At 54.7% G+C, this 51617-nt stretch carries 47 protein-coding genes and 3 pseudogenes; 20 read left to right on the top strand and 30 right to left on the bottom strand.

The genetic code is table 11. The annotated features are described in order from the left end of the window. Positions 1-200: 200 nt before the first annotated feature. Positions 201-4102: pseudogene (locus tag B347_RS0115710) on the top strand (dermonecrotic toxin domain-containing protein). Positions 4103-4104: 2 nt separating this feature from the next. On the opposite strand, the gene argR reads toward B347_RS0115710, so the two are convergent. The 6 genes from argR to acs form a co-directional block, all read right to left on the bottom strand. Further along, entirely contained in the window at positions 4105-5094 is a 990-nt protein-coding gene (argR, locus tag B347_RS0115705) for a transcriptional regulator ArgR (RefSeq protein ID WP_019410647.1), read from the bottom strand. Positions 5095-5267: 173 nt separating this feature from the next. Continuing rightward, entirely contained in the window at positions 5268-6032 is a 765-nt protein-coding gene (locus tag B347_RS0115700) for an ABC transporter ATP-binding protein (RefSeq protein WP_019410646.1), read from the bottom strand. A 52-nt stretch (positions 6033-6084) separates the two neighbouring features. Further along, entirely contained in the window at positions 6085-6783 is a 699-nt protein-coding gene (locus tag B347_RS0115695) for an ABC transporter permease (RefSeq protein WP_019410645.1), read from the bottom strand. Further along, positions 6780-7469: an ABC transporter permease gene (locus B347_RS0115690; protein WP_019410644.1), complete on the bottom strand. Its 690-nt coding sequence runs from the start codon at positions 7467-7469 to the stop codon at positions 6780-6782. The genes B347_RS0115695 and B347_RS0115690 overlap by 4 nt, the downstream gene beginning before the upstream one ends. A gap of 103 nt (positions 7470-7572) precedes the next feature. After that, on the bottom strand, positions 7573-8358 hold the full coding sequence (locus tag B347_RS0115685; RefSeq protein ID WP_019410643.1) for an ABC transporter substrate-binding protein: 786 nt from the start codon (positions 8356-8358) through the stop codon (positions 7573-7575). Between the two features lie 581 nt (positions 8359-8939). After that, positions 8940-10895, bottom strand: a complete 1956-nt coding sequence (gene acs / locus B347_RS0115680; RefSeq protein ID WP_019410642.1) for an acetate--CoA ligase — start codon at positions 10893-10895, stop codon at positions 8940-8942. 416 nt (positions 10896-11311) lie between these two features. On the opposite strand from acs, the gene B347_RS0115675 reads away from it, so the two are divergent. From B347_RS0115675 to B347_RS0115660, 4 genes are all read left to right on the top strand, one after another. Then, a complete protein-coding gene (locus tag B347_RS0115675) occupies positions 11312-11575 on the top strand; it encodes a DUF2790 domain-containing protein (protein ID WP_019410641.1) in 264 nt (87 codons plus the stop codon). Positions 11576-11719: 144 nt separating this feature from the next. Then, positions 11720-11938 carry a hypothetical protein gene (locus B347_RS0115670; protein WP_019410640.1) on the top strand — a complete coding sequence of 73 codons (219 nt, stop codon included), beginning with the start codon at positions 11720-11722 and terminating at the stop codon, positions 11936-11938. A gap of 431 nt (positions 11939-12369) precedes the next feature. After that, positions 12370-13620 carry a ribonucleotide-diphosphate reductase subunit beta gene (locus B347_RS0115665; protein ID WP_019410639.1) on the top strand — a complete coding sequence of 417 codons (1251 nt, stop codon included), beginning with the start codon at positions 12370-12372 and terminating at the stop codon, positions 13618-13620. A gap of 188 nt (positions 13621-13808) precedes the next feature. Next, positions 13809-14126: a helix-turn-helix domain-containing protein gene (locus B347_RS0115660; RefSeq protein WP_019410638.1), complete on the top strand. Its 318-nt coding sequence runs from the start codon at positions 13809-13811 to the stop codon at positions 14124-14126. Positions 14127-14138: 12 nt separating this feature from the next. On the opposite strand, the gene B347_RS25085 is transcribed toward B347_RS0115660, so the two are convergent. Continuing rightward, positions 14139-15158 carry an MBL fold metallo-hydrolase gene (locus B347_RS25085; protein WP_019410637.1) on the bottom strand — a complete coding sequence of 340 codons (1020 nt, stop codon included), beginning with the start codon at positions 15156-15158 and terminating at the stop codon, positions 14139-14141. A 272-nt stretch (positions 15159-15430) separates the two neighbouring features. On the opposite strand from B347_RS25085, the gene B347_RS0115650 reads away from it, so the two are divergent. Then, on the top strand, positions 15431-16504 hold the full coding sequence (locus B347_RS0115650; protein ID WP_019410636.1) for a diguanylate cyclase: 1074 nt from the start codon (positions 15431-15433) through the stop codon (positions 16502-16504). A gap of 27 nt (positions 16505-16531) precedes the next feature. Next, entirely contained in the window at positions 16532-17068 is a 537-nt protein-coding gene (locus B347_RS0115645) for a DUF1003 domain-containing protein (protein WP_019410635.1), read from the top strand. On the opposite strand, the gene B347_RS0115640 is transcribed toward B347_RS0115645, so the two are convergent. Then, positions 17065-17388 carry a DUF2025 family protein gene (locus B347_RS0115640; RefSeq protein ID WP_019410634.1) on the bottom strand — a complete coding sequence of 108 codons (324 nt, stop codon included), beginning with the start codon at positions 17386-17388 and terminating at the stop codon, positions 17065-17067. The genes B347_RS0115645 and B347_RS0115640 overlap by 4 nt on opposite strands. A gap of 331 nt (positions 17389-17719) precedes the next feature. Here B347_RS0115640 and B347_RS0115635 point away from each other — a divergent pair, with 331 nt between their 5' ends. From B347_RS0115635 to B347_RS0115625, 3 genes are all read left to right on the top strand, one after another. After that, positions 17720-18025 carry a PepSY domain-containing protein gene (locus B347_RS0115635; protein ID WP_019410633.1) on the top strand — a complete coding sequence of 102 codons (306 nt, stop codon included), beginning with the start codon at positions 17720-17722 and terminating at the stop codon, positions 18023-18025. A 141-nt stretch (positions 18026-18166) separates the two neighbouring features. After that, positions 18167-19360, top strand: coding sequence for a sensor histidine kinase (locus tag B347_RS0115630; protein WP_019410632.1), 1194 nt, complete (start codon positions 18167-18169; stop codon positions 19358-19360). Position 19361: 1 nt separating this feature from the next. Further along, positions 19362-19865, top strand: a complete 504-nt coding sequence (locus B347_RS0115625; protein WP_019410631.1) for a GNAT family N-acetyltransferase — start codon at positions 19362-19364, stop codon at positions 19863-19865. On the opposite strand, the gene B347_RS26020 is transcribed toward B347_RS0115625, so the two are convergent. Next, on the bottom strand, positions 19825-20097 hold the full coding sequence (locus tag B347_RS26020; protein ID WP_237719138.1) for a GyrI-like domain-containing protein: 273 nt from the start codon (positions 20095-20097) through the stop codon (positions 19825-19827). The genes B347_RS0115625 and B347_RS26020 overlap by 41 nt on opposite strands. Positions 20098-20181: 84 nt before the next feature. On the opposite strand from B347_RS26020, the gene alaC reads away from it, so the two are divergent. Then, positions 20182-21390 carry an alanine transaminase gene (gene alaC, locus B347_RS0115615; protein ID WP_019410630.1) on the top strand — a complete coding sequence of 403 codons (1209 nt, stop codon included), beginning with the start codon at positions 20182-20184 and terminating at the stop codon, positions 21388-21390. A 123-nt stretch (positions 21391-21513) separates the two neighbouring features. Here alaC and B347_RS0115610 read toward each other — a convergent pair whose 3' ends face one another. Then, complete coding sequence (locus B347_RS0115610) at positions 21514-22866, bottom strand: GntP family permease (RefSeq protein WP_019410629.1); 1353 nt, start codon at positions 22864-22866, stop codon at positions 21514-21516. Between the two features lie 85 nt (positions 22867-22951). Then, positions 22952-23485 (bottom strand): gluconokinase, encoded by a 534-nt coding sequence (locus tag B347_RS0115605; protein ID WP_019410628.1) that lies wholly within the window; start codon positions 23483-23485, stop codon positions 22952-22954. Positions 23486-23713: 228 nt separating this feature from the next. Here B347_RS0115605 and B347_RS0115600 point away from each other — a divergent pair, with 228 nt between their 5' ends. Further along, complete coding sequence (locus B347_RS0115600; protein ID WP_026014229.1) at positions 23714-24745, top strand: LacI family DNA-binding transcriptional regulator; 1032 nt, start codon at positions 23714-23716, stop codon at positions 24743-24745. Between the two features lie 34 nt (positions 24746-24779). On the opposite strand, the pseudogene B347_RS27230 reads toward B347_RS0115600, so the two are convergent. Continuing rightward, positions 24780-25205 (bottom strand): annotated as a pseudogene (locus tag B347_RS27230) (methyl-accepting chemotaxis protein); the annotation flags it as partial. A 123-nt stretch (positions 25206-25328) separates the two neighbouring features. Then, positions 25329-25994: pseudogene (locus B347_RS27225) on the bottom strand (PAS domain-containing protein); the annotation flags it as partial. Positions 25995-26700: 706 nt separating this feature from the next. Here B347_RS27225 and B347_RS0115585 point away from each other — a divergent pair. Beyond that, positions 26701-27117 (top strand): GNAT family N-acetyltransferase, encoded by a 417-nt coding sequence (locus B347_RS0115585; protein ID WP_019410625.1) that lies wholly within the window; start codon positions 26701-26703, stop codon positions 27115-27117. Here B347_RS0115585 and def read toward each other — a convergent pair. From def to B347_RS0115570, 3 genes are all read right to left on the bottom strand, one after another. Next, entirely contained in the window at positions 27107-27646 is a 540-nt protein-coding gene (gene def / locus B347_RS0115580) for a peptide deformylase (protein WP_019410624.1), read from the bottom strand. The two genes, B347_RS0115585 and def, sit on opposite strands and share 11 nt — an antisense overlap. 2 nt (positions 27647-27648) lie before the next feature. Beyond that, positions 27649-28602, bottom strand: coding sequence for a YihY/virulence factor BrkB family protein (locus tag B347_RS0115575; protein ID WP_019410623.1), 954 nt, complete (start codon positions 28600-28602; stop codon positions 27649-27651). A 171-nt stretch (positions 28603-28773) separates the two neighbouring features. Then, positions 28774-28965 (bottom strand): CsbD family protein, encoded by a 192-nt coding sequence (locus tag B347_RS0115570; protein ID WP_019410622.1) that lies wholly within the window; start codon positions 28963-28965, stop codon positions 28774-28776. Positions 28966-29165: 200 nt separating this feature from the next. Between B347_RS0115570 and B347_RS0115565 the strand changes: the two genes are divergently transcribed. After that, entirely contained in the window at positions 29166-29546 is a 381-nt protein-coding gene (locus B347_RS0115565) for a hypothetical protein (RefSeq protein ID WP_019410621.1), read from the top strand. Positions 29547-29700: 154 nt separating this feature from the next. Here the strand turns inward: B347_RS0115565 and fadD1 are convergent, their stop codons facing one another. Then, positions 29701-31392: a long-chain-fatty-acid--CoA ligase FadD1 gene (gene fadD1 / locus B347_RS0115560; RefSeq protein WP_019410620.1), complete on the bottom strand. Its 1692-nt coding sequence runs from the start codon at positions 31390-31392 to the stop codon at positions 29701-29703. Between the two features lie 346 nt (positions 31393-31738). Next, positions 31739-33427: a long-chain-fatty-acid--CoA ligase FadD2 gene (gene fadD2 / locus B347_RS0115555; RefSeq protein WP_019410619.1), complete on the bottom strand. Its 1689-nt coding sequence runs from the start codon at positions 33425-33427 to the stop codon at positions 31739-31741. Positions 33428-33778: 351 nt separating this feature from the next. Between fadD2 and B347_RS0115550 the strand changes: the two genes are divergently transcribed. Next, positions 33779-34723 carry an alpha/beta hydrolase gene (locus B347_RS0115550; RefSeq protein WP_019410618.1) on the top strand — a complete coding sequence of 315 codons (945 nt, stop codon included), beginning with the start codon at positions 33779-33781 and terminating at the stop codon, positions 34721-34723. Positions 34724-34799: 76 nt separating this feature from the next. Next, positions 34800-35270, top strand: coding sequence for a MaoC family dehydratase (locus tag B347_RS0115545; protein WP_019410617.1), 471 nt, complete (start codon positions 34800-34802; stop codon positions 35268-35270). A gap of 59 nt (positions 35271-35329) precedes the next feature. Here the strand turns inward: B347_RS0115545 and B347_RS0115540 are convergent, their stop codons facing one another. Beyond that, a complete protein-coding gene (locus B347_RS0115540) occupies positions 35330-35797 on the bottom strand; it encodes a ferritin-like domain-containing protein (protein ID WP_019410616.1) in 468 nt (155 codons plus the stop codon). A gap of 205 nt (positions 35798-36002) precedes the next feature. Between B347_RS0115540 and B347_RS0115535 the strand changes: the two genes are divergently transcribed. Both B347_RS0115535 and B347_RS0115530 read left to right on the top strand, forming a co-directional pair. Further along, on the top strand, positions 36003-36239 hold the full coding sequence (locus B347_RS0115535) for a DUF3820 family protein (protein WP_019410615.1): 237 nt from the start codon (positions 36003-36005) through the stop codon (positions 36237-36239). A 12-nt stretch (positions 36240-36251) separates the two neighbouring features. Next, positions 36252-37439, top strand: coding sequence for an aminotransferase class V-fold PLP-dependent enzyme (locus B347_RS0115530; protein ID WP_019410614.1), 1188 nt, complete (start codon positions 36252-36254; stop codon positions 37437-37439). Between the two features lie 187 nt (positions 37440-37626). Here the strand turns inward: B347_RS0115530 and B347_RS0115525 are convergent, their stop codons facing one another. The 3 genes from B347_RS0115525 to zwf are packed head-to-tail and all read right to left on the bottom strand — an operon-like array spanning position 37627 to position 40479. Beyond that, the gene (locus B347_RS0115525) at positions 37627-38292 is read right to left on the bottom strand and encodes a bifunctional 4-hydroxy-2-oxoglutarate aldolase/2-dehydro-3-deoxy-phosphogluconate aldolase (protein ID WP_019410613.1); all 666 of its coding nucleotides are present in this window, start codon (positions 38290-38292) and stop codon (positions 37627-37629) included. A gap of 17 nt (positions 38293-38309) precedes the next feature. Further along, positions 38310-39023: a 6-phosphogluconolactonase gene (gene pgl, locus B347_RS0115520; protein ID WP_019410612.1), complete on the bottom strand. Its 714-nt coding sequence runs from the start codon at positions 39021-39023 to the stop codon at positions 38310-38312. Beyond that, positions 39010-40479, bottom strand: a complete 1470-nt coding sequence (gene zwf / locus B347_RS0115515; protein ID WP_019410611.1) for a glucose-6-phosphate dehydrogenase — start codon at positions 40477-40479, stop codon at positions 39010-39012. Before zwf ends, pgl begins: the two co-directional genes overlap by 14 nt. A 204-nt stretch (positions 40480-40683) precedes the next feature. Between zwf and B347_RS0115510 the strand changes: the two genes are divergently transcribed. Then, positions 40684-41544: a MurR/RpiR family transcriptional regulator gene (locus B347_RS0115510; protein WP_169845242.1), complete on the top strand. Its 861-nt coding sequence runs from the start codon at positions 40684-40686 to the stop codon at positions 41542-41544. 100 nt (positions 41545-41644) lie between these two features. Here the strand turns inward: B347_RS0115510 and B347_RS0115505 are convergent, their stop codons facing one another. The 6 genes from B347_RS0115505 to B347_RS0115480 all read right to left on the bottom strand — a co-directional run bounded on the left by B347_RS0115505 (position 41645) and on the right by B347_RS0115480 (position 48390). Next, the gene (locus B347_RS0115505; protein WP_019410610.1) at positions 41645-42508 is read right to left on the bottom strand and encodes a D-hexose-6-phosphate mutarotase; all 864 of its coding nucleotides are present in this window, start codon (positions 42506-42508) and stop codon (positions 41645-41647) included. Between the two features lie 141 nt (positions 42509-42649). Continuing rightward, entirely contained in the window at positions 42650-43999 is a 1350-nt protein-coding gene (locus B347_RS0115500; RefSeq protein ID WP_019410609.1) for a carbohydrate porin, read from the bottom strand. 89 nt (positions 44000-44088) lie between these two features. After that, positions 44089-45249 (bottom strand): ABC transporter ATP-binding protein, encoded by a 1161-nt coding sequence (locus tag B347_RS0115495; RefSeq protein ID WP_019410608.1) that lies wholly within the window; start codon positions 45247-45249, stop codon positions 44089-44091. Positions 45250-45251: 2 nt separating this feature from the next. Then, entirely contained in the window at positions 45252-46097 is an 846-nt protein-coding gene (locus B347_RS0115490; RefSeq protein WP_019410607.1) for a carbohydrate ABC transporter permease, read from the bottom strand. Then, complete coding sequence (locus B347_RS0115485; RefSeq protein WP_026014228.1) at positions 46090-46998, bottom strand: carbohydrate ABC transporter permease; 909 nt, start codon at positions 46996-46998, stop codon at positions 46090-46092. Before B347_RS0115485 ends, B347_RS0115490 begins: the two co-directional genes overlap by 8 nt. 105 nt (positions 46999-47103) lie before the next feature. Then, positions 47104-48390 carry an ABC transporter substrate-binding protein gene (locus B347_RS0115480; RefSeq protein ID WP_026014227.1) on the bottom strand — a complete coding sequence of 429 codons (1287 nt, stop codon included), beginning with the start codon at positions 48388-48390 and terminating at the stop codon, positions 47104-47106. A gap of 339 nt (positions 48391-48729) precedes the next feature. Between B347_RS0115480 and B347_RS0115475 the strand changes: the two genes are divergently transcribed. After that, positions 48730-49377, top strand: coding sequence for an AP2 domain-containing protein (locus tag B347_RS0115475; RefSeq protein WP_019410604.1), 648 nt, complete (start codon positions 48730-48732; stop codon positions 49375-49377). On the opposite strand, the gene B347_RS0115470 is transcribed toward B347_RS0115475, so the two are convergent. Further along, the gene (locus B347_RS0115470) at positions 49346-50806 is read right to left on the bottom strand and encodes a sensor histidine kinase (RefSeq protein WP_019410603.1); all 1461 of its coding nucleotides are present in this window, start codon (positions 50804-50806) and stop codon (positions 49346-49348) included. The genes B347_RS0115475 and B347_RS0115470 overlap by 32 nt on opposite strands. Continuing rightward, positions 50796-51527: a response regulator gene (locus B347_RS0115465; RefSeq protein ID WP_019410602.1), complete on the bottom strand. Its 732-nt coding sequence runs from the start codon at positions 51525-51527 to the stop codon at positions 50796-50798. Before B347_RS0115465 ends, B347_RS0115470 begins: the two co-directional genes overlap by 11 nt. Positions 51528-51617 lie beyond the last annotated feature (90 nt).

Genomic DNA, 51617 nt, shown 5'->3' with positions numbered 1-51617 from the left:
TCGTAAGGGGGAAACGGTGTCCTGTCTTTCATGGGGCTCGTTCACTTCCCGACTGGTCCATTCAAACGTGCGAGTCGAGCCTTAAGGCCCTGAAACACTTAAAGCCCAATCCAAAACACAGGCCAGGCAAGCTACCATCCGCCCAGCAACATGCCTTTAACCAGGTCCATATCGAGCACTGGAAATCGCACCATAGGAGCGTGCAATTACTCGAAAGCCTGCAAGACATTCATACGTTTGCCCAACCTTTACTGATTAACGCCCTCAATCAACACTACAACGTCGACCTTGAACTAGACCTCAAACGCACGTTTATTAATCTTTACATCCCGCTTAAGTTGCCCTTGCTGGACCTTAATACAGGCGCCTCTAAAAACTGGCGCATCTCAATACTCGATGCGGCCCTGCACAACTTCGAAGCGTTTGAAGGCGATGACGATGCTCACACGCCAGACTCAGGATTTATTACCCAACCTTCTGCCGCGGGGCATTACCAAACCCTCACAACACTGGACCAACAACTACCGGTGGCGGGCTTTATAAAACTGTGCCGCACGCTAGATATTGGCAAACAGTACAAAGCCCACCTCGACATGGCGCTGGGCGTTAATAACCCGCATCAGGCAGTCATTGTTAAATCAACGGTCAAACAAAGCCTTAGAGCAGCCTTTGAGGCGTCCGTGCATTACGCGCTGGCCCACAAAGACATCTCGCAAACCCTCTTCAACTCGCTCGCAGCTCTGGGAAACACGCGAGGCTGGACCGACAAGACCCCGCCCACTCTCCACCCGTACAGCATGGTCTTGCAGGGCATCACGCTAACTGGGTGTTGGTGTTTTCCTACAGCGCTGTTTTGCCACTGAAAAACACTGAAGTCGTTGTCTACTTACCAGACGCCCCCCAACACCCGCTCAAGCGTTACAGTTCGTTGGATGCGTTTCTCGCCACGCTGGCTGAACAGCTGCGTCAAAACAGCTATCAGCAATACTTCAGCCGCTTCATCGACCACAAAGATCTCGGCACCTTCTTTGGCACACTTAAAAAAACGCTATTCAAAACTGTCGCACTCACGGGCCGATTACCCGAAGGCCGGCCCGAAGACTACCCGACCGAATTCAGTGATATCCCGATAGATAACCCGTCTTTAGAGGTTGCTCTGCTCAATATCGACCACGAGTACAGCGAATACCTTTATCAACAGAAGCACCGAAAAATACTGGCAGACGCACCATTGATTGCCGTCAGTACAGACACCGAAGATCAAAAAACCCGCCATGACCGCCTTGAGCATTTTAAAAAAATAGTGGAAGGCCTCTTGAATGCGGTTGAGTTTGTAGCGGCTATTTTTGTCCCATTCATTGGCGAGCTGATGATGTTGCAGATGGCCTATCAACTACTGGACGACGTTTACGAAGGCATTCAAGACTGGGAGCACGGCAAAACCCTAGAAGCCTGGGACCATTTATTAAATGTGGTGAGCAGCGTTGCTCAGATTGGCGCGTTCGCCATTGGCGGCAAAATACTGACCGACGCACTCCCCCGCCTCACATCGCCTTTTATCAAGCGCTTAAAACCTGTGACGCTCTCCACCAGCGAAACCCGCCTGTGGGAGCCAGACTTGAGCCCTTACGAACACCCCACCCCATTGCCAGAGCACCAAACACCAACCGACATCGGGCTGTATCACCACGAAAAGGCTCAGTACCTGCCCCTCGAAGGGAAAAACTACCGCGCCGAGAAGTCCTCTCATACCCCGGGCTACCGCATCAAACACCCCACCCGGGAGCATGCTTACGCACCCCGCGTGCGACACAACGGAACAGGGGCCTGGTCAGCAGAGACCGAACAGCCCCTGCACTGGAATGACACCCAACTGTTCAGGCGCCTGAATCCAACGGCGGCTTCATTTTCTGACACGCTGGCTTCGCGCATCCTCGCCATCACGCAAACCGATCCGGGCGTATTACGCAAGGTGCATGCAGACGCACTGCCGACACCCGCGCTGCTGTCAGACAGCATCCAACGTTTCAAAATCGATCAGGACATTCAGCGTTTTATCGAGCACATGGAAAGTGCGGACCCGCTGGTTCAACAGCAGGCCGATCCGCAAACACAACTGCAACTCCTGACCAGCGCAGACACATGGAGCCCTTCTAAAGCCCTGAAGATCACGAATGAGAAAGGCGAGACGCTCGCTCAATACCCGGCATCATCAACCCCCGCAGACTGGATACACATCAATGACGCTGAACTGCGCCAAGGAGACTTACTGAAAACGTTGCTGCAAGCCTTAAACGAGAGCGAGCGCAAGGTATTGCTGGAGATCAGCCCCGCATTCGCAGACCCGCTACCCAACCTTGCAACCCAAACTCGCACATTGGGCAACCTGCTTGCTCGCGAAGCCCGACTCAAGCGGCTTGAACTGTTCAACTCGCGATATGCCTCGCTCGATCCGCAGACCAACACTGAAGTCATGCTGTTGCAAAAAGAGCACCCAGGGTTACCGACCAAGGCCGCACAGGAATTGATCTGGCATGCCAGCGGCGACGAAGTACTGCAGTTGCTGAATGAAAAAACCATCCCGGCACGACTTCAAGAAGAAGCCCGCCAATTAGTGGTGCAAACCCGAGTCAATCGCGTCTACGAGGGCTTGTTTCTCGACTCCGCGGCTAGCGTCGACAGTGAATGGCTGACCCTGAAAAGCATTGAGGCCTTGCCCGGTTGGTCAAAAGAGGTGCGTATTGAAATTCGCGAAGAGCACTTTGAAGGGCCGCTGAGCAACAGCCTGGGCAATGAGAGTGCTCCCCTGCGCAAAGTCCTGATCAAAACAGGCAACCGTTACAGCGCACGTGACGCACTGAATCAAGAGCTGCATGGCCCGGATGATCTTTACAGCGCCCTGCTGCACGCCCTGCCCGACCGTGAGCGCAACCAACTGGGCTTCCCGCATGTAGGCCAAGGCGGCGACCTAAAAGCACGCGTGCGCCAAGGCCCACTGCTGGATCGCCAGTCTGTTTACCTTTTTATGGACAAACCCGTCGTGGCAGAGAACTTCAAGTCGCCCATGGAACTGGCGCATGGACGCGCCAGCTACCCCTTGTTAGGCGCGGACGCCCCAGAGTCCTTAGGCCCCAGCATTGCCACAAAAGTGTATGAGCTGTATCCCAACCTGAACGTAATCGAACGCGGGCGTATTATCGCGACCTTGCCGACCCAGGAGCCCCATGCAATGCAACGGCTCGCTGAACTTGAGCACGAAGTTCAGACACTGCGTGATGATATGGAAGTGTGGACGGTCGATGCACCGGCAGTTAACCAGCGAACAGGCGAGTTAATTTCGCCAATAGCCAGAATAGCGATTGTTCAAGACCGACGCGCATTCAGCAGAGAACTCGAAAGATGCTGGCGCAGACAAACTGCGTTCGACAACCACTACGCAGACGCTACTCGAGATGGTTTTGAGCTGACGTTTACACGAACGATACTGGACAACATGCCGAACATCAGCGCCGACTTCAGCCACGTGACATACCTATCCTTGAGAGGAACAGGTCCAGTCACTGGTGTTAACGAATTCTTGCAACATTTCCCAAAATTACGCGTATTGAAACTTCATGGTTTTGCGCTTGATACAGTTCCTGAGTCGCTGTTTTCAATGCTGAACATCACCGAGTTATATCTCGAAGACAGCAACATCACACTTACCCCCACAACGGCCCGAGCCTTCGCCGAACTGGAAAATCTGGAACACATCGATCTTGATCACAACCCGCTCAACCTAACGCCCGACTTCAGTAACATGCACAACTTGAATTCCGTATTCCTGAGCAACACGGAGCTCAGCGAGTTTCCAATCTCGCTTCTGGGGCTGCCCGATATTGAAACGATAGATCTCAGTGACAATCTAATCAGCCATCTACCGTCCGAACTCTTCGAGGCACCGGCATTTATCACTGAAGCGCTCGACCTAGCAGGAAACCTCCTGTCCGAAGCAAGCCTGAACCAAGCGCACAGATATTACGGTCAGACCGACATAGACATGGGTCTTTCATTCAACGACCTCGCACCCGTCGCTGTCGATATCGTCGAACCTGATGAGTAGCCTCAGCCCCGCTCGGCAGGTACCGAAGACAGCTCAAATGGGCTGCTGCTACGACGCTGGTTGCGATCTTCACGCGGCGTTGCGCCAAAGAAGTTGCGGTACGCACTGGAGAAATGCGGCCCCGAGGAGAAACCGCACGACAGGCCGATTTGGATAATCGATTTGCTGGTTTGCATCAGCATTTGCCGGGCCTTGTTCAAGCGCAGCTCAAGGTAATACTGGCTTGGCACGCGATTTAGGTACTGCTTGAAAATCCGCTCCAACTGACGACGCGACACACACACATGCTGGGCAATTTCGTCGGTGGTCAGTGGCTCTTCGATGTTGGCCTCCATCAACAACACGGCTTGAGTCAGCTTGGGGTGGCTTGAGCCGAGGCGGTTTTGCAGCGGAATACGTTGACGTTCACCGCCTTCACGAATCCGCTCGACCACCAACTCCTCAGACACCGCCCCCGCAAGCTCAGCGCCGTGATCGCGGGCCAACAGCGCCAGCAGCAAATCCAGCACCGAGAGCCCGCCACACGCGCTCAAACGATCACGGTCCCAGTCAAACAGATGGCTTGTCGCAATCACCTTAGGGAAGCGCTCGGCAAAATCATCCTGCCAGCGCCAATGAACCGCCGCCCGATAACCATCCAGCAAGCCCAACTGCGCCAAGGGATACACACCGGCAGACAGCCCGCCTATCACGCAACCGGCACGCACCAATTGCTTGAGTGCACTGCTGAGCGCGGGCGCTATCGAGGTCGGAGGCTCATCGGCCACCAGGAACAGTTTCTGACAGCCTTCGAGCTTTCCGACCCAAGGCTCGCCCGGCAATTGCCAGCCATCGACTGCGGTGTGGGTCTGCGCTTCGGCACACAGAAACACCAACTCATAGGTCACTTCTGGATGCACCCGCTGGGCGACCCGCAAGGCCTCCTCAGCCAGCGCCAGCGTCAACGCTTTAGTGCTGGGCCAAATCAGGAAACCTATTCGTTGGGCGGTCATGGCATGAAATCCGAAGCTGAAACAGTGTTAATGCCGAAGGTGGCAACAACCAAGCTAGATCAGCCACCACAGAGCGGGTAAGCATGCACTAAATTGGTGCAAAAATGCAGTAATAGATCTGGCGCAGCACCTTGTAGGAGCGTCGACCGGCTGCTCCAACAGTATCTGGGTTATTACTTTAGGCTGCCCGACAAAAACTGCTGCAAACGTTCGCACTGTGGATTGGCCAGCACTTCACGCGGGTTGCCGGTTTCTTCAACAATGCCTTTGTGCAGGAACACCAGTTGGTTTGACACTTCGCGGGCAAAGCCCATTTCGTGGGTCACCACCACCATGGTCCGGCCTTCGAGGGCAAGGTCTTGCATCACCTTCAACACGTCGCCAACCAACTCTGGGTCGAGGGCCGAGGTCGGCTCGTCGAACAGCATGACCTCCGGCTCCATCGCCAGCGCACGGGCAATGGCCACACGCTGCTGCTCACCGCCGGACATATGCCCCGGGTACGCCTCTTTACGATGGGACACGCCGACCTTGTTCAGGTAGTGCTCGGCCTTTTCTCGCGCTTGGGCCTTGGTCATTCCCAGCACATGCACCGGTGCTTCCATGATGTTTTCCAGCGCGGTCATGTGCGACCACAGGTTGAAATGCTGGAACACCATCGACAGGCGCGAACGCATACGCTGCAACTGTTTGGGGTCCGCGGCGACTAGGGCGCCATCTTTTTTCGCGACCAGCTTCAGCTCTTCATTGTTGAGCAGGATTTTGCCGGCATGCGGCTGCTCAAGCAGGTTGATGCAACGCAAAAAGGTACTTTTGCCTGAACCGCTGGAACCGATGATGCTGATCACATCACCTGCCTTTGCAGCCAGAGATACGCCTTTCAGCACCTCATGACTGCCGTAGCGCTTATGCAGGTCTTGGACTTCAAGTTTATACATGCTGTCGGTTCTCACAAAAACAGTGGGTCAGACGTTGAGCGCGGCTCAACACTCAGGCCTTGCGCGGGGCCATGTAGCCCAGCCAGCGGCGTTCTGCCAATTTGAACAGGCGTACCAGAATGAAGGTCAGGCACAGGTAGAACGCACCTGCGGTGATATAGGCTTCAAACGGCAAGTAGTACTGCGCGTTAACGGTACGCGCAGCGCCGGTGATGTCGATCAGGGTCACGATGGACGCCAAACTGGTGGTCTGCAGCATCATGATCACTTCGTTGCTGTATTGCGGCAGCGCACGGCGCATGGCCGACGGCAGCAAAATACGGCGATACATTTTACTTGGAGACATGCCCATCGCCTTGGCGGCTTCGATCTCGCCATAGGGCGTGGCCTTGAGGCTGCCTGCAATGATTTCAGCGGTGTAGGCGCTGGTGTTGATCGCAAACGCCAAGCACGCGCAGAAGGTTGCACTGGACAGCAAAGGCCACAGGAAGCTTTCACGCACGACTTCAAACTGGGCCAGGCCGTAGTAGATCAAAAACAGCTGCACCAGCATCGGCGTGCCGCGAATCACATAGGTGTAGAGCCACGCAGGGAAGTTGACCCATGGGCGTTTCGACACCCGCATCAGGCCCAGCGGAAGCGCAACCAGCAAACCAAAGAACAGTGAAATACCCAGCAGCTTGAGGGTTTCAACCATCCCGCTTAGGTACAGCGGCATGCTGTCCCAAATGACGTTGTAGTCGAAGATCATAGCTCAGCCACCTTTACGCCGACCGAGTAGCGCTTTTCAAGTAGTCGCAACGCCAGCAGCGAAACACTGGTCATCACCAGGTACAGCGCGGCAACAGCGAGGAAGAACGTAAAAGGTTCGCGGGTGGCATCCGCCGCCTGCTTGGCCTTGAACATCATGTCTTGCAAGCCGACCACTGAAATCAGGGCCGTGGCTTTGGTCAACACCAGCCAGTTGTTGGTAAAACCCGGAATCGCCAGACGGATCATCTGCGGCACCAACACCCGGAAAAACACCTGAAAACGGCTCATGCCGTACGCCATGCCCGCTTCCGCCTGACCTTTGGGGATCGCCATAAAGGCACCACGAAAGGTTTCGGACAGGTACGCACCAAAGATAAAGCCCAAGGTGAACACGCCAGCCGAGAAGGGATTAAGGTCGATGTAGTCGTCGTAGCCCAACAGAGGGGCGACGTTGTTCAGCAGGTTCTGACCGCCGTAAAAAATCAGCAGGATCAGCACCAGATCGGGAATCCCACGAATGACCGTTGAGTACAGATCGCCCAGCCAAGCCAACCAGCGCACTGGCGACAGGCGCATTGAAACACCAATCAGACCTAGAACAATGGCCAGGGCCATGGACGACAAGGCGAGCTGTAGCGTCAGCCAAGCGCCATCGAGGATGACAGCCCCGTAGCCTTTCAACATGATTCAGGCCCTCGAAAAATAGGGTGAAAATTAGGATGAAAAAATGGCGCAAACTTCAGAGATCCTGTCGCTTGCGCCATTTCAGACTTACAGCCGCGATGACTTACTTGGCTTCTGGGCCGTAAATATCGAAGTTGAAGTATTTTTTCTGGATTTCGTCGTACTTGCCGTTTGCACGGATAGCCGTGATGGCACCGTCAATTTTGTCTTTCAGCTCTTTATCGCCTTTACGCACGGCGATACCGATGCCGTCACCGAAGTACTTGGCGTCAGTGAACGAAGGACCTACGAATGCGTAGCCTTTGCCAGCCGGGGTATCGAGAAAACCTTCCTGCAACAGAGTGGCGTCAGCCACGGTGCCGTCCAGACGACCCGCTTCGATGTCCAGGTAAATTTCGTTCTGCGAGCTGTAAGGCACAACAGTGGCGCCTTTAGGAGCGAAGACTTCCTTGGCGAAACGGTCGTGAATCGAACCGCGCTGCACGCCGATCTTCTTGCCTTTGAGTTCTTCCAGCGAATCAGAAACGGTTGAGCCGTCCTTCAACACCAGACGAGCCGGGGTCAGGTAGTAACGATTGGTGAAGTCCACAGACTTCTTACGATCGTCGGTAATCGACATCGAAGACAAGATCGCGTCGATCTTGCGCACCTTGAGGGCGGGGATCAGGCCGTCAAATTCTTGCTCGACCCAAACGCACTTGACCTGCATCTGCTCACACAGAGCGTTACCGATGTCGTAGTCAAAGCCCACAATGCTGCCATCCGGCGCCTTGGAAGCAAACGGAGGGTAAGCAGCTTCAATGCCAATCTTCAGCGGCTTTTCAGCAGCGAAAGCCTGCAAGGACAGCACGGAAAGTGCCAAGGCGCCAAGAAGCACGAGTTTCTTCATCTTAGGACTCCATCGGTAAAGGGCAATAAATGCAGAGTGAGCGCGAGCCCAATATGCGGAGGTTAAACCGGGAATGCGGCGCCACGTCCTACTGGCGTTGCACTGAGATCAGCGCAACGACGACGAGCGAGTGACCGGCATTCTAACGACAGGCTTCAAGCCGTAATTTCTTCAATGCGACAACAAATTACAGATGCACCGAGAAAGGCGACTCCAAGCATTGACAGCCCTTCAAATTCATGCAAGAGCAAAAGACATACAACCTGTATGAGTTGCAAATAGCGGGCCTATTATTCGCAAACCCTTCTATTCCGGCAAGTGTAGCGTTTCATCTTATTTTTAAAGGGCCGCCCAAGCGCTCTAAAACGGTGCCTTTGGTGTCACATAGCCCCGTTTTTGGGCGTGCGGTTACACATCAGGTAACACCTTAATAAACCCCGTACCCCGTAGTAGCTGCCGCAGACTGCGATCTTTTGATCTTTTAAAGATCGCAGCCTGCGGCGGCTCCTACAGGTTAGGCGGCCTAATAAAAAGCCCCGCCTGACAACGCCAGGCGGGGCTTTCTTACAACAAAGGAGGCATTACGCGACCTTCATGCTCTTATGGGTTTCAATCAAATGCTGCACCACGCCCGGATCAGCCAAGGTCGAAATATCCCCTAGGCCGTCATATTCACCGGTGGCAATTTTGCGCAGGATACGACGCATGATTTTGCCCGAGCGCGTTTTCGGCAAGCCCGGCGCCCACTGGATGACATCTGGCGAGGCAATCGGACCAATCTCTTTGCGCACCCAGTTTTTCAACTCCAGACGCAATGCTTCGCTTGGTTCTTCGCCACCATTGAGCGTGACGTAGACATAAATGCCCTGCCCTTTGATGTCATGCGGCACGCCAACAACGGCAGCCTCGGCAACTTTAGGGTGCGCAACCATCGCGCTTTCGATTTCAGCTGTACCCATGCGGTGGCCCGACACGTTGAGCACGTCGTCCACACGACCGGTGATCCAGTAGTAACCGTCTTCATCGCGACGCGCGCCATCCCCCGTGAAGTACATGCCACGGAAAGTCTTGAAGTAGGTATCGACGAAACGATCATGATCGCCGTACAAGGTACGCGCCTGACCCGGCCACGAATCCAGAATCACCAGATTGCCCTCAGCCGCGCCTTCAATCAGGTTGCCCAAGTTGTCTACCAAGGCCGGCACTACGCCAAAGAATGGACGCGCAGCAGACCCAGGCTTGAGTGCGTGCGCCCCCGGCAGCGGGCTCATCATGCAAGCGCCGGTTTCGGTCTGCCACCACGTATCAACAATCGGGCAGCGCTCTTTACCAACCGTCGTGTAGTACCAGTTCCAGGCCTCAGGGTTAATCGGCTCACCCACCGAACCCAGCAAGCGCAAGCTGGAGCCATCCGCATCTTTAACAGCCGCCTGACCTTCGGCCATCATGGCGCGAATGGCGGTGGGTGCGGTGTAGAGGATATTGACTTTGTGCTTGTCGACGATTTTCGACACACGGGTGATGTCCGGGTAGTTCGGCACACCTTCAAACAACACGGTGGTCGCACCATTGGCCAGCGGGCCGTAGACGATGTAGGTGTGGCCTGTGACCCAACCCACGTCAGCCGTGCACCAGTAGACTTCGCCCGGACGGTAATCGAACACACGTTCATGGGTCAGCGCGGCATACAGCAGGTAACCGCCTGTAGTGTGCTGCACACCTTTTGGCTTGCCCGTGGAGCCAGAGGTATAAAGAATGAACAGCGCTTCTTCAGCGCCCATTTCTTTGGGTGCGCAGTGGGTAGAAGCCACTGCCATCAAATCGTGGTACCAAATGTCACGGTGTTTGTACCAGGCAATGTCGCCGCCGGTACGCTTGAACACGATGATTTTCTGCACGCTTGAGGTGTCAGGGTTGGTCAGTGCCACGTCGACATTGGCCTTCAGCGCTGTGCGCTTGCCGCCACGTATGCCTTCGTCGGCCGTGATAACCACTTTGGATTTGCAGTCGATGATCCGACCGGCCAGCGCCTCGGGCGAGAAGCCGCCGAACACCACCGAGTGAATCGCGCCGATGCGGGCGCAAGCCAGCATGGCGACAACCGCCTCAGGCACCATAGGCATATAGATAGTCACGACGTCACCACGGTGAACGTCCTGACCGCGCAAGGCGTTGGCCAGTTTGCACACTTCTTCGTGCAGTTCACGGTAAGTAATGTTGCGCTGCTCGGAAGGATCGTCGCCCTCCCAGATAATCGCGACCTGATCGCCGCGCTCAGCCAGATGGCGGTCCAGGCAGTTGTAGGAAACGTTAAGAGTGCCGTCCGCAAACCATTTGATGTCGACATGGTGGTCGTCGAAGGAGGTCTGTTTGACGGTCGTGAACGGCTTGATCCAGTCGAGGCGCTGGGCTTGCTCGCGCCAGAAGCCATCCGGGTTGACGACGGACTGCTGATACATCGCCTTGTAGGTCGCCTCATCAGTCAGCGTATTGGCTGCAACTTCAGGACGTACGGGATACAGGGAAGCGGCACTCATGTCTCATACCTCAATGTTTGTAGTTGTTGTTTTATGACCCTGTTTTATCCGGGCCTAGCCGTGAGATCCATTCGACGTTGGTAGTAAGAAACACACAGAAAAACCATGGCTTTTCTGCGCAAGGCTCAAGAACAAGGCTGACAGCGCTTTATCCTTCGCTGCCCAGTTCGAAAAACCTCAATGCACAACCTGTTTTCGACGATTGTTGCAGATTCTGTCAACAGTCTTTATCAAAAGCCCCTCTATATGCCTGCACGTCACAGGCCTAAAATTCATCTCGCCAACCAAGGCACTGCGATTAACGCAAGTTACAGCCCCCACGAAGGCCTATTTAATCGCTCTTAATCACTTTAGTTCCACACGCAACCTCACAAGGGTTGCGTGACCCAACTCGACCCAAGACAGGTAAAAAAGAAATGAAAGCGTTGTTAGTTCTGGCCATCAGCAGTGTGTGTTTAAGCGCGTTTGCTGATGAAGCAAGTCCTCAGGTTTCGCAGCAAAAAACAGCAGTAGAACAGTACTCCTACTCGTCCGAACTGGACATTGCCAAAGTGATTTCCACGAGCGAAATCCCCAGTGTTTGCGAAGTAGTACCGGCTCAAATGGTTTATCTGGACTCGCACGGCATGCAGCACACCCTTGAATACCGCGTCATGGGCAACGGCTGCTCCAACGGTTAATTAAAGGGCTCAGCCTTTATTAAACGCTCAAACACTTTATTTGTTAATGCGGTCCATCGCGGCACTTAACTGCACCATTTAATGCACTCACTTACTTGATTGCAGAGTTACCTGCCTGCGCTTATATCGCCAGGGAATTATTAAATGAAACGCGCTTTAATCATGGCTTTAAGTGTGTCTGTACTTGCCGGCGCTGCTTTTGCTGCTGACGGTTATGACCACACTCATTCAGCTACATTTGCCGAAGATGGCTACGACAACACCCGTTCAGCCACATTTGCCGAAGACGGCTACGACAACACCCGCTCAGCCACTTTCGCCGAAGACGGCTACGATCGCACCAAAGGTCATCGCTTGAGCTAACACCGCCTCGACTTAACGCCCGGTTTCGACCGGGCTTAGTCTGCCCCGCAATAAAAACCCCGCAACACCCTCCTCTCGCCCCAGCCGCAGCTAAGCTTATGTCTAGGTCAAAATTAGGGCATTTCGTCGCATCGACCGAAAAAAAACTGGCTGAAATACCCTGTACAAAACCCTATACTGGCGCCTTCCAAAGGGAGCACAAACCCTTGAGCGGGCTGTAGACCACGCTACTCCGGCCTTCAGGGCCAGGGCGACCACAACGTCCCCCGAGCGACAGCGGAGCAGCCCCCCGAAAACATTCATGTTTTTGCGTGCGTACATCGCGACTGCAGCAACATTCCTTAGATCCAAGTGGCCTATGGGCCGTGTGTAAAACCAACCATCAGTGTTATCACACGGGCACAAGGCCCTCACGCAGGAGACGACACGTCATGCTGAGCTGGGACGAATTCGACAAAGAAGACGAAGGCGAAGTCGCTGTTAAAGGCGCCAACGCTGGCCACGCTACCGAAGCCAATATGGACCGCCTTGACGCCGCAGGCGGCGTTGCAGCCCAGGAAGCTCGTGCAGTCACCGCTACCGACTCTGCTGCAATCAAGCGGGCCAAGGCAGCCCTAGACAACCTAGACATCGCTGAAGGCCTGGCCGAACTCGAAGGCGCAAGCGCTCGCGTTGCTGTCGACGAAAAAATGATGATCAACTGCCGCGCCGACCTTAACCAGCTCGTACCGTTCAAGTACGACTGGGCGTGGCAGAAGTATCTGGACGGTTGCGCAAACCACTGGATGCCGCAAGAAGTCAACATGACCGCCGACATCGCCCTCTGGAAAAACCCCGAAGGCCTGACCGACGACGAACGCCGCATCGTGATGCGTAACCTGGGCTTCTTCTCCACTGCCGACTCCCTGGTTGCCAACAACCTCGTGCTGGCCGTGTACCGCCTGATCACCAACCCGGAATGCCGCCAGTACATCCTGCGCCAGGCGTTCGAAGAGGCGATCCACACCCACGCTTACCAGTACTGCATCGAATCGCTGGCCATGGATGAAGGCGAAATCTTCAACATGTACCACGAGATCCCATCGGTCGCTAAAAAGGCCACGTGGGGCCTGAAGTACACCCGTTCGATCTCAGATCCGAAGTTCGAAACCGGCACCGTTGAGACCGACAAAGAGCTGCTGCGCAACCTGATCGCCTACTACTGCGTTCTGGAAGGCATCTTCTTCTACTGCGGCTTCACTCAGATCCTGTCGATGGGTCGCCGCAACAAGATGACCGGCGTTGCCGAGCAGTTCCAGTACATCCTGCGTGACGAATCCATGCACCTGAACTTCGGCATCGATGTGATCAACCAGATCAAAATCGAAAACCCGCACCTGTGGGACGCCGAAATGAAGGAAGAGGCTTCGCAGATGATCCTGCAAGGCACCCAGCTTGAAATCGAATACGCGCGTGACACCATGCCACGCGGCGTATTGGGCATGAACGCGGCCATGATGGAGGACTACCTCAAGTTCATCGCTAACCGCCGCCTGTCGCAAATTGGTCTGAAAGAAGAGTACCCAGGCACCACTAACCCATTCCCATGGATGAGCGAAATCATGGACTTGAAGAAAGAGAAAAACTTCTTCGAGACGCGGGTTATTGAGTACCAAACTGGCGGCGCACTGAGCTGGGATTGATTCCGGGATTGATTTGACTGCTGTTGAAAGGGCTGCCGCAAGGCGGCCCTTTTTATTGGGCGCACGAAAGGTAATGCTAAGAAAAGGGGCTGGAACTGATTCAAAAAATGAGTTTGATCGCCTTTGAAAACAGCTGTATAAAAAAACAGTATATTTTCAAGCACTGACTCAGCCCTGGAGACTCCCCTATGCCCAACTCAGCCATGCGCAGTACGTTTGAACGAATCGTTATTAACCAATTCACCCCACTGCACTGCGCACAAGCCCGCGACATGCTCGGCTGGAGCGTCGAACATCTGAGTGAGCTGTCCAAGGTTTCGGTCCCCGCCATTCAACGCTTTGAAGCCAGCGGCCCCATCCGCGATGTCACCCGGCTTGCACTGGCTTACTGCCTGGAAGCCGAAGGCTTGGTGTTCTTTCCCGGCTTTGCACCAGGCCGGGGCGGCAATATTCGTGGCACCACTCCCGACCCGATAGGCCGGGAAGACTTCGCCCTCATCGAGTAATAACCCCACACCTTAGAGGCGGACGTGTTTGCGTGGTACCGGATCGACGGCGTGCGCTTCGAGCCACCAAGCACGGCCTTTGTGGGGCTCTAGCAGGTTAAACGCCTCGCCCATTGCTGGCGTTGAAATGAGCACATTGCGCTCGTTTGCCAACGCCACAATGCGGTCAAACGGCTCGTGCCAAGCATGAAAGGCCAAATCAAAAGTACCGTTATGGATAGGCAGCAGCCAGCGCCCTTTCAGGTCGATGTGAGCCTGCAAACTATGCTCGGGCTGCATGTGCACGTCTGGCCAGTCAACGTTGTAGGCACCCGTTTCCATAAGGGTCAGATCGAAGGGGCCAAACTGCTCGCCGATTAATTTAAACCCGTCGAAGTAACCTGAGTCGCCACTGAAGAAAATTCGCACGTTATCAATGATCATCACCCACGACACCCACAGCGTCTCGTTGTGGTCGAACAAGCCCCGACCTGAAAAGTGCTGGCAGGGTGTGGCGATAAAACGAATACCTTCACGCTGGGTTTCTTGCCACCAATCCAGTTGCTGAACTTTTTGCGCGGGCACGCCCCACTTAATCAGCAGGTCACCCACCCCCAACGGCGCCAAAAAGTGCTGCGTTTTGGCTGCCAGTTGCAGGACGGTTTTTTGATCAAGGTGATCGTAGTGGTTATGCGAAAGAATAACGCCTTCCAGCGGTGGAAGTTCATCCAGGCTAATCGGCGGCGCATGAAAACGCTTGGGGCCCGCCCACTTAAAAGGCGACGCACGCTCGGCATACACCGGATCTGTCAGCCAGAACGTGCCTTTGAGTTTGAGCAGTAAGGTGGAGTGCCCTAGGCGAAACACGCTGAAATTCGGTGCGCTCTCCAACGCCTCACGGGTCAAGGGTTTAACGGGGACAGGCGCAGCAGGACGGGTATTCGCAGGCTTGTGAAAAATCATTTTCCAAAAAATGCCCAAGGTTTTCCCCAGGCTCGCTGCTGGCCTGACACCTTGGTTACGAAACTTCCCTTGATGCTGCTCGGCAGGCATTAGCCTGTTCGTTTCAGAAGGCTCGATTGGCATGCTGCAAAGACTCCATCGACGCAAAGCGAGAGTATTACGCCTGTTTTTTGAACGATTGAAGGCTAGTCGTCATTTTCTAACAACAAAAAAAGCTAGTCTTGATGCAATTCACTTTAAATCCCTCGATGGTTACTGAATATTACGAACGTGATAATCGATAGCCTTCCGCTAAAGCGACACTTCGTCGTGCTCTCTGGCGGCAACCAAACCTCAAGCCTCAACACCGTGCGCAGATAACTATGGACAATCAAAGAGGCAAAGGTTTGTCATTCGCCAGACGCATCTATGCGCCTCGAACCTTTGGCCTAGCAATTGGCTGCCTCAGCGTGTCGGCAGCCATGTACCCACTCAATATGCCCGCCTGGGTCTGGGCGCTGTTGCTGACCTGCGGTTTTATATGGCCGCACCTGGCCTATCAACGATCTTCCCGCTCGGATTATCCCTATCGGGCAGAACGTCACAACATGCTAATGGACTCTGTATTCGGAGGTTTTTGGGCTGCAACCATCCAGTTCAATCCGCTCCCGTCGGTGACCATCCTGTCGATGATGATCATGAACAATGTGGCCGTCGGAGGCCCAAAAATGTTGGTCCGTGGGACTGTGGCACAAGCCGTTGGAGTCGCCCTTTCGTGGCTGTTGTTTGGCGTAGGCTTTAACCCCGACACTACTCCCATACAAGTCTATGCCTGTTTGCCCATGCTGACGCTTTACCCATTAGCAATCGGCATGGTCAGCTATCGGCTGGCTAACACTCTGGCTGAACACAAGCGCGCACTGAGCGACCTCAGCCGCACCGACAGCCTGACCGGCCTGCTCAATCACGGGTCATGGAAGGACTTGTTACAGCTCAGCTTCCAAAAATGCCAGCGGACACATTCAAATGCCACCTTGGCGCTGATTGATATCGACCATTTCAAGCGCATCAATGACAGCTATGGACACATTGTCGGCGACAGCGTGTTGCGACAGCTAAGCACCGCACTCCAGGAAAACCTACGCGCAGACGACTTGGCCGGTCGGTATGGCGGCGACGAATTTTGCGTCATTTTGCCCAACCGCTCCCTGCTGCAAGCGCAAGAAATCATGGAGCGTTTGCGTCATGTGTGTCGCAGCTACAGTTACCCCGACGAGCCAGATTTGCAGGTGAGCCTGAGCATTGGCCTAGCCTCATGCCGCCCCGAACTCGCGGACGCATCCATGTGGCTGAACGAGGCTGATAAGGCGCTGTATATTGCCAAGAACACTGGCCGCGACAAAATCAGCATTGGGGCTGCGGATCTACTGGCGGTCACAATCCTGAGCAAGCCATAAACAACCGAAGCGAGAATGAGCCCCCCAATGAGTACAGACGCCCGCGACCCGACATCCACCCCAAAAAAAGTTGATCACTTACGCTTTCACCGGGCACACGCGCACTTGGACTCAACCTTTGGCAGCGACACATTCGCCTTAAAAGCCGAAGCCTTTGCGCGTTTTTTTGGCACCCCCACGTTTCTGGGCGCACAAACCCTCATCGTGGTGATCTGGGTCTGCTTGAACCTGTTTGGCGTCACACACTTTGATATTTACCCGTTCATCCTTCTAAATCTGGCCTTCAGCCTGCAATCGGCTTACGCAGCGCCGCTGATTCTGCTCGCCCAAACCCGTCAGGCCGAACGCGATAAAGCCCAGGCCGATGCTGATGCCCAGCACCGCGAAGCACTGGCCGTAACCAACAGCGAACGGCAAATTGCAGCGGCTCAAACCGCTGAACAGATCAGGGCACTGCTGGAGCAAAACACTCGGCTAACTGAAATGACCAAGACGCTAACCGAGCGTATCGAGAGCTTGACCTCAGAAATGCATCAGCACCTTATTGTGCGCAACAAGCCTTAACTCAGACAGCGGCGAACAGCCGTGATCTCGGGGACGTCCTGACGCTGCATGTACACCCGCAAGGGCTCGGTAATGTTCAAGCGATCGTCGATATTTTGATCCAGCAACAACTGAATCAACTCGCGTTTGAGGGTCATGGTGTCTGCAGCGCCTGCCTGCCAGACAAACTCGCTGGTGGGCGTGATGTTGTCGTCGGCAACATCCATTCCAAAAGAGTCTTCACTAAAACGAACAATGTAGTGTTCTGTCTTACGATTGAAACCAACAAAACCGTTAAGTTGATCAGCAGCCTGGCAGATTAACTGCGAAGTGATACGCATGGTAAACCTCATTGACGACTAGGGATGATGGTTTACACGCAAGATGGAACGCTGGTCCCTCTGCCGGGGACGCTATTGACCCAAGGGTACTGCACAATTTTTCTAATACCAAGGACCTCACACTGCCCGACTTCGCCAAGGCCAATGGCCCCATCGACACAGGCCCGTCGCCATAGAAGCGGCGCAGTAATCCTTTGTTGGAGCGAATCGTTTAAAAGACCGCTCAAGCTCACTCCTACAGATTTCAGGCGCAGGGCGAAAATTAAGGGTGAGTTAAGTTGCGATGGTTAATCTGATCCCACTTAAACAGCTCACCCCAGAGGGATTAAACATGAAAGCACTTAACGTAATGTTCGCCGCCGCAGCACTCACTTTGACGGCTGGTTTAGCTCAGGCCGATGTTCGCCCGGACCATATTCCAGGGTTGCTCAAATCAGGCGAAATCACCTCGTTTGAAAAGTTGAATCAAACTGCAATCAACCAACATCCTGGCGCAACCATCGTTGACACCGAGCTTGATCATTCTTTCGGCAAACTGGTCTATGAAGTAGAACTGAAGGATGCCAAGGGCCTTAAGTGGGAGGTCAGCCTGGACGCAAAAACGGCCGAAATATTGGAAAACAAGCAAGACACCTAAGTCAGGTTAACCCCCCAAAGCCGTGCCCTGAATGTGAGAGGCGCGGCTTTTTTTTGGACATCCGACCTTACAATTTTCGTACACCATTGCGCAGGCTCGCTAGAATCATCTTTTAATACGCTTAGACCGAGAACACCTTCTATGAGGCCAAGTGCCGCGGCCGATATCGCCACGATTAACCGGATCAGTGCTGTCCCGGCGATTCTGCAGGTCATTACAGAAATGACCGGTATGCGTTTTGCAGCGGTGGCGCGTGTTACCCAACAAACTTGGACCGCATGCGCAGTACGCGACAATCTGGGCTTTGGCCTGAACCCCGGCGGGGAGTTGGATCTGGTCAGTACCTTGTGCTTTGACAGCATGAACTCTTTCCTACCGATCATCATCGATAAAGCCAGCGAAGACCCGGTGTATCAACACCACCACACTCCAAAGATCTATCGGTTCGAAAGCTACATCACCATTCCAGTATTCCGCACCGACGGTGGTTTCTTTGGCACCTTGTGTGCACTCGATCCCAACCCGGCGAACCTTAAAAACAGCGCTATCCAAAGCACAATGGAGTCTTTTTCGCGCCTGCTGTCATTGCAAATTGAGGCAGAAGAAAACCTGCAGCGTGCAGAAACAGCGTTGGCTCAAGAGCGCGAAAACGCGGAGTTACGTGAACAGTTCATTGCAGTGCTCGGGCATGATCTGCGCAATCCTTTATTTGCAATCACCACAGCAGCCGAGCGCTTATTGCGCAAACACCCTGATCCTCAAACCCACAGCCTAGTCCAGCACATAAAAGCCTGCGGCGATCGCGCCACACAACTGGTTGAAGAAATTTTGGACTTTGCCCGAGGACAGCTGGGTAGCGGTATTCCAGTGACACTGCACGAATGCCCAAACCTCAACCTGATGCTCGAACACGTGATTTCAGAGGTGCAGCACGTTAACCCCGAACGTCAGATTCACTCGATCATCGGGCCGTTCGATACGATTAAATGTGACAGCAACCGCTTGGCCCAACTGCTCTCAAACCTGCTAGCCAATGCCATCACCCATGGTTCTGCGACAGGACCGGTGCTGGTCACAGCCTTGGTCCGCGACCAGATATTCACCCTCTGCGTGGTCAATCAGGGCAAGCCTATTGCGAGTGATGTTCTACCGCACCTTTTCCAGCCCTATTCGCGCCCTGCCAACGATACCCCGCAAGCCGGCCTTGGGCTGGGTCTGTACATTGCCAGTCAGATTGCCTTGTCACACCACGGCCAACTCAGCGTGGTATCGAATGAACAACAGGGCACGATTTTTACCTTCACCTTGCCGCTTTTTCAGAACGTTGAGGCCTAGCATGCAGACCCGCCTCTGCGCTTATGAAGACCTGAACCCCGCGCAACGCGCACTGTTGCGCGGCATTGAGGTACAGCCGCAACAGATCACCTTTTGCGGAGACATCGAATCAGCCCTGCATTCGCTGCCGACCCAATCCCATATCGGAATCAAAGGTTTCGTGCTGCTCAGCGACGAACAGCCCGTGGCCTTCATGATCCTTAAGCGCCAACCACTTTTGCCGCACTGGGCCGAACCTGACAGCGCAACCCTGCACGCCTTTCAAGTGGACAGACGCGTCCAAGGCCAAGGGCTGGGCAAAATCTGCATGCACGAACTCGCACAGGCCATGAACGAGCTATGGCCTGAAGTACGTCAATTAATGTTATCGGTCAGCCCGTTTAACACCCATGCCGTGGCCTTTTATCTGAGCCAAGGCTGGGTCGAATGCGGGGAGGCCTATCGCGGCGAACGGCGTATGGCCATTACGCTCCCGCCTGTGGAGCAGGTGCTGCACGCGGTATAACAGTGAGCCCGATGCCCAGTAATCCTTCACCGGTGTGTGCACTGTAATCGTCGCTGTAGCACTCGAATTCAGAGGCATGCGCCGCGTCATAACTCGATGCGGGCAGCCGGTCATTCCAGATCGCCTGAAAAACCTGGCTTACGTTATCCAACGACCCGCGATGCTCGAAGACGCCATACGAGCCTGTTTGCAGGAAAAAAAACTTACCCAATCCATCTAGACAAAAGGCCATCATCGCCCTTATTGTCTCGCCCAGACCACCGCAGTGGTCAACGTCGCTCGGACGGTTCCGGGCGCTTACGTATCAGAGGCAAACATGGCTGACCAAGGTTCGCCGCGCCGCTTTGCGCGCATAGATCGACTTCCCCCCTACGTTTTCAACATCACGGCTGAGCTGAAGATGGCCGCCCGACGTCGTGGCGAAGACATTATCGACTTCAGCATGGGCAACCCTGACGGCCCGACTCCGCCGCATATCGTTGAAAAACTCTGCACCGTCGCACAGCGTGAGGACACTCACGGCTACTCAACGTCGCGTGGCATTCCGCGTCTGCGCAGGGCTATTTCTCGCTGGTACGCCGACCGTTACAACGTCGAGATCGACCCGGAACACGAAGCCATTGTGACCATTGGCTCCAAAGAAGGCCTGGCGCACTTGATGCTCGCCACCCTCGATCAGGGCGACACCGTGTTGGTACCAAACCCCAGCTACCCGATTCACATCTATGGCGCGGTAATTGCCGGTGCCCAGGTGCGCTCGGTGCCATTGATTCCGGGCGTGGATTTTTTTGCCGAGCTGGAAAAAGCCATTCGCGGCTCAATCCCTAAGCCAAAAATGATGATCCTGGGCTTCCCGTCAAACCCGACGGCGCAGTGTGTCGAACTGGACTTCTTCGAGCGCGTGGTCGCGCTGGCCAAGCAATATGACGTGTTGGTGGTCCACGACCTGGCCTACGCCGACATCGTGTATGACGGCTGGAAAGCGCCTTCGATCATGCAGGTTCCAGGCGCTAAAGACATTGCCGTCGAGTTTTTCACCCTGTCTAAAAGCTACAACATGGCAGGCTGGCGAATTGGCTTCATGGTCGGCAACCCGGAGCTGGTAAACGCACTGGCGCGGATCAAGAGCTACCACGACTACGGCACATTTACCCCGCTGCAAGTGGCGGCAATTGCGGCACTTGAAGGCGATCAACAGTGCGTCAAAGACATTGCCGAGCAATACCGTCAACGCCGAAACGTATTGGTTAAAGGCTTGCACGAACTGGGCTGGATGGTTGAAAACCCGAAAGCGTCGATGTACGTCTGGGCCAAAATTCCCGAAGCGTATGCCCATATGGGTTCGCTGGAGTTTGCCAAGAAGCTGCTGTCAGATGCCAAAGTATGCGTCTCACCCGGCGTAGGCTTTGGTGAATACGGCGACGACCATGTGCGTTTTGCCCTGATTGAAAACCAGGACCGCATCCGCCAGGCCTTGCGTGGCATTCGCGCCATGTTCCGAGCAGATGGGTTGAACGCCAGCTAATCTGAGAAACCAAAACCTGTAGCCGCTACCGCAGGCTGCAATAAGGGCCGGAGGACCTTCGCTTTGAGGGTCGCTACGCACCTCATCGCAGCGTTCGGCAGCGACTACAGAGTTTTGCGGATGTTAGACCACCAACGACAACAGCAGGATGAAGATCAAACCGACAACCGAGAGGATGGTTTCCATCGCGGTCCAGGTTTTGAAGGTTTCAGCCACGGTCATGTTGAAGTACTGCTTAACCAGCCAGAAACCCGCATCGTTCACGTGAGACAAGATCAACGAGCCCGCGCCCGTTGCCAGTACTAACAACTCGCGGTTCACGCCCGGAATCAAATCCACCACCGGCAACACAATCCCCGCCCCGGTAATGGTCGCCACGGTCGCAGAACCGGTCGCGATGCGAATCACTGCTGCTACCAGCCACGCCAACAAGATCGGCGAGATTTGCGCGTTCACGGCCATGTGCCCGATTACATCACCCACACCACTGGCGACCAGCATTTGCTTGAAGCCACCGCCCGCACCAATGATCAAAATGATCGCAGCAGTCGGCGCCAGACTCGCGTCGAGCAACTTGAGGATGCGCTTGGAATCAATACCCTGCCGCGCACCAAAGGTGTAGAGCGACAGCAGCAGCGCCAGCAACAGCGCACTGATCGGGTGGCCGATCATGTCCATCCACACGCGGAAGAAGTTGCCATCCGGCAACGCCACGTCGGCAAAGGTCTTGAGCAACATCAGGAACACCGGCAACAGCACCGTAATCAGCGTGATGCTAAAGCTTGGCAGGCTGCTGGACTCAGGCTCGCTGGCCAGTTGATCCATAAGCTCCTGAGACGGGTTGCCCGGGATGTACTTGGAGATGAAGGACCCGTAAATCGGGCCTGCAATGATCGCCGTCGGCAACGCCACGATCAGGCCATACAAAATGGTTTTACCAATGTCGGCACCAAACACGCCAATCGCCAGCAATGGGCCAGGATGTGGCGGCACCAAGCCATGCACTGCGGACAGGCCGGCGAGCAACGGGATGCCGATTTTAATCAACGACACGCCCGTGCGGCGAGCAACGATAAACACCAACGGGATCAGCAACACAAAGCCGATTTCGAAGAACAGCGGAATGCCGACCAAAAACGCGGCAAACATCATCGCCCACTGAACCCGCTCCTTACCAAAGGCACGAATCAGCGTACGGGCAATCTGGTCCGCGCCACCCGAGTCAGCCATCATTTTTCCGAGCATGGTGCCCAATGCCAAAATGATCCCGACAAAGCCCAGCACACCCCCAAAACCGTCTTGGAACGATTTAATAATCAGGCCCGCAGGCATACCGGCAGTCAAACCCAAAAACGCAGAGGCGATAATCAACGCGATAAATGGGTGCAGCTTGAATCGGGTGATCAATACGATCAGCCCGATAATGGTCACGACTGCATCAAGCAGCAGAAACGTGTTGTGTGACATGCCTAGCATGGGGCGTCTCCTGCCTTGTTTTTGTTCTCAAGTGCGAATGTGCAGCCTTCGCTGAAACGGACAGCGCTATCTTTTTGAAACAAATTCATGAGGTTGCCAGCAAAGAGTGTTCACACCACCAATCACGGGCAGCGCCCGCCAACTGGTCAATATCCAGCGCTGCCGCATTCAGCGTCAGCACCAAAGGTTCTTGGCTCGGCGACTCAAGGGCGGCGAACTGGCTGTCAATAAGGGTCTTGGGCATAAAGTGCCCCGGACGATGAGCCACTCGGTCTGCAGCCACTTGCGGCGTCAGTTCCAAGAACACAAAACCCAAGCCATCGACAGCACCCCGCAAACGCTCGCGATAACGCAGTTTTAGCGCCGAACAGGTCAAGACCGGGCGCTGGCCACGAGCAACCGCCGCGCGCAATTCATCGCACAAGCTGTCTAGCCAGCCAGCACGGTCTTCATCCGTAAGGGGGATACCGGCGCTCATTTTTTCAATGTTGGCCGTCGGGTGAAACGCATCGCCTTCAATCGGGGTCGCACCATTGAGCTGGCACAACGCCTGGCTCACGCTGGACTTGCCACAGCCGGCAACCCCCATGATGACCAGAGCAGTGATAGGTTGACTCATGAAACACCTCAGTCCGTAGACAGCGCTGTCTTTATCAGTGCATTCACTACTTGAAAGCAAAGCACAAAGACCAGGCTACCGACGTCTATTTCTCGTTTTTATGGGGAGACGCCGTGACGCTCTCGACATACAAAGATATTGAATCGTCCTACAGACAATCAGGCAATTGCCGACACGCAAGGACAGCGCTACCTTAGTGACTTGTTTTTTGTTTGGCAAGCCGCCCCGATGACCTCTTCTAAAAACGATAAAAACCCCCGCACCACGGGTCGCCCCACCCTCAATGAGGTGGCACGCCTTGCCGGCGTCAGCCCGATTACCGCCTCGCGTGCCCTGCGCGGTATCAGCAGTGTGGCCACGGAGCTGTCAGAGAAGGTGCGCTGGGCAGCCGATGAGCTGAACTACGTGGTTAACCCGGCCGCTCGGGCGCTGGCTTCAGCGCAAAGCCATTCCGTGGTGGTGCTGGTACCGTCCTTGTCCAACCTGCTATTTATCGACACCCTCGAAGCGATACACGAGGTGTTGCGCCCTAAGGGCTTTGAAGTGCTAATCGGCAACTATCACTACTCGCGTGATGAAGAAGAGAACCTGCTGCGCAACTACATGGCTTACCAGCCGCGCGGCCTCTTGCTGACTGGCTTTGACCGCTCTGAAAGCTCGCGACGCATGATTGAAGCGAGCAACACGCCCTGCGTGTACATGATGGAATTGGATGCGGGCGCAGGCCTGAACTGTGTCGGATTCTCGCAATTAAAAGCGGGCGAAACCGCTGCTCATCATTTGATCTCACGCGGGCGCCGCCAATTGGCCTACATCGGCGCGCAACTCGATCAACGCACCCTCTTACGCGGCGAAGGGTACCGCCGCGCCTTGCAGGAAGCCGGTTTGTACAATCCAGACCTTGAAGTGCTGACGCCACGCCCTTCATCTGTGGGCTTGGGCGGCGAATTGTTCTTGCAGTTACTGGCCAGCCATCCACAGGTGGATGCGATCTTTTTTGGTAACGATGACCTTGCCCACGGCGCTTTGCTGGAAGCCGCACGTATCGGGATCAAAATTCCAGAGCAAATTTCCATCCTGGGCTTCAACGACCTGCCCTCCTCCGAATTCATGGTGCCGCGCCTCAGCAGCATTCGCACGCCCAGAGAAGCCATTGGCCGTCGCGCCGCTGAACAGATGCTCACCCTGATGGCCGGAAACAAAGTGCAACAGCCGGTGCAAGACATGGGGTTTGAGTTGATGCTGCGTGAAAGCACCTGATACCGCCGATAAGCTCCTACACGAGGTTGATCGGCTAATTTATCTGCAGCGTCGAGTTGAACTGACTGATGGCGTCGACCACGTGTTTGGAGCCTTGCTGGATTTCCAGAATCGCTTCGCCCGCTTCATTGGCCAACGAAACCCCGAGCCCGGTTCGGCTCAAGCTTGATTGCATGCTGGTCACCGCACTCAGCGATAAGTCGTGATTTTTGCGCACCACCTCGACGATTTCCAAGGTGGCCGCACTGGTGCGCGCCGCCAGGCTTCGGACTTCGTCTGCCACCACCGCAAAACCTCGTCCATGCTCACCGGCACGCGCCGCTTCGATGGCCGCATTAAGCGCCAGCAGATTGGTTTGATCTGCGATGCCGCGAATGGTCTGCACAATTTTTCCGATGATGTCAGATTGCTTACTCACCGCGTCGATACTTTGTGCGGCCTCGTTGAGGTCTTTGGAAATGGCCTCAATGGTCTGCACCGTCTGTTGAACCACCTGTGAACCTTTCTGTGCACACGCGTCATTTTGTACTGATGTCGCGTGGGCAGATTCGGCAGCCGTTTGCAGATTAGTGACTTGTGCGGTGATGTCGCTGGCGAACTTCACCACTTTGTACAGACGCCCTTTGGCGTCAAATATCGGGTTATAGGAGGCTTCCAAGAACACGGTATGACCGTATTTATCGACCCGTTCAAAGCGCCTGGAATGGTATTCGCCACGATTGAGCGAGGCCCAAAAGGCCTTGTACTCGGATGATTCAGCCTCACTGCGGCGGCAGAACATGCTGTGGTGCTGACCCACAATTTCATCGAGAGAGTAATGCAGGGTATCGAGTAAGTTCTGGTTGGCATTGATGACTCGACCATCGGGCGAAAACTCAATCATGGCCATGGAGCGACTCAGGGCATTCACGATGCTCTGATTCTCATGTTCCTTATTGATCCTTTCGCTAATCTCGGCAGCCACTTTGATGACACTGGTTACCTGGCGATTTGCATCGGTAATCGGCATGTAACTGGCTTCAAGCCAAATTTCGCGCCCTGCTTTATCAAGTCGTGAAAACGTCCCGCTCAGTGGTGTGCCATTCGCCAGGCTTTTCCAGAACTGGGCATATTCGATTCCACGCTGATAAGCGTCTTCGCAAAAAAGACGGTGATGCTTGCCCCGAATTTCATCAACGCTGTAGCCCATCACTCGGCAAAAGTTATCGTTGGCTTCAAGAATGATGCCTTCAGGGCTAAATTCAATCATCGCCATTGAGCGACTGACGGCCACTAACTTAGCCTTCATATCATCCAAAGAGCAGCTAAGGCGTTGATTCTCAAGCAGGTCGGCTTTGCGGTGTAAATTAAACATGACTCAACCCCTGAAGATGCTGCTTATTGACGAATCGATAATTTCAAGGCGCACGAAACCGCAAGCGAATTAGGCGCTTATTGTTAACGTAATACTCATTCAGGGGTAATGATGTACAGATCAGCCCCCTTGCGCTGAAGCATAGACAGACAACAAAAGGGTGCAAGCCAATTGCCACCAAGCCGCGACGAAACGCTCACAATGAGAAGATGGACTAAAGGAGCGATGCACAAGCAATAAAAGCAAAAGCCCGAAAATAGGGCTTTTGCTGGATCAATCAGTGGCCAAATAATCCGACTTCAGATTTTTTGGTTTTTTTATCAGCGCGTTTTTCATCGGCTGTTTTGGCAGGTTTTTTCTTAGCGGCTTTCTTTGAATCCATACCTTTGGCCATAATATGCGCTCCACTGTTCAGGGATGTGACCACAGGTATAACACTGATCGCAGGCTAACTATTATTTAAAAACAGTTATTCAAAAATGAATGGGGCTTAACCCATTTTAATTGCGAATAATCACCATGCTTCGCGCTAACTATCGCGCCGAAACTAACCCAAGAGCGTGTATATAATGCGCCCCCGTTATCAACGCCTGTGGACGTCATGACAACCCTTGTTTACGCCCCCCTCGAAGCGCCGCTGTGGCCACTCATGAATAAGTTTTATCGCGCTCATCAGTCGTCGATGAAAGCAAGTAAAGACTCGCAATTGTGGGTAGCTCGCCAAGAAGAGATCGTCGCCGGCTTGTGTTTGCGCCCCGCAGCCCACGGCCACTGGTTGACCGGTTTATTTGTTGCACCTGCGGTGCGTGGGCGTGGGATTGCCGCTGCATTGGTGGGTACGGCGGCGTCCACTTGTGAAGGGCCGGTTTGGTTATTCTGCGACCCTGAGTTGCAAGGGTTCTATGAAAGGCTGGGGTTTAGCCTAGATACCGACTTACCCCAGGTGCTGCATGAGCGTCTGGTGCGCTATCAACGCAACAAAGCGATGATAGCAATGGGCCTGACACCTACTCTTTAGTGCCAGGTTCCAGATCAGGGAACAGCACGTCGATGAAACCAAACTTGTTGAAATCCTTGATCCTGGACGGGTACAAGCGGCCGATCAGGTGATCGCATTCATGCTGCACCACCCGCGCATGGAAACCTTCGGCCACGCGTACGATCGGTTCCCCTTTAGGGGTAAAACCTTCGTAACGGATCTTCTGAAAACGCTCAACTGTCCCGCGCAGCCCTGGCACTGACAAGCAGCCTTCCCAATCCTCTTCGACCGCGGGACTCAACGGGGTGATCAGCGGGTTTATAAGGATGGTTTGCGGCACGGCCTCTGCATCGGGGTAACGCTCGCTGTGCTCGAAGCCGAAGATCACCAATTGCAGGTCAACCCCGATTTGTGGAGCTGCCAAACCTACACCTCCGGCGTGCTCCATGGTCTGCAACATGTCATCGATCAATTGCCAGAGTTCTGGCGTATCAAACATTTCGGAGGGTACTGGCGGAGCAACCCGTAGCAGGCGCTCATCACCCATTTTCAAAATTTCACGAATCATGATCAGGCTTCATCTGAAGTGGGTTTAAGGGAGTGGTCACGCCCCAGACCGGACACATGATGTTTGACCTCGGCATCATCGGACTCATCGAATGTTTTTTCACCCGCGTCCTTGCCTTCGGCGGACATGTGCTCAATCACAGCGTTCATTTCAGCGCCCAGTAACAGCACGGCTGCCGAAATGTAGAAGTACAGCAACAGCACAATAATTGCGCCGATGCTGCCATACATGGCGTTGTAATCGGCAAATGTTTTGACATAAAAAGCAAAACCCAGCGAGGCCAGAATCCAGACCACTACGGCCAAGACCGAGCCTGGCGTGATAAAGCGAAACTTCTGTTCGACATCGGGCATTACGTAATAGATGACAGCCACGGCAATCATTAGCAACAAGATGATTACCGGCCAGCGCAGAATGGTCCACAGCGTGACCACAAACTCTTCAAGGCCCACCTGACCGGCTAGCCAGCTCATCACTTGCGGGCCGAGCACCATCAGCGCAGCGGCAGCCAGAAGCATGCCGGCAAGACCAATGGTGTAGAAAATAGACAGCGGGAAACGCTTCCACGCAGGACGGCCCTCAACCACGTCATAGGCCGCATTCATTGCGCTCATCATCAGCCGCACACTGGCCGAGGCGGTCCACAACGCGATCACGATACCCACCGAGAGCAACCCACCCTTGGACTGCTGCAATTGGTCGATCACCGGATTGACTTGCTCCAGCGCTTGGGGCGGCAGCACCAGTTCGGACTGCAAACGCAGCCAGGAGAAGAAGTCAGGCAAATGCAAAAAACCGATCAGTGCAATCAGAAACAGGATGAACGGGAACAGCGAGAAGAGCATTTGATAGGCCAGCGCAGAGGCATAGGTCGACATTTCATCGTCGATAAACTCTTTGACTGTGCGAATTAACACTTTGCCTAACGGCAAGCCCTTCAAGACCGGAAAAAACATAGCGTCTCCTTTCGCCGCTTAAAAATGGGGTTCAACACGCCCTCCTACGGATTAAAGGGGGTTTTACCTCAAAAGTAGTCTAACTGGCGACTTTGGAAACATTTAACCGCCAAACCTGTAAAAACGGCCACCCGAGAGGTGACCGCTATAACGCTGTGACAAGAGGCAGAATTAAGCTTTGTCGATGGTTTTCTTCACCGCGTCTTTGGCCTTGCCAACTGCCTGTTGTCCTTCGCCTTTCAACTCCTGGGCCTTACCTTCTGCGCGCAGCTTGTCATTGTCGGTGGCTTTGCCGACCGTTTGTTTGACATTGCCTACTGCTTCGTTCGCCATGCCTTTGATCTTATCGCCAGTGCTGCTCATGGGATTTCTCCTGATGAAATTTCGGATGTCATGACCTCGACACAAGGATTGACCCATTCTCATCGCGCAGAGTTTCATTTATTTTCTGTGGCTCATTTCGTCGTTCAGCGCAGGTTGAGCTTTATGTTTGACCGCTAACCCCCGAGAATGCGCAACGTATTCAGGCCATGGCGCTGAAGATTCGCAATTGTAGGAAGGTTATGAAACTCGATAAAAAGCAGGCCATTGCCCGCAGAAACCAAGAGCTTGGCGGCGCAGTGCTTGGCGTCAACAACTGCCACTTCGCCACACTGAACACCAACAAGAACATTTGGTGGTTCGATATTCCGCTGGCTCGCCTGGCCATCGGTCAATACGAATGGGTGCACCTGCTGCTGCACACCCCGACCACCGATGAGTTGTTGCATATGAAGGTCACCACGGCTTTCCTGCGTGAAAAACGCGAGGGTATGGTGGTTCGCGCGACGCACAAACGCACGCCGACCATGAGCCTTGAGCTGAGCGCGGACAAGGACTCTTTCTTACAAGACGTTCGTCCTACAGGCACCGGTGTCAATTTTGCGCAGTTTTTGCAGAAGTAACCCATTACCCGCAGCGAGCTAGCCTCGCGATCTTTTGATCTTTGAAAAAATCGCGAGCAATCGAACGTCGACCGGCTCGTCCTACAGAATGAGCGTTATCCCTGCAAAAACGACAAAGCCCCGCAATGCGGGGCTTTGTCGTGTCTGGGCAAGGTTACTTTTTAAGGCCCAGTTTTTTCAGCTCTTCATCACGCAATTCACGGCGCAAGATTTTGCCTACGTTAGTCGTTGGCAGGCTCTCACGGAACTCGATAATTTTCGGTGCTTTGTAGGCGGTCAAGTTGGCGCGCATGTGAGTCATGACTTGTTCTTTGGTCAGGGTCATGCCCGGCTTGACCACGATATAGACTTTGATTACTTCACCGGCTTTCTCATCGGGAAGGCCGATAGCCGCTGATTGCAGCACGCCCGGCAATGAGGCCATCACGTCTTCGAGTTCGTTCGGGTACACGTTAAAGCCCGACACCAGAATCATGTCTTTTTTGCGGTCGACAATACGCATGTAGCCATCAGGCTGGATGATCGCAATATCACCTGACTTCAACCAACCTTCGCTGTCTATGGTTTCGGCTGTCGCATCCGGACGTTCCCAATAACCTTTCATGACTTGCGGGCCTTTAATGCACAGCTCGCCGATCTCACCCAATGGCAACTCTTCGCCCGCATCGTTGATCACTTTGCATAGGGTCGAAGGCATCGGAATGCCGATGGTGCCGACCTGGATGTTCTGAGTCGGGTTTACCGATGCCACCGGGCTGGTTTCGGTCATGCCATAACCTTCGCAAATCGGGCAACCGGTCACTGTCTTCCAGCGCTCAGCCACCGACAGTTGCAACGCCATGCCGCCCGACAACGTGACCTTAAGGGACGAGAAGTCCAGCTTACGGAAAGCATCGCTGTTGCACAGCGCCACAAACAGGGTGTTGAGCCCGACGAAACCAGTGAACTTCCACTTCGACAGCTCTTTGACCATCGCCGGCAAATCGCGCGGATTGCTGATCAAAATATTGTGGTTGCCCAGCAACATCATCGCCATGCAATGAAAGGTAAACGCGTAGATGTGGTACAGCGGCAATGGGGTAATCAGGATTTCACAACCTTCATTGAGGTTGGAGCCCATCAGCGCCTTGCACTGCAACATGTTGGCGATCAGGTTGCGGTGGGTCAGCATCGCGCCCTTGGCCACTCCCGTGGTGCCGCCCGTGTATTGGAGCACTGCAACATCGTTGCTGGCCGGATTGACTTCCTTGACCGGTTGGCCATGGCCCTTACTCAGTACGTCGTTGAACTTGATGGCTTTAGGCAAGTGATACGCCGGGACCATTTTCTTCACGTACTTGATGACACTGTTAATCAGCAGGCGCTTGAAAGGCGACAGCATGTCGGCCACTTCAGTGACGATCACATGCTTGACGGAGGTCTGGGGCACAACCTTTTCGGCCAGGTGCGCCATGTTCGCCAGGCATACCAGCGCCTTGGCGCCGGAGTCGTTAAATTGGTGTTCCATTTCCCGCGCGGTATAAAGCGGGTTGGTGTTAACCACGATCAAGCCGGCGCGGATGGCTCCGAACACAGCGATAGGGTATTGCAGCACGTTGGGCAACTGAACAGCGATACGGTCGCCGGGCTGCAGGTCAGTGTGTTGCTGCAACCAGGCCGCAAATGCGCCTGACAGCTCGTAGAGCTCACCGTAAGTAATGGTTTTGCCGAGGTTGCTGAATGCCGGCTTGTCGGCGAAACGTTGGCATGATTGGCGCAATACCGTCTGAATATTTGGGTATTCGTCAGGGTTGATTTCAGCAGCAATCCCAGCTGGGTACTTATCCTTCCAAAAGCCTTCAATCATGGAAGCCCACTCCTCAGCGCGAATTCTTCACCGCATTTGATGCGGTTATTATTTGTTTGATTTTTGTAATGGATAATTCTGGCTTTTACTTACCGACAAGTCACAAAGCGCGCCGAGAGTAGCAGCTTTGCCAGAGGTCGCCTAGAGCCAAAAAAGGGCCTCAGCGTCACCTTTCTGACTGTCCTACAATCCTAAGTCACCATTAGAGCTTAGACTCTATTACTGTCAAAACCCCTCTAAACAAGGGCTTACGGCCAGCCAACAGAACATTTCCGATAGTTTTATCAATAAATAAAAACGCCCGCCTACTCAGGGTGTGCGGGCGTTTGTCGCCAAGCTGAACGAATCAGACGGTATCTCGTAACTCACGGCGCAATATCTTGCCTACCGGCGTCATGGGCAACGAATCACGGATGACAATTTGCTTGGGTACTTTGTAGCCGGTGAAATTATCTTTGCAAAACGCTTTGAGCTCTTCGACGCTCACTCCGCCCTCACGGGGCACGACGAACAGCTTTACCGCCTCGCCTGTCCGTTCGTCGGGGACACCGATGACAGCACAGTTCGCCACCTTAGGGTGAGCCATCACAATGTCTTCGATCTCATTGGGGTACACGTTGAAGCCCGAGACGATAATCAGGTCTTTTTTGCGATCAACGATGCGCACAAAACCATCGGGATCAATCACTGCGATATCGCCCGTCTTGAACCACCCCTCGGCATCGAGCACTTCAGCCGTCGCTTGCGGGTTTTTCCAGTAGCCTTTCATCACTTGCGGGCCTTTAACACACAGTTCTCCGCGCTCCCCCAGCCCCAGTTCAACACCGTCATCGCCAATGACTTTCATGATTGAGCCCGGCACCGGCATGCCCACTGTTCCCAGCCGAGCGTGAATACCGTATGGGTTAGTACTGGCCACCGGCGAGGTTTCGGTCAAACCGTAGCCTTCAACGATGCGGCAACCGGTGAGTTTTTCCCAACGCTCTGCCGTGGCCTTGACCAGCGCCGTACCGCCCGAGTTAGTGAGCTTGAGGTTAGAAAAGTCTAGGGTCTTGAAATCGGGATGGTCCATCAGCGCCACAAACAAGGTATTGAGCCCCAATAGCGCGGTAAACCGCCAGTTCTTCAGCTCCTTGATAAAGCCTTTGATATCACGCGGGTTGGTGATCAGGACGTTGTGATTGCCGGTCACCATCATGCACATGCAATTCGCGGTGAACGCATAGATATGGTAAAGCGGCAGCGGCGCAACCATCACTTCCTGGCCCTCTTTGAGCAGCGGCAAGCCATCTTCCGCGAGCTGTGAGAGGCAGCCTCGTATCTGCTGCATGTTGGCGACCAGATTGCCGTGAGTCAGCATCGCGCCTTTCGGCAAGCCGGTGGTCCCACCGGTGTATTGCAGCACGGCGATATCATCGAGCCTGACTTGCAGGGGCCGGATAACGTGCCCTGCCCCCTTGTGCAATACGCTTTTAAAGGGAATGGCCTGTGGAAGCCGATACGAAGGCACGAGCTTTTTAACTTTGTCGACCACCAGGTTAGTGATCCAGCCTTTTGCAACTGGCATCAGATCGCCCATTTTGGCTTCGATCAAGTAGTCGATCTCTGTGTCTTCGACCACTTCCTGCACGCGCTTGCCAAACATGTTCAGGTACACGAGCGCACGAATCCCCGCACTCTTGAACTGATGACGCATCTCGCGCGAGGTGTACAGCGGGTTGGTATTGACCACAATCAGACCTGCACGCAACGCACCGAATATGGCGATCGGGTATTGAAGGACGTTGGGCATTTGCACGGCGATGCGATCACCGGGCTTGAGGTCAGTGTGCTGTTGCAGGTAACCGGCAAATGCCGCGCTGTGCCGCTCAAGCTCGGCATAGGTAAGGGTAACCCCCAAGTTACTGAAGGCAGGACGATCTGCGAACTTCTTGCAGGAGCGTTCAAAGACATCAACCACCGACGTAAAGGCCGTCAGATCAATGTCCAGTGGGACGCCCGCAGGGCGTTTGTCATTCCAGAAATCAGGTTGCATTGTTTTTATCCTCTTACCTGAGCATGTCTGGCTGCATGTGTCATGCAGTGAAAGCACAGCATCCGGACGTTAACAGTTATCAAGTAGTAGGCAAATAAGGCGATCTTCGCCATTTACATCTTGAATCTTATTACTGCGATTTGGGTTGGGGGCTGGCTACCCCTCGAATGCGCTATACACTGCTAAGGTCTGTCCGAAATGTTTTCGAGCGAAGGTTAGACAAGGCAACAAGAGGCGAGAAAGCAGAGTTTACGGGGTGCAAATAAGCATCCCGAGCCTATTTTTAACGCCGAATAGCCAAGCCCAAGTGCATTTCGTTTAGTGCCTAAGACACTGTGCAAAGGAATTGTCATGACCCATGAAACCTTTTGGCTGGAGGCGAATGACCGTACAGGTCTTTTCGTGAACCAGTGGCTGCCTGAGGGCAAGCCCAAGGCCATTATCTTGGTGGCGCATGGCATGGCAGAGCACAGCGGTCGATACGCTCGCTTTGGCAAGGCCTTGTGCGAGGCCGGTTTTGGGGTATATGCCCACGACCAGCGCGGCCACGGCAGAACCGCCGAACGCGGGGCACTGGGCTATTACGCAGACGACGATGGCTGGTGTGCAGTGGTCAGCGACGTAGCGAGCCTTAATCAGCACATCCACCAAGCGCACAAGGGGGTACCGGTTTTTCTGCTCGGCCACAGCATGGGCAGCTACATTGCCCAGGCCTATTTGCTGCACCACAGCGCCAGCTTGCAGGGCGCCATTCTCAGCGCGTCGAACTTCCAGCCGGTTGCCTTGTACCGCAGCGCCAGCCTGATCGCGCGCTTCGAGCGCTGGCGCCAAGGCCCTAAAGGTCGCAGTGCATTGATTGAGTGGCTATCGTTTGGCTCGTTTAATAAAGCCTTCAAACCCAATCGCACACGTTATGACTGGCTCAGCCGGGACCCGGTCGAGGTCGATGCATATGCCAATGACCCTTTATGCGGCTTTCGTTGCACCAATCAGCTGTGGGTCGACCTGCTCGGCGGCTTGCAGCAAATCAGCAAAGCGTCCAATCTCGTTCAGATTGACTCGGCGCTGCCCGTGCTGATCATCGGCGGTGCCTGTGACCCGGTCAGTGAAGGTAAACGTCTGGTAGATCTGGACCACGCTTTACGCAAAGCAGGCACTCAACACCTGCAACTTAATCTTTACCCGCAAGCGCGGCATGAGCTCTTCAATGAAACCAACCGCGACCACGTCACCGCCGACGTTATTGCCTGGCTGAATCAGGCGCTGGACTATTCGCGTCCGCCCCGAAGTGAATAACCTGACCACCCATTTTAGAAAAAGAACTTAAAATCAAACTCTTGAAATCAAACACTCGTCACAGGACATGCGCTAGATGACCCAGGTTACTAACACCCCGTACGAAGCCCTCGAAGTCGGCCAGACTGCCAGCTACAGCAAAACCGTCGAAGAGCGCGATATTCAGCTTTTTGCGGCAATGTCTGGTGACCACAACCCGGTGCACCTCGACCCTGAATTCGCTGCTGCCACTATGTTCAAAGAGCGCATTGCTCACGGCATGTTCAGCGGTGCATTAATCAGCGCTGCCGTAGCGTGCGAGCTGCCTGGCCCGGGCACTATTTATGTCGGCCAGCAAATGAGCTTTCAAAAGCCGGTAAAAATCGGTGACACCCTGACCGTGCGCCTGGAAATTCTGGAAAAGCTGCCAAAGTTTCGCGTACGCATTGCCACCCGCGTGTTCAACCAGCGTGATGAAATTGTTGTCGATGGGGAAGCCGAGATCATCGCCCCCCGTAAGCAGCAAACCGTGACCCTACCTGTGTTGCCAGCCATCAGCATTGGTTGATCGCAGGCCATAAAAAAACGCCGGCTAGCCGGCGTTTTTTGTTTGCTCTAAACGTTTATTTAAGAGCGCGCGCGGGCTTCATTACGCAGCGCCTTTACTTGGTCATGATTGCGCTGTACGCCATGGTACTGACGCTCAACCACATCACGGATGCCTACCAAGTTGTGCTTGGCGATCTTTTCCAGCGCTTCCTTATAAGCCTTCAGGGCATGGTCTTCACCGCGCTCAGCTTCGTTGAGCACAGCCTCCTCGTCCTTGCCGGTAAAAATTGACTTAACGTCCAACCAGCGGCGGTGCAAGTCACCCGCCACACTGGTACTGGTCTCTGGGTCGCCGCCCAATTTACGGACTTCTGCCTGCAGTTCTGCCGCGGCAGTGGCGCAATCAACCGAGCGTTTTACGAACAGCGCTTTAAGCTCTGGGTGTTTAATATCTTCGGCACAGGTCTTGAAACCTTCCTGTCCATCTTTGCTGGTTTCGATCAGATCGTTCAGGACAGAGATGGCTTCTTTATTAAGATCAGTCATTGTTCAATTCCTTGCTGAGTTGAGGATCGTGCAATAGAGGTTGCAGTCCTTGTGCCAGCTTTCGAATATAAAATAATTCATATAAATCAATAACTTAAAAAATACAAAAAATCTGTATCCGGTTTATTTGCATGAACTGTCAATTGGCCTGCATGCAAAATGCCTGTATTTTCATCCTGTTGCTGTACGTACTGAAGGCCGTTGAATGAACTCCGAAAAACTTGAGCTGCTGGTCACCCGCGAAATGCCATTCGGCAAATACAAAGGCCGAGTCATCGCTGACTTGCCTGGCCAGTACTTGAACTGGTTTGCCCGTGAAGGCTTCCCGCATGGTGAATTGGGCGGTTTGCTGGCCTTGATGCAAGAGATCGATCATAACGGTCTGTCGGACCTGCTGGACCCGTTACGCGCCAAACACGGAAAACCCAAACCTCGCCATTGATAGAGTTGCTATATGCCAAGGAACGATGACAACGCCTGCGACGAACATTTTTGGCACACCATCGCCCAGCGCTACGACGTAGCCCCAGGACCTATCAATCTGGAGAATGGCTACTTCGGGCGCATGACCCACGCGGTGGCACAGGATTACCAGCGCAATATTGACTTTATTAACCGCAGCAACTCAGTGCATGTCCGCCAAGTCTTCGATGAAACCCAAAGCCTCGATATCCGCAATCAGTTGGCCGAGCTTCTGGGGGTTGAGCACACCAGCATCGCCCTCACCAACTGCGCGTCGGATGCTCTGCAATCGGTGATTCGCAACTACAACGGCTTGCAGCCCGGTGATCAGTTACTGATCAGCGATCTGGATTATCACAGCGTCGAATACGCCATGCGTTGGGTGGCGCAACAGCGTGGGCTGGAGATTATTGAAATCTCCCACAAGCACCCTGCTACGTATGAAAGCCTCGTCGCCAGCTACCGCGAGGCGTTCGAACGTTATCCGCACATCAAGCTGATGGCGCTGACCCATGTGACGCACCGCACCGGACTCGTGATGCCTGTTCAAGCCATTACCGAGTTGGCCAAGGCACACGGGGTGGATGTGGTCTTGGATGGCGCACACGCCTTAGGCCAGATCGATTTTGATCTGCAGGCACTGGGCGTGCCCTTTGCTGGTTTCAACCTGCACAAATGGATCGGCTCGCCGCTCACGTTGGGTTTTATGTACATAGACCCACAGCGTCTGGCTGACATTGACCCGGACATGGGCAGCGAACGTTACCCCGAACCCGATATTCGCACCCGCTCGCCCTACGGCACTGCCAACATCCCAGCTTGGCTGACCTTGCCCAAGGTATTGCAGGAACACCGCGCACTGGGCGGTTCGAAGGCTAAAGGCGATCGACTGCGCTACCTGCGCGAGTTATGGGTGAACGAAGCGCGCCAACTGCCAGGAATTGAAGTGCTGACACCCGAGGACCCACGCCTGAACTGCGCCATTACCTCAATGCGCTTTACCCATGTCGACGATCAGCAGCCAATGGTCGAGCGCTTGCTCAAGGACTACAACCTGTTCACCGTCGCGCGCAATGGCTCCGCGTGCGGCAGTTGCATTCGAATTACCGTCGGGCTTGCGACCACGCTTGAAGACATTCAGCGGTTGGTCACGGCGTTGCGGGAATTGTCGCAGGGCTAAAAGCGCCCTCACCCCAGCCCTCTCTCCCGGAAAGAGAGGGAGCTTTACCGAGGTGTTATCAGATTCAGCGCAATACTTTCAGACCGCAAAAAAATCTACAGCACAAAAATCCCAGGCAAAAAAAAAGGTGCGCCGACCAAGCGCACCAAAAACCGTAGAACACACAACACAATTCGTTAAATCGCTATCAGTCCAGCAGTGCCAAAGCCTCAGCTGTGCATTCCTGGATACGGGCCCAGTCGCCGTTTTTGATCCACTCGCTGTCGAGCATCCAGCTTCCGCCCACACACATTACGTTTTTCAACGCCATGTAGTTGCGGATGTTCGCCGGGCTAACGCCACCTGTCGGGCAAAACTTCACTTCGCCAAAAGGACCGCCCAGCGCTTTGATTGCCGCTACGCCGCCGCTGACTTCAGCCGGAAACAGTTTGAATCGGCGGTAACCCAAGCCATAACCTTCCATGATCCCGGACGCATTGCTGATACCCGGCAACAGCGGAATATCACTGGCGACGCTGGCCTCAAGCAGATCACGGGTAATGCCCGGCGTGACGATAAATTGCGAACCGGCTTCTTCAGCCGCAGACAGCATGTGGCGATCCAAAATGGTGCCCGCACCTGTGACCAGCTCCGGGCGCTGATCACGCAGGACGCGAATAGCCTCCAGGCCAAACTCCGAACGCAACGTGACTTCCAAGGCGCTCAGACCACCTGCTGCCAGCGCATCGGCCAACGGCAGAATGTCCTGTTTACGTGCAATGGTAATCACCGGAAGAATGCGCGCCTTGGCACACAGTTCATCGATCAGGGCGACTTTTTGGGCCATCGAAACGTTGGCAATTTTTGTTGTCATGGCAGCTGATCCTTGGCTCATGGGCACCAGTAAATCTCTAACGTAGGTTGCAGAAAGGCACGAATCGGCAAGGCGGCGACATCGGTGCCTCCTAGCGCTTCGTTAAGGGTATTCAATTTGGCCTGTCCCTGAATCGACAGAACGATATTTCGCGCGCTCGCCAGCAGGCTGCGGCTCATGCTCAAACGCTGGTGCGGCACGGTCGGTGCCAGCATCGGCCAGCAACGACGCGCATTGTCCAATTGCAATGCTTGCGTCAGGTTAGGACTGCCCGGGAACAGCGAGGCGGTATGCCCGTCATCGCCCATGCCCAAAATTAGCACGTCAATCGGCGGCAACTCGGCCAAGGTACGGTCAGCTTGCTCGGCAGCAGCTTCAAGGCTGGCAGCAACGTTGTACAACCCCACAAAGCGCGCTTTGGCAGCCGGTCCTTGCAGCAAATTCTTTTTCAGTAAACCGGCGTTGCTGTCAGCGTGCTCAACCGGTACCCAGCGCTCATCTGCTAGGCTGACGACCACTTTGGACCAGTCAACAGGCTGCTTGATCAGGCTCTGGAAAAACGCCACAGGGCTGCGACCTCCAGACACGACTAGCGTCGCAACACCTTGTTTGGCAATCGCCTCATTCAGTTGCCCGGCAACTGTTTGTGCCAAGTTTTCGGCGAGCACCATCGGGTTCTTGAAGGTGTGCGCAGTGACACCTTCAGGCAGTTTCAAATCAGATATCGCCATACCAAGACCTCCCGTCTCGTGTAATCAGTGCAATGGAACTCATCGGTCCCCAGGAGCCCGCCGCGTAGGGCTTGGGCGCATCACCCGACTTCTTCCAGCCGGCGATCAACTGGTCGCACCATTTCCATGCCGCTTCAATTTCGTCTTTGCGCACAAACAGGTTCTGGTTGCCGCGCATTACTTCCAGCAACAAACGCTCGTAGGCATCAGGAATCCGCGCACTGCGATAGGTGTCGGAGAAATTCAACTGCAACGGGCCGCTGCGTAGGTGCATGCCTTTGTCCAGTCCCTGATCCTTAGTCATCACGCGCAAGGAGATGCCTTCGTCCGGTTGCAAGCGAATGGTCAGCTTGTTGCCGATTTGCAGGCGTTGCTCAGGCGCGAAGATGTAGTGCGACGGCTCCTTGAAGTGGATCACGATCTGCGACAGCTTGTGTGGCATGCGCTTGCCGGTGCGTAAGTAGAACGGCACCCCTGCCCAGCGCCAGTTACGAATATCGGCTCGCAGTGCAACGAAGGTTTCAGTGTCACTTTGGGTGTTGGAGTTTTCTTCCTCCAGGTAGCCCGGCACCGGCTGGCCTTCGCTGTAACCGGCGATGTACTGACCACGCACCACTTGAGTGGTCAGGCCTTCGGCGCTGATCGGCGCCAGCGCCTTGAGGACTTTTACTTTCTCGTCGCGAATGCTGTCGGCCGACAAATCCGCAGGCGGGTCCATGGCGATCAGGCACAGCAGCTGCAACAAGTGGTTTTGAATCATGTCACGCAGTTGCCCAGCTTTGTCGAAGTAGCCCCAACGACCTTCAATGCCGACTTTCTCGGCCACGGTGATTTCAACGTGGGAGATGTAGCGCTGGTTCCACTGGGTTTCGAACAGACTGTTGGCAAAGCGCAGGGCAATAAGGTTTTGTACGGTCTCTTTGCCCAGGTAATGGTCGATGCGGTAGATGCGAGTCTCAGGGAAGAAATTCGCCACGGCGTCGTTAACCTTGCGTGAAGACTCAAGGTCGGAGCCAATCGGCTTTTCCAGCACCACACGGGTGTTTTCAGCTAGGCCGACCTTGGACAGGTTCTCGCAGATCGCGCCGTAAACGGCTGCTGGGGTAGCGAAATAAGCGATGAGACGTTGCTCGGTACCGGCCAGCTCTGCCAGCGACACATAGTCATCGCTCTTTAGAAAGTCCACATGCAGATAGCTCAGACGAGCCAAGAAGCGGGTGAGCACTTCATCTTCGATTTCCTTGTCGCCGACATACAGGCGCAATTGGCTGTCGATATGCGCCAGGTGCGTCAGCGTGTCGCCTGACTCGCGGGCCAGCGCAAGTATGCGCGTGTCGTCATGTAGCAGACCGGCACGATCCAACTGGTATAAGGCAGGAAACAGCTTGCGCAAGGCCAGATCGCCCAAGGCGCCGAACAAGGCAAAGGTGCACGGTTCAACCGTAATCGAAGGCATGATGTTTGTTCTTTTATCAAGTTAAGCTACAAATACCTTTTTTCAAGGCATCACTCAAGGAAAAATGTAGTAATAAACACAACATTTTCTGAAAATACAGATTCCTGCTAGTGGTCATCACAGGCCACCAGTAGGATAGGCCACCTTGCGAACCGCTTTAGAATGGTTCATGCATCGCCGACCCAAGGATCATAAATGGACCGCGTGCGAAATTTACTCGAACAAATCAAAGGCCGCCTCGAAGACCTGAATAAGGCCGAGCGCAAGGTGGCAGAGATAATTCTGCAAAACCCGCAACAGGCGACCCGCTTCAGTATCGCTGCGCTGGCTCAAGCGGCGTCGGTCAGCGAGCCCACGGTCAACCGCTTTTGCCGTTCGTTTGGTGTCAGCGGCTACCCGGAACTAAAACTGCAACTGGCACAAAGCCTGGCCAGTGGCGCAGCTTACGTGAGCCGCGCGGTTGAGGCCGATGATAATCCGGCTGCCTACACGCAAAAGATTTTCGGCAGCGCAATTGCCTCACTGGACAGTGCCTGCCAGGCCTTGGACCCGAACCTGATCAGTCGCGCCGTCGACTTGTTGATCCAGGCCCGTCAGATTCACTTTTTCGGGTTGGGCGCCTCGGCCCCGGTAGCGCTCGATGCACAGCATAAGTTTTTCCGCTTTAACCTGGCGGTCACGGCCCACGCTGACGTTTTAATGCAACGCATGATCGCTTCGGTGGCGCACACCGGCGAGTTATTCGTGATTATTTCCTACACAGGACGTACGCGAGAACTGGTCGAAGTGGCGCGCATTGCACGTGCCAACGGCGCCTCGGTGCTGGGGCTGACCGCAGAGAACTCACCGCTGGCCAAAGCCAGCACGTTGAGCCTGAACATCCCACTGCCTGAGGACACCGACATCTATATGCCGATGACCTCGCGCATCATCCAGCTCACCGTGCTGGATGTACTCGCCACTGGCATGACCTTGCGCCGAGGGGTGGATTTCCAGCCGCACCTGCGCAAGATCAAAGAAAGCCTGAATGCCAGCCGTTACCCGGTGGGGGATGAGTTCAACTGACCACCCTGGGACTGCCGCGTTCGGCCAGCGTGGTTTAGATCAAAAGTCATGTTGCCTCTGTAGGAGCGTCGACCGGCTGCTCCTACAGATCGTTGTGGGGTTAGGCGTTACACAGCCCCGCCCGCGCCTGCAAACTCAGATGCGCTTGCTCGCCTGGGGCTAGGCTCTGGCTTTGAGTGCCGGTACTCGCTGACTCAACGCACACAAAACCCATCACTTCATTCCAGCTCACGCCCAGTAAAGGCCGTTTGCCGGGATGCCAGATCACGGTATTGGCATGATCCCCGGTATCGATACTCAGGGCCCGCTGCCAGGCGTGGTCGTTGAGTTGCATTTCGCCCTCGTGCTGGAACACCCGCTGGCAACCGCCTGCGACGCGGAGTTCGCCTTGTTGCTGGCACTCCTCACGATTGAGCTGGTCATAACCTTGGGCGCCATCGAGCCCGGACAGCGCTACCTCCGCCACATCACCGATACGCCAGTAAGCTCGTAACGCCTGACTCACTTGGCACGGTTCATCGTCTTGGTGTTCGGTGCTCAAACGCAACTCCATGTCTTCGCCCAGCCGTGCATGCAACTCAACCTGCCAGTCGCACAGTTGCAAACGCCAATGCAGGGTAACGCCCTCGTCATCTGAACTGCTGTCCAGCAGTTTCCAGTCGATAAGCCGCGCCCAACCATGAGACGGCCAAGCATTTTCGCTGGGATGGCGCCCATACCACGGCCAAAAAATCGGCACGCCACCACGGATCGCTCCGACCTGCGGCCATTTGGCTGCACACCACAACCAAGGTTTTTGTCCGGTCGGCTTGAAGTGCAGCAATTGCGCGCCCTGACGACTAAACACGGCTTGGCAATGCGGATGATCGATCACCAGAACATCGCGCTGCTGAAAGCGCTCCCACTGAAAGACCGGCTGTTCGCGTTTGGATTTGAAAAAACGGTGAAGCGGATGCTCATGCATGTGCCGCAGTCCTGAAAATCATGTCGCCCAATGTACCGCCATCGCAGACTCGCTAAAGCTCGGCAGTGCTGACACAAAAAAGCGGATAGCCAAGGCTATCCGCACTTTGCGCACAACGACATGGAGCTTATCGCAACAGCGTTAGAACACCGACTGAATTTTCAGGCCAGCCACCAACGCGTTATCAACTTGGTCCACGCCACCCGGGTGGGTGATGTATTGCAAGTTGGGACGCACGGTAAGCCAATTGGTCACGTGGAAACCGTAGTTGATTTCGTAGTTGTACTCGGTAGAACGCAGCGGTGAGAACAGCGCATCGTTGTAGTCGGTAGCACCAATGGCAGCGTTGGCCAACTCAGCGTTCTTCTTCACTTCGTCGTTGACGTGGATACGGGCAAAGCCAATGCCAATGTCATCTTTTGGACGAGCATCAAACGGGCCTTTGTACACAAACATCAGCGACTGGTAGTTGTCGACGATGTTGGTGGCCTTATCGTGGAAGGTCGCGTTGGCCGCGATGTTCAGGCCGCGCGTCGCATCACCGTTGTGGCTGGTGAGCTGTTGCTGAACCACGAACCAGTAGCCGTGCTTGCTGTCATGTACGCGATAGGCCTGACCGGTGGTGGCCGCGTCATTGCCGTTGATGTCTTCGCGCAGGTCATTCGCAGGCGCCGTGCTTTTGTAGTAACCGACACGGTATTCGCCCGGCAGGTTATTCACCTTCGGCGACCAGACCAGCTCGACAGGCAAAACAGTACCTTTGGTGCCGCTGCCGCTGAGTTTAAAGCCGTTGCCGTGCTCCAGTTGCGACGGGTTCTGATTGTACGCGCCGATCTGCGCGTAGAACTCAGGCGTGATGTTGTACTTGACACGCAATGCCGCCTGGCTAACCGGCCAGTTGTACCAGATGTTGGTGGCCCAGTTACCCACCTGCGACCCGCAAAACGCCAAGTTCTGGAACTCACACGGGAAGGTATTGAAGTCTTCGCCTTCACCAAAATAACCGGCTTTGACGTCCAGTTTGCCATCGAGGAACTGATGCTGGATGTACAACTGGGTCAGACGCACCATGTGGCCACGGCCGTAAACTTCCTGCGAAGAACTCAGGGTACTCGCACGTGGATCGCCAACGCGGTCATTGGAGATGTTTTGCCCGTTACGGTTGGTGAGCTGGATCTTGGCCTGAGTGTTATCCCAGCCCCACAACTTTTGCAGGTCCAACGCCACGCCTAGGCCAAACTGGTCGCTGTAGCGCGCTGTTTTGTCGCTGTTGTAGCCACCATGCAAGTTGGCGCCTACTTCACCGACGTAATCAGCCTTGATGTCGATCCCCTGCTCGATGAGCTTGGTACGCTCGCCGCCCCAATCGCCGGTCATCCACTTGGAGTCGGCGCTGAACGCTTCGTCTGCCATCGCATTAGCAGAAAGAACCAGCGCGGCAACCGCTGACAGTTGGCAGATCAACCGAGTGTTGGTGTGTTGCTTTTTCATCCCTACATCCTCGTCTTTATTGTTATTAACTATTTTTGTCTAACGCGGTTTACTGCTTTATCCGAAACATCCTTCCCCAAAAGGAAGATTCAGCGTCCTTTGAATTGGGCGACGTTGTCAGCCCGGTCCTGTGCCGGCAACGACGTGACTGTGCCCAAGCGCTCACCGGTTTGCGCGTCGAACAGCAACACTTTGGCCGGGTCGAATTGCAGGTTCAGAGCCTCGCCCACTTGCGGTGCAACATCGGGCGCCAGGCGGCAACACACTTTGGTGCCGTTCAACTGAACAAACACCAAGGTGTCCGGACCTGTCGGTTCGGTTACTTGAACATCAGCGCGAAGGGTCGGCGCGCCCGTGACCTCGGCCGAGGCCAGGACGATTTGCTCCGGACGCAGACCCAAGATCACCTCACGGTCTTCAAGGCCGGCGTCGATCATGCTCATCGGCAACTCACAGCGCGCTTGGCCACTGTCCAGCAGCGCCACGAGACGGCCGTCCTTACGTTGCAATCGCAGGGGTATGAAGTTCATTGGCGGCGAACCGATAAAGCTTGCAACAAACAGGTTGGCCGGATCGTTGTAGATCTGCTTTGGCGTACCGAACTGTTGGATGATCCCGTCTTTCATGACCGCCACTTTGTCGCCCAAGGTCATGGCCTCGATCTGATCGTGGGTCACGTAGACGGTGGTGGTTTTCAAGCGCTGGTGCATCAGCTTCATTTCGGTACGCATCTCGACCCGCAGCTTAGCGTCGAGGTTGGATAACGGTTCGTCGAACAGGTAGATTTTTGGTCGACGTGCCAACGCTCGGCCCATCGCAACACGCTGTTGCTGTCCGCCAGACAACTGGCCTGGCTTGCGGTTGAGCAAATGTTCGATCTGTAGCAGTTTGGCAACCCGCGCGACTTCCTCATCAATGGCCGACTGCGCCATCTTGCGGATCTTGAGGCCAAACTCGATGTTCTCGCGCACGCTCATCGTCGGGTACAACGCGTAGGACTGGAACACCATGGCGATGTCACGGTCCTTGGGGCTCATACCGCTGACGTCTTCATCACCAATCATGATCGCGCCGCCGGTGATGTTCTCCAGACCCGCAATACAGTTCATCAGTGTCGACTTGCCGCAGCCCGAAGGCCCTACCAAGATCAGGAATTCGCCGTCCTTGATCGACAGTTCGATGTTTTTCAGGGTGTCCGGCAGGCCAGCACCATAGGTCTTATTTACGTTACGAAGCTCAAGCGTTGCCATGATTACCCCTTGACCGCGCCGGCCGTCAGGCCGCGCACGAAATACTTGCCTGCGACCACATAGACCAGCAGGGTCGGCAGCCCGGCGATCATCGCCGCTGCCATATCAACGTTGTATTCCTTGACCCCGGTGCTGGTGTTCACCAGGTTGTTCAGCGCCACGGTAATGGGCTGCGAATCACCACTGGAAAACACCACGCCGAAGAGGAAGTCATTCCAAATCTGGGTGAACTGCCAAATCAGGCAAACCATGATGATCGGGGTCGACATCGGCAGAATGATCAAACGAAAGATGGTAAAGAAACCCGCTCCATCCAAGCGTGCTGCCTTCACCAGCGCATCGGGGATGCTGACGTAGTAGTTGCGAAAGAACAGTGTAGTAAACGCCAGGCCGTAGACGATGTGCACGAACACCAAGCCAGTGGTGGTGCTGGCAAGGCCCATCTTGCCCAAGGTAAACGAGGCAGGCAGCAGTACAGTCTGAAACGGCAGGAAGCAGCCAAACAGCAACAGACCAAAGAACAGCTGCGAACCGCGAAAACGCCACATCGACAACACATAGCCGTTCAACGCGCCAATGGCGGTGGAAGCCAACACCGCCGGGACGGTGATCTTGATCGAGTTCCAGAAGTAACCGTCGACCGTGGCCCAGGCCTTGACCCAGCCTATGCCGGTGACCACGGTTGGCCAGCTCAGCAAGTTACCGGTGCTGATGTCTTCCGGGGTTTTGAAGCTGGTCAACAGCATCACCACCAAGGGCACCAGATACAGCAGTACAGCGAAGATAAGCACCGCATAAATTGCGATGCGGCTCAGGCTAATTGAGCGTTTGCCGGCAAGACTATTCATTGCGCTTGCTCCTTAGCTCGGAGTACAGGTAAGGCACGATGATCGCAAGAATCGCACCGAGCATTAGAATCGCACTGGCCGAACCCACGCCCATCTGACCGCGGCTGAAGGTGAAGGAATACATGAACATGGCAGGCAGATCGGACGAATAGCCCGGACCGCCGGCTGTCATCGCCGCCACTAAGTCAAAACTCTTGATCGCGATGTGCGCCAGAATCATCACGGCGCTAAAGAACACTGGGCGCAGGCTTGGTAGCACCACTTTCCAGTAGATGCGCGGCAAGCTCGCCCCATCGATCTGGGCTGCACGAATGATCGATTGATCAACCCCGCGAAGGCCTGCAAGGAACATCGCCATGATAAAGCCCGAGGCTTGCCAGACAGCCGCGATAACCAAGCAATACACCACACGATCAGGGTCGACCAGCCAGTCCAGGCGAAACCCCTCCCAACCCCAGTCACGCAGTAGCTTGTCCAACCCCATACCGGGGTTGAGCAGCCACTTCCAAGCGGTACCGGTGACGATCATCGAGAGCGCCATCGGGTACAGGTAAATTGTGCGAATAAACCCTTCGCGACGGATGCGCTGGTCGAGAAATACCGCCAGCGTTACGCCAATCACCAGGGTGATACCGATAAACATGCTGCCGAATACAGCCAGGTTTTTACTCGCCACCCACCAGCGGTCGTTGTCGAACAAACGCTGATATTGCGCCAGGCCTACCCACTGGTAAGTCGGCAAAAACGTCGAGTTGGTGAACGACAGAACAAACGTCCACAGGATGTAGCCATAGAAGCCAACCAGAACGATGAACATGCTGGGCGCCAGTACCAATTTTGGTAGCCAGCGCTGCAAGGCATCGAAGGGCGAGACTTTCCTGAACGCAGCAACAGAACTCATGGAGAGAACCCGAGCAAGGAAAAGATGGAATTCAGCTGCAAGTCGCAAGCTTCAAGCGACAAGCTGCCTGGCTTGAAGCTTGAAGCTTGAAGCTCGCGTACGCGCCTACTTAGCGGACTTGATCGCTGCGCCAAGTTTTTTGGCGGTGTCGGCCGGGTCGGCTTTAGGGTCGTTGATGTAATTGGTGATTACGTCAAAGAACGCCCCCTGCACGGCCAGCGTGGTCGCCATGTTGTGCGCCATGCTTGGCTGTAGGCCACCGGACTTGGCGTCTGCCAGGAAGTCCTTGGCCGAGGCTTGGGCACACGCGTCAAAGCCGAGCTTCTCCATGTTGTTCAACATGTCGTTGCGAACCGGAATTGAGCCCTTGTTGATGCTGAAAACTTTCTGGAAGTCTTCACCCAGCGCCACCTTGGCAATGTCCTGTTGACCGGCCTTGGTGCCCTCGTCTTTCACCTTGAACACCGCTAGGGAGTCGATGTTGTAGGTAAAGGCTTTGTCGGTGCCCGGAAACGCTACACACTCGTAGTCCTTGCCTGCGATCTTCTTGGCAGCAGTCCATTCGCTCTTGGCCCAGTCACCCATAATCTGCATGCCGGCCTTGCCATTGATAACCTTGGCAGCTTCGAGGTTCCAGTCCTGACCTTTACCGTCGACGTCCATGTAGGTCGCCACTTTCTTCAGTTCAGTCAGCGCTTTGACCATTTCAGGGCCCGTCAGGGTCGCGTCATCGAGGTCAACCATGGCCTTCTTGTAACCATCAACCCCCATGACTGAAAGCACCACGGTTTCAAAAACGGTACTGTCCTGCCAAGGCTGTCCACCGTGCGCGAGCGCAATGAAACCCGCAGCCTTGAGCTTGTCACCGGCCGCGTAAAATTCTTCAAGTGTGGTAGGTGGTTTTTCGATGCCAGCTTTTTTAAATACTTGCGGGTTGATCCACAGCCAGTTCACACGGTGAATGTTCACCGGCACAGCCACATAGTCACCCTGGTACTTCACGGTATCGGAGACTTTCTTGTCGAGCAGGCTGTCCCACTTCTCTTCTTTGGCAACAGTCTTCAGAACGTCAGTGTCTAGCAGCCCGGTTGAGGCCCACTCTTGGATGTCCGGACCTTTGATCTGCGCCATACCAGGCGGGTTGCCAGCAACCGCACGGCTTTTCAGCACGGTCATCGCGGTAGCGCCACCACCACCGGCAACTGCGCCGTCTTTCCAGGTAAAGCCGTCTTTCTCGACTTGGGCCTTGAGCACATCCACGGCGGCTTTTTCGCCACCGGACGTCCACCAATGCACCACTTCAACCGTCCCTTTGGAGTCAGCAGCATAAGTATTCAGAGGGAAAAGAGTGGCGAGAGATATGACAACGGCGAGGCGATTGAATGAATTCATGTGAAGACCTTTATTGTTGTTATAGCTGTGCAAGTCTTTTTGCTTGCGCTGCTAAAGAGTGTATCCACGCCCCACGGGGCCCAAGTAACGAACAGATGTTCATATGTCACCAACCGGTGACATTAGACACTTGCGGCAATATTTCAGTATGGCCAACGTCATTATCCCTATGCGCCCTCATCATTGAACTCACTGACTCATGAGGCATTTTCCGCGTTGACTGTAGGACGCATCCCGAAGTCGTTTTCCCACGTTGTACCCGCAAATAACTTCAGCGAGTCTGCTTCTCATCGTCACGATAAAAGAACGGATGCCGACACCCTTCAGGAGATATGACCCATGTCAGAACGCAATCTAACGACTCGCCCTCATTGTTTTATTTACCCCGTTAAAGATAAGAACGGTCGATCCTACGCCTGGAAAATTGATCTTCAACATTCAGGAAAAGTGCACGCTCAAGTTTTTGACTTTGTCGAGTACGGCGGTGAACTCGCGGCCCTGGAAGCCGCTGAAACCATGCGCAATCAACTGGTACTGAAAATGCCGTTGTCTTTCACCTATGCAAGCCGCCAGCGCCTAATGCCTAACAACACCAGCGGTCACGCAGGGGTGTATCGCGTCCAGTCCAACCAGATCGATTATTGGCGCGCAACGACGCGCATCTATGGCTACAACCTGAGCAAGAGCTTTCGAATTGATCGCTACGGTGAAGACGAGGCAAAGCAGATGGCTTTGCTGGAACGCGAGCGGCAATTAACGCTGTGCAACGACCCGTATGACGTGGCCATGGAGAAGCTGCAGTTGCACTTCAGCCAAACCAGTCGCCGCGTGCGTGAAAACCGCATCAAGGCGGCGATGCATAAAACCCGTGACTTGAAGCCTGCCGTCGAAGAGGTCGCAAACCCGCATCAAGAGCAGGTGCTGCCCATCAGTGCCGAGCAAGCCAGCCTGTCAATCAGTCGACATTTCGCGGCAAGTACAAAGTGACCCGCAAACCACCTGTGCGCAGGTTTTGCAAACTCACTTCACCGCCGTGACTGTGAGCAATGCTGCGCGCAATACCCAAGCCAAGGCCGTAGCCCTGCTGTTGCCCGGCCAGACGAAAATGGGGTTCGAAAACCTGCTCCAGGCGCTGTTCAGGGACGCCCGGCCCCTCATCGTCCACAGTCAGGGTAAAGGCATGTTTATTGTCTTCAATGCGCAGGTGCGCGTATTTACCATACTTAAGGGCGTTATCAATCAGGTTGCCCATACAGCGACGCAAGGCCAGCGACTTGCCTGAGTAGGTGCTGACGGCCCGCCCCTGCAATGTCACACGGCCATTGCCTTGCCCAAGCAAGTAAGGCTCGATCAGACAATCAAGCAGCGTATTCAAGTCCACCGGCTCAATGTTCTCGTGAATATCGGTGTCTTTGACGCACTGCAAGGCGCCTTTGACCAGCATTTCAAGCTCATCCAGGTCGCGACCAAACTTGTACTGCAACTGTTCGTCATCCAGCAGTTCAACCCGCAGCCGCAAGCGAGTGATGGGCGTGCGCAAGTCATGGGAAATAGCACTGAACAATTGCCCCCGCTCAGTGAGGTAACGGCTGATGCGGGCACGCATGGTGTTCAAGGCTCGCCCGACTTCAACCACTTCACTGCCGCCTGCGATTTCCACGGGCTGCACATCGTCCTCCCCCAATGACATGTCGCGCGCAGCCTTGGCCAGACGCTTGAGCGGGCGGCTTTGCCAGTGAACCAACAAGCCAATGAACAACAGCAAAAAGATGCTACTGAGCACGATAAACCACACCTGCAACGCTGGCAGCCCCTCTTCTTCAAGGCTGGTGTAGGGCTGCGGCAACAGCGAGGCGATGTACAACCACTCCCCTTGGGCCATCTTGATCTGGGTCACCAGCACGGGCGGGTTGACGGGCTCGAGGGTTAAGGCGAAATGTGCCCAGGAGCGCGGCAGTTCGTCGAGCTTAAGGCCCGCGTTGAAGATACGCAGGTCTTGGGGGCCGACGAATTTAACCGACAAGTCGACATCCGGCCCCAACGACTGGCGCAAGACTTGATCGACGGCGTCCATCACCGCCTGTTTACGTGGGGTCGGCTCCAGCACCTGCATTTCGAGCGGCCTGTCATTGAGGCTCACGACAAAGCGCGTGCCGCCCATGCTGCGCATCTGATCCAGCACCAGCGGGCGATACGCCAACGGCAAGGAGCGCAAGTACGTCACCGTCGCATTCATCGAATGCGCCATGCTGCGAGCACTGTTCACCAGCCCCTCAAGCTGCGTAGTGCGCAGTTGCGACAGCCAGATAGCACTCGACAGGGTCTGCGCCAGCAAAATGGCAAGCAAGGTCAGTAGCAACATCCGACCGAGCAATGAACGGGGCAGACGAATTTTGCGCAGGACCTTAATGACCATTTCCGACCGTGACCTGAGCCGCCAACTGATAACCACTGCCACGGATGGTGCGGATAAGTCGCGGCGGCTTATCGGTGTCGCGCAGGCGTTGCCGTAAACGGCTAACAGCCATGTCGACAATACGATCGAGCGGCATCAGATCGCGCCCACGGGTCGCGTTGCCAATCGTGTCGCGATCAAGGATATGTTGCGGGTTATCCAAAAACAGTTTGAGCAGCGCAAAGTCGGCCCCGGACAAAATCACCTCTTCGCCATCGATATGAAACAGGCGATGGGTAACGGTATTAAGCCGCCATTCGTCGAAGGCCATGATTTCGTTACCGGCCCCCGCACTGGAAAATTGTGCGCGACGCAGCAATGCCTTGATACGCGCCTGAAGTTCACGGGGGCTGAAAGGCTTGCCCAGGTAATCGTCAGCGCCCAGTTCTAGGCCGATCACACGGTCGGCTTCGTCGGAGCTGGCGGTAAGCATGATGATGGGCGTCTGCGCGAAACGCGGGTGTTGCCGCACCCAGCGACACAGGCTAAAGCCGTCTTCGTCGGGCAACATCACATCGAGGATCAATAAATCACTCGAAGCCGCACCGAGTGCCTGTCGAAAACCTGCCCCATCACCCACCGTACGCACCTGAAAACCAGCACGGGTGAGATAAATATCGAGAAGCTCACGAATGTCCTGGTCATCGTCGACCAGCAAAATGGATTTGCCGGATGTGGTCACAGGTATTGATCCTTACTTGTTGTTATGGACGAAAGACTCCCCCTGTAAAAGCGAGCGTGCCTCGCGATCTTTTTAAGGTTCAAAAAGATC

This window comes from Pseudomonas psychrophila HA-4 (assembly GCF_000282975.1).
Classification (GTDB): Bacteria; Pseudomonadota; Gammaproteobacteria; order Pseudomonadales; family Pseudomonadaceae; genus Aquipseudomonas; species Aquipseudomonas psychrophila_A.
The sequence above is the reverse complement of the archived record's forward strand: the minus strand, read 5'-3'. Positions and strand labels throughout refer to the sequence as shown.

Coding starts and splice junctions, on each gene's coding strand:
- argR (WP_019410647.1), bottom strand. CDS start 5,094: ATGACCGCCCAACGAATAGGTTTCCTGATTTGGCCCAGCACTAAAGCG.
- B347_RS0115700 (WP_019410646.1), bottom strand. CDS start 6,032: ATGTATAAACTTGAAGTCCAAGACCTGCATAAGCGCTACGGCAGTCAT.
- B347_RS0115695 (WP_019410645.1), bottom strand. CDS start 6,783: ATGATCTTCGACTACAACGTCATTTGGGACAGCATGCCGCTGTACCTA.
- B347_RS0115690 (WP_019410644.1), bottom strand. CDS start 7,469: ATGTTGAAAGGCTACGGGGCTGTCATCCTCGATGGCGCTTGGCTGACG.
- B347_RS0115685 (WP_019410643.1), bottom strand. CDS start 8,358: ATGAAGAAACTCGTGCTTCTTGGCGCCTTGGCACTTTCCGTGCTGTCC.
- acs (WP_019410642.1), bottom strand. CDS start 10,895: ATGAGTGCCGCTTCCCTGTATCCCGTACGTCCTGAAGTTGCAGCCAAT.
- B347_RS0115675 (WP_019410641.1), top strand. CDS start 11,312: ATGAAAGCGTTGTTAGTTCTGGCCATCAGCAGTGTGTGTTTAAGCGCG.
- B347_RS0115670 (WP_019410640.1), top strand. CDS start 11,720: ATGAAACGCGCTTTAATCATGGCTTTAAGTGTGTCTGTACTTGCCGGC.
- B347_RS0115665 (WP_019410639.1), top strand. CDS start 12,370: ATGCTGAGCTGGGACGAATTCGACAAAGAAGACGAAGGCGAAGTCGCT.
- B347_RS0115660 (WP_019410638.1), top strand. CDS start 13,809: ATGCCCAACTCAGCCATGCGCAGTACGTTTGAACGAATCGTTATTAAC.
- B347_RS25085 (WP_019410637.1), bottom strand. CDS start 15,158: ATGCCTGCCGAGCAGCATCAAGGGAAGTTTCGTAACCAAGGTGTCAGG.
- B347_RS0115650 (WP_019410636.1), top strand. CDS start 15,431: ATGGACAATCAAAGAGGCAAAGGTTTGTCATTCGCCAGACGCATCTAT.
- B347_RS0115645 (WP_019410635.1), top strand. CDS start 16,532: ATGAGTACAGACGCCCGCGACCCGACATCCACCCCAAAAAAAGTTGAT.
- B347_RS0115640 (WP_019410634.1), bottom strand. CDS start 17,388: ATGCGTATCACTTCGCAGTTAATCTGCCAGGCTGCTGATCAACTTAAC.
- B347_RS0115635 (WP_019410633.1), top strand. CDS start 17,720: ATGAAAGCACTTAACGTAATGTTCGCCGCCGCAGCACTCACTTTGACG.
- B347_RS0115630 (WP_019410632.1), top strand. CDS start 18,167: ATGAGGCCAAGTGCCGCGGCCGATATCGCCACGATTAACCGGATCAGT.
- B347_RS0115625 (WP_019410631.1), top strand. CDS start 19,362: ATGCAGACCCGCCTCTGCGCTTATGAAGACCTGAACCCCGCGCAACGC.
- B347_RS26020 (WP_237719138.1), bottom strand. CDS start 20,097: ATGGCCTTTTGTCTAGATGGATTGGGTAAGTTTTTTTTCCTGCAAACA.
- alaC (WP_019410630.1), top strand. CDS start 20,182: ATGGCTGACCAAGGTTCGCCGCGCCGCTTTGCGCGCATAGATCGACTT.
- B347_RS0115610 (WP_019410629.1), bottom strand. CDS start 22,866: ATGCTAGGCATGTCACACAACACGTTTCTGCTGCTTGATGCAGTCGTG.
- B347_RS0115605 (WP_019410628.1), bottom strand. CDS start 23,485: ATGAGTCAACCTATCACTGCTCTGGTCATCATGGGGGTTGCCGGCTGT.
- B347_RS0115600 (WP_026014229.1), top strand. CDS start 23,714: ATGACCTCTTCTAAAAACGATAAAAACCCCCGCACCACGGGTCGCCCC.
- B347_RS0115585 (WP_019410625.1), top strand. CDS start 26,701: ATGACAACCCTTGTTTACGCCCCCCTCGAAGCGCCGCTGTGGCCACTC.
- def (WP_019410624.1), bottom strand. CDS start 27,646: ATGATTCGTGAAATTTTGAAAATGGGTGATGAGCGCCTGCTACGGGTT.
- B347_RS0115575 (WP_019410623.1), bottom strand. CDS start 28,602: ATGTTTTTTCCGGTCTTGAAGGGCTTGCCGTTAGGCAAAGTGTTAATT.
- B347_RS0115570 (WP_019410622.1), bottom strand. CDS start 28,965: ATGAGCAGCACTGGCGATAAGATCAAAGGCATGGCGAACGAAGCAGTA.
- B347_RS0115565 (WP_019410621.1), top strand. CDS start 29,166: ATGAAACTCGATAAAAAGCAGGCCATTGCCCGCAGAAACCAAGAGCTT.
- fadD1 (WP_019410620.1), bottom strand. CDS start 31,392: ATGATTGAAGGCTTTTGGAAGGATAAGTACCCAGCTGGGATTGCTGCT.
- fadD2 (WP_019410619.1), bottom strand. CDS start 33,427: ATGCAACCTGATTTCTGGAATGACAAACGCCCTGCGGGCGTCCCACTG.
- B347_RS0115550 (WP_019410618.1), top strand. CDS start 33,779: ATGACCCATGAAACCTTTTGGCTGGAGGCGAATGACCGTACAGGTCTT.
- B347_RS0115545 (WP_019410617.1), top strand. CDS start 34,800: ATGACCCAGGTTACTAACACCCCGTACGAAGCCCTCGAAGTCGGCCAG.
- B347_RS0115540 (WP_019410616.1), bottom strand. CDS start 35,797: ATGACTGATCTTAATAAAGAAGCCATCTCTGTCCTGAACGATCTGATC.
- B347_RS0115535 (WP_019410615.1), top strand. CDS start 36,003: ATGAACTCCGAAAAACTTGAGCTGCTGGTCACCCGCGAAATGCCATTC.
- B347_RS0115530 (WP_019410614.1), top strand. CDS start 36,252: ATGCCAAGGAACGATGACAACGCCTGCGACGAACATTTTTGGCACACC.
- B347_RS0115525 (WP_019410613.1), bottom strand. CDS start 38,292: ATGACAACAAAAATTGCCAACGTTTCGATGGCCCAAAAAGTCGCCCTG.
- pgl (WP_019410612.1), bottom strand. CDS start 39,023: ATGGCGATATCTGATTTGAAACTGCCTGAAGGTGTCACTGCGCACACC.
- zwf (WP_019410611.1), bottom strand. CDS start 40,479: ATGCCTTCGATTACGGTTGAACCGTGCACCTTTGCCTTGTTCGGCGCC.
- B347_RS0115505 (WP_019410610.1), bottom strand. CDS start 42,508: ATGCATGAGCATCCGCTTCACCGTTTTTTCAAATCCAAACGCGAACAG.
- B347_RS0115500 (WP_019410609.1), bottom strand. CDS start 43,999: ATGAAAAAGCAACACACCAACACTCGGTTGATCTGCCAACTGTCAGCG.
- B347_RS0115495 (WP_019410608.1), bottom strand. CDS start 45,249: ATGGCAACGCTTGAGCTTCGTAACGTAAATAAGACCTATGGTGCTGGC.
- B347_RS0115490 (WP_019410607.1), bottom strand. CDS start 46,097: ATGAATAGTCTTGCCGGCAAACGCTCAATTAGCCTGAGCCGCATCGCA.
- B347_RS0115485 (WP_026014228.1), bottom strand. CDS start 46,998: ATGAGTTCTGTTGCTGCGTTCAGGAAAGTCTCGCCCTTCGATGCCTTG.
- B347_RS0115480 (WP_026014227.1), bottom strand. CDS start 48,390: ATGAATTCATTCAATCGCCTCGCCGTTGTCATATCTCTCGCCACTCTT.
- B347_RS0115475 (WP_019410604.1), top strand. CDS start 48,730: ATGTCAGAACGCAATCTAACGACTCGCCCTCATTGTTTTATTTACCCC.
- B347_RS0115470 (WP_019410603.1), bottom strand. CDS start 50,806: ATGGTCATTAAGGTCCTGCGCAAAATTCGTCTGCCCCGTTCATTGCTC.